The organism is Pseudomonas sp. SJZ080 (genome assembly GCF_007828295.1).
In the GTDB taxonomy this organism is placed as follows: domain Bacteria; phylum Pseudomonadota; class Gammaproteobacteria; order Pseudomonadales; family Pseudomonadaceae; genus Aquipseudomonas; species Aquipseudomonas migulae_A.
On record NZ_VIUK01000002.1, the window covers coordinates 113095 to 170765 of the forward strand.

Annotated in this window: 45 protein-coding genes, 2 tRNA genes and 2 pseudogenes (2 of these 49 only partly in view); 12 read left to right on the forward strand and 37 right to left on the reverse strand. The window is 59.3% G+C overall.

Features of this window, described 5'->3' with window-relative positions; translation table 11 throughout:
• A protein-coding gene (locus FBY04_RS03015; RefSeq protein ID WP_145314474.1) for a universal stress protein crosses the window boundary here: on the reverse strand, window positions 1–123 show its beginning. Its footprint begins 786 nt before the window's first position; the window shows 123 of its 909 coding nt (coding positions 1–123); it begins with the start codon at window positions 121–123; its stop codon lies beyond the left edge, outside the window.
• Window positions 124–351: 228 nt separating this feature from the next.
• Here FBY04_RS03015 and FBY04_RS03020 point away from each other — a divergent pair, with 228 nt between their 5' ends.
• Window positions 352–915, forward strand: coding sequence for a GNAT family N-acetyltransferase (locus FBY04_RS03020; RefSeq protein WP_084320028.1), 564 nt, complete (start codon window positions 352–354; stop codon window positions 913–915).
• A gap of 52 nt (window positions 916–967) precedes the next feature.
• On the opposite strand, the gene FBY04_RS03025 is transcribed toward FBY04_RS03020, so the two are convergent.
• The 3 genes from FBY04_RS03025 to FBY04_RS03035 form a co-directional block, all read right to left on the reverse strand.
• On the reverse strand, window positions 968–1891 hold the full coding sequence (locus tag FBY04_RS03025) for a universal stress protein (RefSeq protein ID WP_145314475.1): 924 nt from the start codon (window positions 1889–1891) through the stop codon (window positions 968–970).
• A gap of 101 nt (window positions 1892–1992) precedes the next feature.
• Entirely contained in the window at window positions 1993–3231 is a 1239-nt protein-coding gene (locus FBY04_RS03030; RefSeq protein WP_145314476.1) for a DUF4010 domain-containing protein, read from the reverse strand.
• Between the two features lie 54 nt (window positions 3232–3285).
• The gene (locus FBY04_RS03035; protein ID WP_145314477.1) at window positions 3286–4359 is read right to left on the reverse strand and encodes an NAD(P)-dependent alcohol dehydrogenase; all 1074 of its coding nucleotides are present in this window, start codon (window positions 4357–4359) and stop codon (window positions 3286–3288) included.
• A gap of 276 nt (window positions 4360–4635) precedes the next feature.
• On the opposite strand from FBY04_RS03035, the gene FBY04_RS03040 reads away from it, so the two are divergent.
• On the forward strand, window positions 4636–5565 hold the full coding sequence (locus tag FBY04_RS03040) for a universal stress protein (RefSeq protein WP_145314478.1): 930 nt from the start codon (window positions 4636–4638) through the stop codon (window positions 5563–5565).
• A 1258-nt stretch (window positions 5566–6823) separates the two neighbouring features.
• On the opposite strand, the gene FBY04_RS03050 is transcribed toward FBY04_RS03040, so the two are convergent.
• The 8 genes from FBY04_RS03050 to FBY04_RS03085 all read right to left on the reverse strand — a co-directional run bounded on the left by FBY04_RS03050 (window position 6824) and on the right by FBY04_RS03085 (window position 18586).
• Window positions 6824–8950 (reverse strand): TonB-dependent siderophore receptor, encoded by a 2127-nt coding sequence (locus FBY04_RS03050; protein ID WP_145314480.1) that lies wholly within the window; start codon window positions 8948–8950, stop codon window positions 6824–6826.
• Window positions 8951–9152: 202 nt separating this feature from the next.
• Window positions 9153–9395 carry a hypothetical protein gene (locus tag FBY04_RS03055; protein ID WP_256666738.1) on the reverse strand — a complete coding sequence of 81 codons (243 nt, stop codon included), beginning with the start codon at window positions 9393–9395 and terminating at the stop codon, window positions 9153–9155.
• A 103-nt stretch (window positions 9396–9498) separates the two neighbouring features.
• Window positions 9499–11922, reverse strand: coding sequence for an RND family transporter (locus FBY04_RS03060; RefSeq protein ID WP_145314481.1), 2424 nt, complete (start codon window positions 11920–11922; stop codon window positions 9499–9501).
• 52 nt (window positions 11923–11974) lie between these two features.
• A complete protein-coding gene (locus FBY04_RS03065; RefSeq protein ID WP_145314482.1) occupies window positions 11975–13078 on the reverse strand; it encodes a YCF48-related protein in 1104 nt (367 codons plus the stop codon).
• 69 nt (window positions 13079–13147) lie between these two features.
• On the reverse strand, window positions 13148–14509 hold the full coding sequence (locus FBY04_RS03070; protein WP_084320042.1) for a DUF1329 domain-containing protein: 1362 nt from the start codon (window positions 14507–14509) through the stop codon (window positions 13148–13150).
• 15 nt (window positions 14510–14524) lie between these two features.
• Entirely contained in the window at window positions 14525–16174 is a 1650-nt protein-coding gene (locus tag FBY04_RS03075; RefSeq protein WP_084320044.1) for a DUF1302 domain-containing protein, read from the reverse strand.
• Between the two features lie 101 nt (window positions 16175–16275).
• Window positions 16276–17043: a coniferyl-alcohol dehydrogenase gene (locus FBY04_RS03080; protein ID WP_084320045.1), complete on the reverse strand. Its 768-nt coding sequence runs from the start codon at window positions 17041–17043 to the stop codon at window positions 16276–16278.
• A 67-nt stretch (window positions 17044–17110) separates the two neighbouring features.
• On the reverse strand, window positions 17111–18586 hold the full coding sequence (locus FBY04_RS03085) for a benzaldehyde dehydrogenase (RefSeq protein WP_145314483.1): 1476 nt from the start codon (window positions 18584–18586) through the stop codon (window positions 17111–17113).
• Between the two features lie 292 nt (window positions 18587–18878).
• Here FBY04_RS03085 and FBY04_RS03090 point away from each other — a divergent pair, with 292 nt between their 5' ends.
• The 3 genes from FBY04_RS03090 to FBY04_RS03100 all read left to right on the forward strand — a co-directional run bounded on the left by FBY04_RS03090 (window position 18879) and on the right by FBY04_RS03100 (window position 23010).
• Window positions 18879–20660 (forward strand): sigma-54-dependent Fis family transcriptional regulator, encoded by a 1782-nt coding sequence (locus FBY04_RS03090; protein WP_145314484.1) that lies wholly within the window; start codon window positions 18879–18881, stop codon window positions 20658–20660.
• Window positions 20661–20901: 241 nt separating this feature from the next.
• The gene (locus FBY04_RS03095; protein WP_084320050.1) at window positions 20902–21960 is read left to right on the forward strand and encodes an aromatic ring-hydroxylating dioxygenase subunit alpha; all 1059 of its coding nucleotides are present in this window, start codon (window positions 20902–20904) and stop codon (window positions 21958–21960) included.
• 99 nt (window positions 21961–22059) lie between these two features.
• Window positions 22060–23010, forward strand: coding sequence for a PDR/VanB family oxidoreductase (locus FBY04_RS03100; protein ID WP_084320052.1), 951 nt, complete (start codon window positions 22060–22062; stop codon window positions 23008–23010).
• Between the two features lie 12 nt (window positions 23011–23022).
• On the opposite strand, the gene FBY04_RS03105 is transcribed toward FBY04_RS03100, so the two are convergent.
• The 5 genes from FBY04_RS03105 to FBY04_RS03125 form a co-directional block, all read right to left on the reverse strand.
• Complete coding sequence (locus FBY04_RS03105; RefSeq protein ID WP_084320054.1) at window positions 23023–23736, reverse strand: GntR family transcriptional regulator; 714 nt, start codon at window positions 23734–23736, stop codon at window positions 23023–23025.
• Between the two features lie 138 nt (window positions 23737–23874).
• Window positions 23875–25113 carry a thiolase family protein gene (locus FBY04_RS03110; protein ID WP_145314485.1) on the reverse strand — a complete coding sequence of 413 codons (1239 nt, stop codon included), beginning with the start codon at window positions 25111–25113 and terminating at the stop codon, window positions 23875–23877.
• Entirely contained in the window at window positions 25110–26993 is a 1884-nt protein-coding gene (locus FBY04_RS03115; RefSeq protein ID WP_145314486.1) for a feruloyl-CoA synthase, read from the reverse strand. The genes FBY04_RS03110 and FBY04_RS03115 overlap by 4 nt, the downstream gene beginning before the upstream one ends.
• Before the next feature lie 154 nt (window positions 26994–27147).
• A complete protein-coding gene (locus FBY04_RS03120) occupies window positions 27148–28596 on the reverse strand; it encodes an aldehyde dehydrogenase (RefSeq protein WP_084320056.1) in 1449 nt (482 codons plus the stop codon).
• A gap of 129 nt (window positions 28597–28725) precedes the next feature.
• Window positions 28726–29556, reverse strand: coding sequence for a p-hydroxycinnamoyl CoA hydratase/lyase (locus tag FBY04_RS03125; protein ID WP_145314487.1), 831 nt, complete (start codon window positions 29554–29556; stop codon window positions 28726–28728).
• Between the two features lie 212 nt (window positions 29557–29768).
• Between FBY04_RS03125 and FBY04_RS03130 the strand changes: the two genes are divergently transcribed.
• Complete coding sequence (locus FBY04_RS03130) at window positions 29769–30257, forward strand: MarR family winged helix-turn-helix transcriptional regulator (RefSeq protein WP_084320057.1); 489 nt, start codon at window positions 29769–29771, stop codon at window positions 30255–30257.
• A 57-nt stretch (window positions 30258–30314) separates the two neighbouring features.
• Here the strand turns inward: FBY04_RS03130 and FBY04_RS03135 are convergent, their stop codons facing one another.
• Window positions 30315–31625 (reverse strand): OprD family porin, encoded by a 1311-nt coding sequence (locus FBY04_RS03135; RefSeq protein ID WP_145314488.1) that lies wholly within the window; start codon window positions 31623–31625, stop codon window positions 30315–30317.
• A gap of 334 nt (window positions 31626–31959) precedes the next feature.
• Between FBY04_RS03135 and mhpT the strand changes: the two genes are divergently transcribed.
• On the forward strand, window positions 31960–33195 hold the full coding sequence (gene mhpT, locus FBY04_RS03140) for a 3-(3-hydroxy-phenyl)propionate transporter MhpT (RefSeq protein ID WP_145314489.1): 1236 nt from the start codon (window positions 31960–31962) through the stop codon (window positions 33193–33195).
• A gap of 65 nt (window positions 33196–33260) precedes the next feature.
• On the opposite strand, the gene FBY04_RS03145 is transcribed toward mhpT, so the two are convergent.
• The 5 genes from FBY04_RS03145 to FBY04_RS03165 form a co-directional block, all read right to left on the reverse strand.
• Entirely contained in the window at window positions 33261–34871 is a 1611-nt protein-coding gene (locus FBY04_RS03145; RefSeq protein ID WP_145314490.1) for a gamma-glutamyltransferase family protein, read from the reverse strand.
• An 83-nt stretch (window positions 34872–34954) separates the two neighbouring features.
• Window positions 34955–35734, reverse strand: coding sequence for an amino acid ABC transporter ATP-binding protein (locus FBY04_RS03150; protein ID WP_084320064.1), 780 nt, complete (start codon window positions 35732–35734; stop codon window positions 34955–34957).
• A 2-nt stretch (window positions 35735–35736) separates the two neighbouring features.
• Window positions 35737–36510: an amino acid ABC transporter permease gene (locus FBY04_RS03155; RefSeq protein ID WP_084320066.1), complete on the reverse strand. Its 774-nt coding sequence runs from the start codon at window positions 36508–36510 to the stop codon at window positions 35737–35739.
• A gap of 12 nt (window positions 36511–36522) precedes the next feature.
• Window positions 36523–37329 (reverse strand): ABC transporter substrate-binding protein, encoded by an 807-nt coding sequence (locus FBY04_RS03160; protein ID WP_084320068.1) that lies wholly within the window; start codon window positions 37327–37329, stop codon window positions 36523–36525.
• Window positions 37330–37401: 72 nt separating this feature from the next.
• Complete coding sequence (locus FBY04_RS03165; protein ID WP_084320070.1) at window positions 37402–38070, reverse strand: GntR family transcriptional regulator; 669 nt, start codon at window positions 38068–38070, stop codon at window positions 37402–37404.
• A 364-nt stretch (window positions 38071–38434) separates the two neighbouring features.
• Between FBY04_RS03165 and FBY04_RS03170 the strand changes: the two genes are divergently transcribed.
• Window positions 38435–39046, forward strand: coding sequence for a TetR/AcrR family transcriptional regulator (locus tag FBY04_RS03170; protein ID WP_140678297.1), 612 nt, complete (start codon window positions 38435–38437; stop codon window positions 39044–39046).
• Window positions 39047–39135: 89 nt separating this feature from the next.
• A complete protein-coding gene (locus tag FBY04_RS03175; protein ID WP_084320074.1) occupies window positions 39136–40089 on the forward strand; it encodes an aldo/keto reductase in 954 nt (317 codons plus the stop codon).
• 62 nt (window positions 40090–40151) lie between these two features.
• Here FBY04_RS03175 and FBY04_RS33120 read toward each other — a convergent pair whose 3' ends face one another.
• The 8 genes and pseudogenes from FBY04_RS33120 to FBY04_RS32295 form a co-directional block, all read right to left on the reverse strand.
• Window positions 40152–40970, reverse strand: coding sequence for a methyl-accepting chemotaxis protein (locus FBY04_RS33120; protein ID WP_371927701.1), 819 nt, complete (start codon window positions 40968–40970; stop codon window positions 40152–40154).
• A 39-nt stretch (window positions 40971–41009) separates the two neighbouring features.
• Window positions 41010–42308 (reverse strand): annotated as a pseudogene (locus FBY04_RS33125) (HAMP domain-containing protein); the annotation flags it as partial.
• A gap of 136 nt (window positions 42309–42444) precedes the next feature.
• Window positions 42445–42933: a DUF3237 domain-containing protein gene (locus tag FBY04_RS03185; protein WP_084320078.1), complete on the reverse strand. Its 489-nt coding sequence runs from the start codon at window positions 42931–42933 to the stop codon at window positions 42445–42447.
• 48 nt (window positions 42934–42981) lie between these two features.
• The gene (locus FBY04_RS03190; protein ID WP_084320079.1) at window positions 42982–44085 is read right to left on the reverse strand and encodes a polyamine ABC transporter substrate-binding protein; all 1104 of its coding nucleotides are present in this window, start codon (window positions 44083–44085) and stop codon (window positions 42982–42984) included.
• A 38-nt stretch (window positions 44086–44123) separates the two neighbouring features.
• Window positions 44124–45461, reverse strand: coding sequence for an alginate export family protein (locus tag FBY04_RS03195; RefSeq protein ID WP_084320081.1), 1338 nt, complete (start codon window positions 45459–45461; stop codon window positions 44124–44126).
• A 118-nt stretch (window positions 45462–45579) separates the two neighbouring features.
• The gene (locus tag FBY04_RS03200; protein ID WP_084320083.1) at window positions 45580–46842 is read right to left on the reverse strand and encodes a serine hydrolase; all 1263 of its coding nucleotides are present in this window, start codon (window positions 46840–46842) and stop codon (window positions 45580–45582) included.
• 633 nt (window positions 46843–47475) lie between these two features.
• Window positions 47476–47757 carry an excalibur calcium-binding domain-containing protein gene (locus FBY04_RS03205; protein ID WP_084320085.1) on the reverse strand — a complete coding sequence of 94 codons (282 nt, stop codon included), beginning with the start codon at window positions 47755–47757 and terminating at the stop codon, window positions 47476–47478.
• Between the two features lie 141 nt (window positions 47758–47898).
• A complete protein-coding gene (locus FBY04_RS32295) occupies window positions 47899–48060 on the reverse strand; it encodes a hypothetical protein (RefSeq protein ID WP_178118249.1) in 162 nt (53 codons plus the stop codon).
• A 98-nt stretch (window positions 48061–48158) separates the two neighbouring features.
• Here FBY04_RS32295 and FBY04_RS03210 point away from each other — a divergent pair.
• A pseudogene (locus FBY04_RS03210) lies at window positions 48159–48611 on the forward strand (tyrosine-type recombinase/integrase); the annotation flags it as partial.
• Between the two features lie 82 nt (window positions 48612–48693).
• Here FBY04_RS03210 and FBY04_RS03215 read toward each other — a convergent pair.
• The 6 genes from FBY04_RS03215 to FBY04_RS03240 all read right to left on the reverse strand — a co-directional run bounded on the left by FBY04_RS03215 (window position 48694) and on the right by FBY04_RS03240 (window position 54216).
• Window positions 48694–48780, reverse strand: a tRNA-Leu gene (locus tag FBY04_RS03215).
• A 194-nt stretch (window positions 48781–48974) separates the two neighbouring features.
• Window positions 48975–49048: transfer RNA gene (locus FBY04_RS03220), tRNA-Cys, on the reverse strand.
• Between the two features lie 240 nt (window positions 49049–49288).
• Entirely contained in the window at window positions 49289–49729 is a 441-nt protein-coding gene (locus tag FBY04_RS03225) for a CBS domain-containing protein (protein ID WP_084320091.1), read from the reverse strand.
• Between the two features lie 40 nt (window positions 49730–49769).
• Window positions 49770–50147: a nitrite reductase small subunit NirD gene (gene nirD / locus FBY04_RS03230; protein ID WP_084320093.1), complete on the reverse strand. Its 378-nt coding sequence runs from the start codon at window positions 50145–50147 to the stop codon at window positions 49770–49772.
• Window positions 50147–52708 carry a nitrite reductase large subunit NirB gene (gene nirB / locus FBY04_RS03235; protein WP_084320095.1) on the reverse strand — a complete coding sequence of 854 codons (2562 nt, stop codon included), beginning with the start codon at window positions 52706–52708 and terminating at the stop codon, window positions 50147–50149. Before nirB ends, nirD begins: the two co-directional genes overlap by 1 nt.
• Window positions 52709–53046: 338 nt before the next feature.
• Window positions 53047–54216, reverse strand: coding sequence for a DUF1624 domain-containing protein (locus FBY04_RS03240; protein WP_145314493.1), 1170 nt, complete (start codon window positions 54214–54216; stop codon window positions 53047–53049).
• Between the two features lie 283 nt (window positions 54217–54499).
• Between FBY04_RS03240 and FBY04_RS03245 the strand changes: the two genes are divergently transcribed.
• Complete coding sequence (locus tag FBY04_RS03245; protein ID WP_145314494.1) at window positions 54500–56239, forward strand: dipeptidase; 1740 nt, start codon at window positions 54500–54502, stop codon at window positions 56237–56239.
• Between the two features lie 260 nt (window positions 56240–56499).
• On the forward strand, window positions 56500–57671 hold the 5' portion of the coding sequence (locus tag FBY04_RS03250) for an OprD family porin (RefSeq protein ID WP_084320101.1). 85 nt of this gene lie beyond the right edge of the window; 1172 of the gene's 1257 nt are visible here — the first part of the coding sequence; the start codon lies at window positions 56500–56502; its stop codon lies off the right edge, out of view.

Genomic DNA, 57671 nt, shown 5'->3' on the forward strand with positions numbered 1-57671 from the left:
GACAAAGGCCCGCACATCCAGGACCGCCCCGCTTTCCTTGGCCAGCGCGACGGCACGCAACATCGCCGGGGATGGATGCAGGGTTTGGTCGGCGATCAGCAACAAACGTTGATAGTGGCCCATCACACACCTCGATTCGACACCAGCCCGCACGGGCCGGCAGGTAGCTCAGACTGCACCCGTTGCTCCCTGCCCCGGGTTGATTTACGTCAAACAGCTACAAATGAATGCGCTTCGTCACGACTCTCTGATCCAGATCAGATTCAAACGCCGACAGTGGCGTAGAAAGGAACGAACGGCGCGGTTCATCACTGCGCGCTTCTTTTTTCAAACCCGCTGGAGGATTACCCCATGCTCACCGTCAAAGACCACAATGACCGGGCGGCGGCGGCCTATGCCGCGGTCTCCGGAAAGTACTGGATCGAAGCGCTCAAGGATGGTCGCCACGTATTGATCCGGCCGTTGGCGGAGAAAGACCGCGAGCGTGAATACGCCTTCATCAAACGGCTCTCTCCCGAGTCTCGCCACATGCGTTTTCTGGCGCAGATCAACGAACCCAGCGGCGCTTTGCTCGATCAGTTGATGGACACCGACAACAACAAGCGCCTGGCCTTCATTGCCCTGGTCCACGACAACGGCCAACTGGTCGAGATCGGTGTGAGCCGGTATGCCGCCACGGGCGAATTCGAATGTGAATGCGCCGTTACGGTCGCTGATGAATGGAAGCACCTGGGCCTGGGCACACTTCTGATGGAACATTTGATCAAAGCCGCGCGCAAGAACGGTTTTCGCCAGATGTATTCGGTGGACGCCTCCAGCAATACGCCGATGCGCGACCTGGCCAAAGCACTGGGCTTCGAAACACACAATGACCCCGAAGACAGCCATCAGGTCATTCATCGTCTTTACCTGTAAACCCTCGCCCCGCGATGTCACGGCCAACGTTTCATCGCGGGGCGATCCACCTTCAGGACTGCAGCATCCGGCCCGGCTTGATCGCCAGCACACTGCACGGCGCCTGCTGTAACAGCTGCTCGGCCGTGGTTCCCAGTAGTTTGTTAAGTCCCTTGTGTTGCACCGTCCCCATCACGATGACATCGGTGTGATGCTCGGCGGCGAACTCACAAATACTGTTCAGCGGTATGCCCTCGATGAGGTGCCGGCATTCCGGTGGCACACCGTGGCGTTCGGCCAATGCCGCAAACGCCTCGTGCTGCGCCGAGCCCAGGCTTTCATAAATACCAACGGCCATCGGCAGCGCGCCAAAGCCAATGTCTTTGGCATACACGGCCGTCCAGTCATAGGCATGCAACAGCTCAAGCCGGGCGTCACATACCTCGGCCAGTTTGGTCGCGGCATCGATGATCTGGTCGTTGAACACCAGGTCCTGGTCTTCGTTGCGCAGCACATCGACGATGGCCAGCACGTTGCGCGGGCGTGGGTTGAGGGCGTTGGTCACCAGATGCACCGGCACCGGACAATCGCGCAGCAATTGCCAATCCAGCGGCGTGAAAAACACTCGCTTGAGCGCCGACTCTTCCTGCGCATCCTTGATGATCAGCGCCAGCGGCATCTCGTTGACGAAGTGCAGGATTTCCTCATAAGGGTGCTGCACCCACACCACTTCGCTGGTGACCTCCACGCCGTGCTTGCTCATCAACCCGGCCTGTTCCGTGAGCCAGTGCCGGTGGGTTTGCAGATAGCCGTCACGTGCAAGGCTCATTTGTTCGGGAGCGAACAAGCCGGCCACCGCCAGTGCCTGCGAATAATCGAATGCCACGATATGCAATGGCATTTGCATCGCCCGAGCCAATGCGGCAGCCCGGTCGAACGCCGGTGTACGGGTCATGGCTGAAGGAGCTATTAACAATAAGCGCTGAGTCTGTGACATGGGACACCTCGGCATAAGGCCTTCTGGATAGCGTAGGCATACAGATTGCGCGGTCCCGATTCAGTCGACTTGATCTTTATCAGCCCAACGCGAGATGTACCTCAGAGCAGCAAGATGCCGGCCCACATCGCCGCCGTCAGCAACACCTGCCCCGGGATGAGATAAGCGGCGAACCGTCGCCCGCCACTGACCCAGGCCACCAGGCATTTGCTCAGCGAGTTACTGCTGACGGCGATCAGCGTAGGGACGGCAATGGCGTCGAACGGCAACTGGCCCGACTTGGCTAATGTGGCAATCGACGCTGTCGAGGAATGGGCATCGGCGAAACCGGTAAAGATCGCCGTCAGCATCACCCCCACTTCGCCGTAGTGGCTAAGCATCACCGACGACAGGAAAGTGATCCCCGTCATGGTCAAGGTGACGAGCAGGGCCAGCTTGAGATTGAACGCGCCACCCACCTTGATCGGTTGGCTCGCGCCAATTGATGGCCTTGGAAACATCAAGCACAGGCCATACAGCGCCGTGGCGACGGCACCAAACAACAGCGGGCCCCAGATGTGACGCAACAGATCGGTATCGACCGTTCCCAGGATCAGGCCGACCTGGGTGACGGTAGCGAGGTTGGACAATAACGCCGCTGCGCTAATGACCTTGATATTGTCCGGATCCTTGGCGGCAATATGGCCCATAACGGCAATGGTCACGGTGCTCGACGCAAATCCGGAGGCGATGGCGCTGATCGCATAGCCATACCGGGTGCCCAGCGTACGAACAGCAATATGTCCCACCGCCCCCACCACCATGAGCAATACCGTAAGGGTGCAAATGGTGCGCAGATTGATGGCGGCATAGGGACCGATAAAGCGATCAGGCACCAGCGGCAACACCACCAGTGCGGCAGTCAGCAGGACCAGACCGTCGCGCATCTCTGCATCAGTCAATTGGCTGCGGGCAAAGTGGTGCAGCTTCTGTCGATACGTCAACAATCCCGTCATCACCACGGCAATGGCAATGGCCAGTTCGGGCGCAGTGCTACACAGTGCCCCCAGGACCAACACCGTGAGCAATGCGACTTCGCTGGTCACGCCCGGGTCATCACTCAGGTTGCGCCAGTACGCCACGGTGACCAGCAACCCCAGCGTGATCGCCACGATGCCTACCAGCAGACCGCCACCGACCTGCATTGCTACGTAGCCCAACAGCGCGGTAATGGCAAACGTGCGCAACCCGGCACAGGCACGGCTTTCTCCTTTCCCTTTGTGCCGCTCGCGCTCAAGTCCAATGAGCATGCCGATTCCCAACGCCGCCGCTGCTCCCGTCATGCCGAGGGTTTCATTCATGGGTTTGTCATCTGCGCAGGCCTCGCCTTCCCGGACAAAAATCCCCACACACCCTCACGGCGTAATCGCCACCTTCATCACACCGTCCCGTTGGTGAGCAAATAACTCATAGGCCGCTTCAATGTCGTCGAGTTTGAAACGGTGAGTCACCAGGGGAGACAGGTCCACACCGCCGCTGTTCACCACCGCCATCAAGCGGCGCATGCGTTCCTTGCCACCGGGGCACAGGGTGGTGACGATGCTGTAGTCACCCAATCCTGCGGCGAAGGCATCGAGAGGAATGCGCAGATCACTTGAATAAACGCCAAGGCTGGACAACCGGCCGCCCGGGCGCAACACCCGCAGTGCGGACTCGAAAGTCCCTTGAGTGCCCGGCGCCTCGATAGACACATCGACACCACGGCCTTCGGTCAGGGCCATGATTTGCTCGACGACGTTGCCGTCCTTGAAATTGACCACGTGGGTCGCGCCTAACTGCCGCGCAACGCTCATCCGCTCCGCCACGGCATCAACGCCAATAATGGTGGTCGCGCCCTTGAGACGTGCACCGGCCACTGCGCAGAGGCCGATTGGCCCGAGGGCAAACACGGCAACGGTATCGCCGATGCTCACCTCGCCACGCTCCGCCCCGGAAAAACCGGTGGACATGATGTCCGGGCACATCAGCACCTGCTCATCGCTGAGGCCATCCGGGATGGGGCACAAATTGGCAATCGCGTCCGGCACCAGCACGTACTCGGCCTGGCAGCCATCAATGATGTTGCCGAATTTCCAGCCGCCCGTGGCGCGAAAGCCATGGCGGGTGTCCGGGCCATCCTGCGAGCCGCAGCCGCACAGGCACGCGTAACTTTGCCCGCTGGGCGTGATGGCGCCGGCAATGACTCGCTGCCCCTCGACAAAGCCACGCACCTGCGAGCCCAGCCGTTCGATGACACCTACCGGCTCATGACCCATAGTCAGCCCTTTGGCCACCGGATACTCGCCGCGCAAGATGTGCACGTCGGTACCGCAAATGGTCGTGGTGGTGATGCGGATCAGTGCATCCAGCGGCCCGACTTCGGGGACGGGTTTGTCCTCCAGCACGATCCGGTTTTTTTCAACGAAAACTGCCGCTTTCATGGTCGCCATGGTGATCCCTTATTTTGTTCGATGTGCGCAAGAGTTCAGCACGAAGCCAAGACTGCGCCGGGGTGACGGACGAAAGGTTGATAATGGTCAACAATGTCGTCACTGAACGCAGCGCGGATAACCGTACGTCGGGCGGCATTGTCGCTGCCCCTTGCGTTTGACAAAGATCAAGCCCGCCTCCCCGGCCAGCCGCATGATTGTTGCAAAGCTTCACTTCCCCATTGCACCGGCGTCATTGGAGCAAGCATTTGCACGATTACCTGCGGGAGAATTGTCATGTCTGATCAAACGCGTTTCATGTTGGTCGCCTCGCCCTTGATGGAAAACAGCCCCGCTTTCGACCGGGCCGCCGCGCTGGCAAAAGCGTCAGATGCGGCGCTGCACATCGTGGCGTTCGACTATCTCGAAGGGCTGGCGACCGCTGGGATGGTCAATGGACAGGCGCTGGAACAGATGCGGCTCGGGTACGTTGAACGCCATCGCCAATGGCTGGAAGACCAGGCCCGTCCGTTGCGCAAAATCGGGGTACACGTCACCACTGAAGTGGTCTGGGTGGAGCGTCCCTTGCAGGAAATCCTCATCCATCTCAAAGAACAACCCATGGCTGCACTGATCAAGGCACTGGAACACGAATCGCTCCTGTCGCGCCTGATGTTTACTCCGCTGGATATTCATCTGCTGCGTGAATGCCCGGTGCCTTTGCATTTTGTCAGCCATATGCGCCATGTCCTGCCGCGCAAGATTGTCGCTGCCGTCGACCCTTTCCATCGCGATGGGCAGTACGAGGGCTTCAATGACAGAATTCTGCAAGACGCCGCAAAACTGGCGAGCACCTGTCATGCAGAACTCGACGTTATCTATGCCCATGACCTTTCATCCATCAGCTCTGACGAATTCGGTTTCCGCGATGGCTCGACGTTTTTCTCTTCCAGCAAAGCCAAAACCCTGTTCGATGCACAGGCTGATGCCTTCCGCGAACTGTCGGAGCGCAACGGTATCCCGCCGGAGCGCCAACACATGATCATGGGCAACCCGGCCAAGGTACTTTCCAGCTACGCAGCCGCTTATGACATCGACATGATTGTCATGGGCCGGGTCGGGCATCGTGTTTTGGACAGGTTGGTCGGCAGTACGGTGGAACACTTGCTGTACAAGATGCCGTGCAGCGTCTGGGTGGTTGCACCGCAGGAATTGATTGAGGAATAAAGCGAGTTGGTCCGGGAGGCCAAGTGAATGGCGACCCAATCCCTATTGCGAGTCAGAAACGAACAAGGGTTTGCATCAGCTTTCGCCCGCAAACCCTTGATTTTTAGATGGTGCCGAAGCCGGAATCGAACCTTTCTCATTGTTATTGAAAATAAAGGGAAATTTTCACGTCGAAAATTTTTCTACCTCTATGTGTACCCTCAGTCTGCGAGCAGACTCAATAATGAGCGTTGCTACCGGTTTCCACCGAGTAATCGCCATGGAAAATTCGAGTGTGGTCATCCACGCGAAAGGGGCCCTTCGGTAAGTGGACTTTTCCAATGGTACGACTGGAACGCAGTAGAGCACCGCATGAAACAGAAGCGGGTCGCAGTTGGAACCTGTTAGGCGACAAGCTCATTGATACCTTGATACGCCAGGATGATTTGGTGGACTTGGGACACAATAAGAGATGTCATCGCCTCCGCCATCTTATATACGACAGAGCTCTGATTTTTCAGGGCTTTGTCGTTTCTGGCTTTTAGAAAAAACCTGCCAGCCCACACTTCAGCCCACACCCTGGATGAAGTATTGCTTTTCGACCAGCGGCTAACTTTTCGAATGGTCTCTTGCCTACACCTACAGGCCTAAAGAACGGGTTTAGAGGCAGCTTCCGCAGGAAGCGCCGGAACGGAAACAGAGGTTGTGATCTCTCTTTCGACGCAGCCCAACACACTACGCGCAAACAAAAACGCCGCTCAGTACAGACAGTGTGAAAACCTGGCAATCTGCTGGCCGGTTAACGCCATGCTCCGAATTGCCTTCTGCTTCGCTTAACAGCATCGGCATCCTGGATTCCTGATTACGCAGCTCAATGGCTGGCCTATCGGTTTCCCCTGTCAACGCTTCACCCTGCACCTCACGGTGCAACATGCATGACTCGGGATCTGGTTGATTCGCCATTTCTTACCAGTATCGAACTTTCATCGACTATCCTCCGACAGCTTTAACTGGCGCCCTAAGCGACCGGTTATATCGGCCTGGGGCACGAACACCCAGCTCCAGTGGGACTACGACCACACGGCGACAAATTTATGCGCAACCGTACGGGACTCGTCTTCAATCCATATAACCTGCTCACTGCATGTTTAAGTCTGATTTCGACATATTGATCGCTCGACAGGGCCAGATCCAGACACATGGACCGGAATACTCATGACGATAGAGAGCGGCGTATCCGACCTCATCGAGCAAGCGCAGCGTGCGCCAGCAAGGCGCGTTACAAGGTGTAGGAAATACCGACTTGCACGGTTCGTGGCGCACCCGGATAGGCGTATACGTTGCCGAACGCACCTTCTTCGTAATCGCGATCAAACAGGTTTTTCACGTCGAGATTGAGCCGCACCTTGTCATTGATCTTGTAGAAGCTGAGCAAGTCAACGACGGTGTAGCTGCCCATCGAAAACGCGGTGTTGGCGGTTTGCCCAGCGCGCTCGTCGACGTACTTGAGTCCGCTGCCCAGGCCGAGCCCCTTGAGGGTACCGTCCTGGAACTCATACATATTGAGCAGACTGAAGCTGTTTTTCGGGATGTTTAGCAGGCGAGTGCCAGAGCGCAGCACGTTATCTTTGGTCACCACTGCATCGACATAGGCGTAGCCGCCGATCACGCGCCATTCGGGAGTGATGTTACCGGCGACGTTGACGTCGAAACCGCGGCTGCTCACTTCACCGGCAGCAACGCTGAAGGTCGAATCAACGGGATCGGTGGTCAAAACGTTACGTTTCTCGATCTGATAGATCGCCGCATCGACACTCAACTGCTCATCCAGTGCTTCCCACTTGATACCCATTTCGTAAGACTTGCCCTTCTCCGGCGCAAACCCACCGCCGAGACGGCTTGCCCCGGTGTTGGGCTTGAACGATCGCGCGGTGTCGGCGTAGACCGCTAATGTCTCGGTCAAATCGTAGGTCACGCCAATGCGCGGGGTCACCGCGTTGTCACTGGCCTGCCAGCTCTTGCCGCCCGGCACGTAGGTTTCGTAGTCATGTTCGAAACGTTCGAAACGCGCCCCTGCCAGCACTTTCAGTTTGTCGGTCAGTGCCACCTGATCCTGCACGAACGCGGCATACGTCTTGAGGTTTTCCTTGTCATGAGTCGGCGTTCGAGTCAGCGCCGGACGCGGCTGGCCGTACACCGGATCGAAGATGTCGATCGGGTACGCGCCGACAGCACCGCTGGAGCGTTGAATGATCGACTTGTAGTCGTAATCTTCGTACTCGATACCGGTGAGCAAAGTGTGCTGCAAACCAGCGGTATCGAAATGGCCGGTCAAATTGAGTTGGGTGTCCTTATCGGTCCATTCCAGCTTGCGATAGTTGAAGTTGCGCCCCAAGGTGCGGCCGTCATCGGCAATACCGTTGGCCTCGACCGCGTTGCCCTTGAGCGAACCATCAAGCCACTGGAAGCCGCCTCCCAGCGTCCAGTCGTCATTGAGCATGTGCTCGAAACGCAATTGCGCCATGTTGTTGTCGTTGTGCAATTTGCCAACGTCTTTTTCGCCGAAAAAGCTGTCTCGGGAGGCGGTGCCAATCTGTTTGGCGTAACGCGTAACGCCACGATCCAGAGGCGCGTTGTTGCGCATGAAATCGCCTTCGAAAATGAGCTTGGTCGCATCGGTTGCCTGCCACGTCAGCACAGGAGTGATTCCGTAGCGCTCGGTTTCGACGTGATCGCGGAAGGTGTCGCCGCCCTCGCCCACTACGTTCAGTCGATAAGCCAGGCGGCCTTCTTCGTCGAGCGGGCCGGAAGCGTCCAGCGTGCCGCGCTTCATGCCCTGATCGTTCAATTGACTGCCCAAGGTGACGGTGCGCTCGGGTAGCGGCTGTTTGGAAACTACGTTAAACGTCCCGCCAGGATCACCCCGACCGTAGAGCATGGTTGCCGGGCCGCGCAGCACTTCGAGTCGCTCGATGGTGTTGGCATCCGGCATGTTCGGGTAGCCGCGGTTGATCGGAAAACCGTTGCGGTAAAACTCGCCAGTGGTGAAGCCACGAACGGTAAACGTGGTCAGGCCCTGCCCACCGAAATTGTTCGCCCGCCCCACGCCCCCGGCGTAGTCCAGTGCTTCCTGCAAACGGGTCGCTCCGAGATCCTCGACCGCATCCTTCGAGACTACACTGATCGATTGCGGGGTTTCATGGATCGACGTGTCGGTACGCGTGGCGCTGGCCGAGCGCGTTGCCCGATAACCCTGAACCGGCCCGTCCGCCCTTTCGTAATTCGCGGTACCGACAACATCGGTTGCGTCCAGCTCAAGCGTTGAGGGGGCTACATCCGTTTGTTCAGCCCATGAGGAAGACGACAACGCTTGCAGTACACAAATGGAAAACAGGGTTCGACGCATGGAGAGGGAAACCTTTACGAATAGGCCAATGCACAGGGTAAAAACGCCAATAAAGACCCGTGCATGCTATACAAAACCATTCGCAATTAATACTTATTCCCATTAGTGCACATGAACAACTCATCACGTCATTCGGAGAATGGGCGAAACGAGCGGTGCGCCATCCACTGAATTTTCGCTGCGATGCTTACGTGATGCTCTCTCACGCGCCCTCTCTACCAAGCCAAAGAGCGGCCTCCTTCCAGGCTCCAACCGTCACAAGCTCTTCTAAAGTTTCCAACAGAATTTTTTCCCAACTCAACGCCAGGCGACTGTTTCTGCGCTCCCTGAGCGTAGTGAGCGAAACGGTAGACCGGATGCCGGGTCTCTCAATGGCATGCCCCACCAGAATGCCATTGGCGATATCCTCCTGGACTGCGGCGTGGGCAAGAATCGAATAGCCCATGCCTTCGTTCTCATACTCGCCAGCCGTTGGCGCCTGGGTCGCGGCAGTTCTCGCTGCGGATTTACCCGGGGCGTTGTCGCGGAGTGCCTCCTTGCCGAGCCCTTCAGCTCTCCTTGACTAACTGCGCAAGCAGACTCGTTTCAGGCTTTTTTGCGAAGACCTTCTGCGGCAGCAGCAGCCAGGCCAGTGCCGGCAGCAGGATCAACGCGCCGAGCATGTTCACCAGGAACATGAAGGCCAGCAGGATGCCCATGTCCGCCTGGAACTTGATCGGTGACAAAGCCCAGGTCGACACCGCGACCGCCAGTGTCATGCCGGTCAGCAAGACCACTTTGCCGGTGAACAGCAACGACTGGTAATACGCTTGGGCCAGGGTATCGCCGGCACGCATTCGAGCCAGGATCACGCTCAACACATAGAGCGCGTAGTCAACGCCGATACCCACGCCGAGTGCGATCACCGGCAGTGTCGCGACTTTCACGCCCATGCCCAGACTCACCATCAGCGCCTCGCAAAGAATCGAGGTGAGCAGAAGCGGCAGCATTGCACAGAGGGTAGCGCGCCAACTGCGGAAGGTCAGCAGGCATAACAGGCTGACCGCACCGTAAACCCAGAACAGCATCTCGTTCATGGATTTTTTCACCACGATGTTGGTCGCGGCTTCGATCCCGGCACTGCCGGCGGCCAACATGAATTTGACCTCTGGCACCTGATGCTCAGCGATAAATTTCTCGCTGGCCTCCACTACCCGATTTAAGGTATCTGCCTTGTGATCGGCCAGGTAAACGTACAGCGACAGCATCGAGCAACCTTGATTGAACAGCTCCCGCGGCGCTCGGGTCTGCACCGCACCCAACGCGCCGTCATTGGGAATCAGCTCATACCATCTGAAGTTACCTTCGTTGTAACCCACCGTGGCGATCTTGCTCAGCGCCGCCATGGAGGTGGTCGACTCCACACCCGGTAGTTGCTCCAGCTGCCAGGCCAGCGCATCTACCGCAGACAGGCTGGCGTAGCGCGTGCACTGATCTTCCGGGGTCTTGATCATGACCACGAAAATATCCGAGCTGGCCGCATAGTTGCGGGTCATGAACAGCGCATCGCGGTTGTAGCGCGAGTCGGCGCGCAGCTCCGGTGCGCCGGGATCAAGATCACCAATTTTCAGGTGCAGGCTCACGGCAAAACCGAACGCGGCCAGAAGCAGGCCGCCCAGCATGGCGCCAATGGCCCAGCGCCGCTGGGTGAACAGATCGAGAAAACGCCACAACGGATGCTTGATCTGCGCCTGCAGCTCGGCGGTTTCCGAACTCAGGCTGCGTTGTGCCGCTGCCGGGCTGACACCGATATAGCTGAGCAGGATCGGCAGCAGAATCAGGTTGGTGAAGATCAGCACCGCCACGCCGAGGCTGGCGGTGATCGCCAGGTCCTGAATCACCCGAATATTGATCAGCAGCAACACCGCGAAGCCCACCGCATCGCAGAGCAACGCGGTCATGCCGGCGGCAAACAATCGGCGAAAGGTATAACGCGCGGCCACCACCCGATGGGTGCCGCGACCGACGTCCTGCATGATGCCGTTCATCTTTTGCGCGCCATGACTCATGCCGATGGCGAACACCAGAAACGGCACCAGCGCCGAATAAGGGTCCAGCTCATAACCGAGGATGGCGAGCAGACCGAGCTGCCAGAGCACCGCCACCAGCGAACACGTCACCACCACCAAGGTGCTGCGTGCGCAACGGGTGTAGCCATAGAGCACCACCACAGTCACCAGTACCGCCACCACGAAAAACAGCAGTACCTGGGTCAACCCCTCGATCAGATCACCGACAATTTTGGTGAAACCGGTGATGTGAATTCGCAGATCATCGGTCTGGTACTTGTCCCGCAGGGCTTCCAGTTGCCGGGAAAACTCGCCGTAGTCCAGGGCTTTGCCCGTCTGCGGACTGATTTCGAGCAAGGGCACGAAGATCACACTGGACTTGAAGTTGCCGGCCACCAACTGGCCGACCTCGCCAGAACGGGCGACGTTGGTCCGCACTTGTTCGATGCTGGCGGCAGAGCCATCGTAGTCGTCGGGGATCACCGTACCGCCATCGAGGCCCTCCTCTGTCACTGCGGTCCAGCGCGTGGTCGGGGTCCATAACGACTTCATATAAGGCCGATCGACGCCCGGCAGCAGGTAGAGCTCATCGTTGAGCCTGGCCAGGGTGTCGAGGTAGTCCTTGCTGAATATATTGCCCTGCTTGACCTCCACGGCGATCCGCAACGAGTTGCCCAGGCCACTCAACTCGCTGCGATTTGCCAGGAAGTTGGCGACATAAGGGTGTCCAGTCGGGATGGTCTTCTCATAACTGGCGTTGATGCCGATGCGCGTTGCTTGCCAACCGAGCAGCAGAGTCACCAACAGACACAGCAGGATCATCAGCGGTCGATGGTTGAAAATCGCTCGCTCGGCGAAGTTGCCCGAAGCCTGGTCAAAGTCTTCCAGGCGGCCGATCACGGTTTGGGTTTTGTCGTCTTTCAAGTCTGACTCCTGTTGCACGGGCCTCGGCCCGATAGCGCTACACCGTGAAGTTTCAAGGTTTGCCGGACGCCCGCGGATCCTGGTCAGCGGCCACGCCACTCAAACCGACGCTGGCCAGACTGCCGTCGGCCGCCTGCTGCAGGGCCGCGACCGTCGCGCCGCTGCGGCTCTGACGTTTGTCGAAGCTGCGGCCCTGGTCATGGCTGAACAAAAATTCACCGCTCTGGCTGACCATTAGCAGGCTGCCGTCACGCAGTTCGATGGCGGTCGCAAGCGTTGAGTCGACGCCGGTGTCGAGGCGCCGCCAACGGTTGCCACGGTCATCGGACCACCAGGCGTTGCCGCGCAATCCATAGGCAATCAAGGCGCCGCTGCGGGTGCCAAGCAAACCGAAAAAGCTGCCTTCATAAGGTGATTTCAAGGCCTGGAACGAATGCCCGGCATCGCTCGAACGCAACAGCAAACCGCGCTCCCCCACCAGCAGCAGGTCATTGCCCGAGGCACGGATGCCATACAGGTTGAGGCCCTGCGGATTGGCCACATGCTGCATCCAGGGTTGCCAGTTTTGCCCGCCGTCGTCAGTGCGGTAGATCTGGTTGTAGGCACCCACGATGTAGCCATGCAGCCGGTCACTGAAGTACAGGTCGAGAAACGGCTTGTCCGGTCCGTCGCTCAGCAGATGCCGTGCCTGTTCCAGGTTGCTGGCGCCATCCGACTGATCGGCATCACGCTGCGCTGCCTGCACTGCCAACTTGGCAGCACCTTCGCCGTCGAGTTGCTTGTGCCAGGTTTCACCGCCGTCCTCGCTGTGCAACACCACACCCAGATGACCGACCGCCCAACCCTGCTCGGCATCGACGAATTGCACCTCCGTCAAGCTGACGCTGACCGGCACACTGGCCTGGCGCCAACTTTTCCCCGAGTCGTCCGAGAGCAGCACGATGCCCCGCTCTCCGACCGCCACCAAACGCTCCCCGGCCCGGGCCAACCCGAGCAATACCGCGCGCGGGGCCTTGGCGGTCAGCAACGCCGGCTGCTGCAGCACCGCGAACGTCGCGGCTTGCGCAGCCATGGACGTGCTCGCCAACAGACACAACGCCAGGGCGCAGACACCCCATCGCAGGCGAAAACTCGCAAAGATTTTTTCAACGTTCATGTCTTTATCCCGCTTGGAAAATCGCTCGCGACCGCGACGAGCTTCTCGCCCGTCGCAGCCCCCCAGGGTTCAACGCATGTTTTCGTTGGCCATCGCATCCGGCGTGAAGTAAGAGGCCGAAGGCTTCGCGACTTTCTGGTACTGAACCGCCAGGTCATTGCTCGAGGAGTTGAGGAAGTAGGCGCCGGTGTCGAGGTTGTAGCTGCCCCACATGATCTGTGCGGTGAGCGCCGGCAGGTCCGGTGCCAGCAGCGTCAGCGAATACATCTGGCGTCCCAGTTTGCCCTGGGCGTCATACCCGTCGGCCATCAGGATCTGCCAGGAGTCCTCGTCGATGTAGTAGGTCCGACGCGGCACCACATGGCGCTTGCCGGATTTAAGCGTGGCCTCGACCACCCAGACCCGATGTTTCTCCCAGCGCACCAGATCGGGATTGAGGAAGTTCTGTTTGACCAAATCGTCGCTCTTGGCAAGACCGGCGCGGTTGTTGTTGTAGGCGACGATCAGTTCTTTCTTGCCCATCAGCTTGAGGTCGTAGCGATCGGTCGGTCCGAATAGCATGAACGCCTCGTCGAACAGACCGACCCCGGAGGTGACGAAGTCCGGGGTGTCGTAGGCGATGTTCGGCGCCCGGCGCACACGACGCTGGCCAACCAGGTACTGCCAGGCCGCACGGTTGGCCGGGTCCAGGTCCCAATGGGTCATCAGGCCTTCGCCGGCCTTCGACGACGGCAGTTCGGTCAACAGTTTGCCGATCAGGTATTTGCCGGAAAAATTTTCCGGGCTGCCGTTTTCGACGTAGTAGGGAAACTGGTAGGTGTACTGGGCACGGGTCGCCTGGACTTTCTTGCCGCCCGCCGTCATCAGCCAGGTGTCGAAAGGCGAGCTGATGGTATCGCCGCCCTGCCAGGACAGCCGGTAGTTCCACAGGACTTGCGCGCCGTTGTCCGGAATCGGAAACGGGATGCCGCCGTAGGCGCTGGCGACTTTCTCGGTCTCAACGTCCAGCGTGGCGCGGAGGGCATTCTTGGCGGTGTTGTCATAGACCCATTGCGGGGCCGCTGCCGAGCGATGGGTCGGGTAAACGTCCAGCCGGTAGTCCGGGTATTTCTTCAACAGAACCTTGGTTCCTTCGGCCAGCTCGCTGGCGTACTGCTCCATGTTCGAGGCCTTGATCGAGTACAGCGGTTTCTCGCCGGCGAATGGATCGGGACGTTTGTCACCCGCCTTGTAACCCGGCGCAACCTTGGTGTAGCCGCCATCCCAGGCCGGGATGCTGCCATCGGCGTTGCCGGCGCGCTCGCCGCCAAGGGGTGTCAATTCGGACTTCAAACGGGCCGACTGTTCGGGCGACACCGCTGCCTGTGTCAGGCTCATGCCGGCAAGGGCCAGGGTGAGGACGCACGTGTTGAGAAATGCTTTGTTCTGCATGGCGAATCCACCTTATTAGAATGAGGTTTTCACGTAGAGCGAGACGAAGTCGCGGTCGGCCAGCGACTGCCCGTAGCTGAAATTCCCGTCCTCGCGCAGCCCGGCTTTCGGCGCACCGAAGAAGTTCACGTAGTTGAGGCCAACATCCCAGCGCTGCAGATAAGTGGCCTTGAGCCCGACACTCCAGTCGCCGGAATGGGTATTGCCGAAGCCCGATTTGTTAACGGCCGAAGAGCGCCCATCGAGCACCACGCCCATGCCGATCGGCACGGTCAGGTCGATCCCGTCGATAATCTGGAAGTACGCCGGCTCCACCAACACGCGTAATGCCGTCGCATCGCGGGTCGTGTTGGAATCCAGCGCCGCGGCGTTCTCGGTGACGCTCAGGGTTCGGTTCCAGGCCAGTTCGGCCAGTGCCGAGCCGCCGTCCCAGAAGGCCGTCGGTGATAACAGGTAAATCGCCGACAGGTTGGCGTGCGCGGTTTTGCCCCGAGCAAACAGCGAGTTGTCGCCACCATCGGCATCCATGCCCGGTGTCACCACTTGCAGATTGCTCACCAGCGGCGCATTCCAGCGCACAGAGGTTTCACCGGCGAAGTTGAACGGGCCATAGGCAGTGGAAAAGCTGACGCCAGCCGTCTTGATATCTTCGGCGTAGACCTGACGATAAGAACTCAGGATCGGCAACCCGGTGGCCGCCGCCGCGGCGCCGTCGAGGTAGGCGTACAGCCCAATCGGGGTTTTGTCGTGATACTGCGCGGCGTAAAAACCCAGTTCCAGTTCGGTCCCGGTCGGTTTGAAACGAATCTGCATACCGCCCTGCCCCGAGTTCTTCGGTTTCAGATCGCCGCCATTCACGGTGTCGTTGCCAAACACCTCGCGCAGCGAACCGCTGCCGTAGCCGATGGCATCGGCATCGCTCAGGTAGCTGCCGGCACCGGGCAGATTGGAACGCTCCCACTCGAACTGGTAGTAGGCGCCCACCGACAACTGCGGATTGATCTGCAACTGCCCGGAGATCTGATTGACCGGACGCAGGATCTCCTTGAACTGGGTCCCCGGCACGCTAAGCAACTTGACCACGTCGGTCGGGCCCTGGGCATTGGCAATCCCGTTGCCGCCGTAGAACAGGCTTTCACCGTAGATCAGGCTGTGCCGCCCCAGACGCACCACGCCCTGGGAGTCTTCACCGAGGTCACCGCGCAGGAACACAAAGGCGTCGAGGATTTCGCCGTCGCGGCCATGGAGCTTACGGGTCTCACTGAGGAAATGCGTTTGCTCGCTGCTGTCGGTGTCCTTGTTGTAGATATCGTCGTACCAGGCCGCGCCACTCACACGCAGCCCGTAGTTTTGCCGACTGAGGTCCATTTCGGAAAACAGGTCCAGACGGTTGGAGACCAGACCGCTACTGAAATTTTTATCGCCCTGGCTCTGGATCGAGGGATACAGGCCGTTGGCGGTCGGCGCGTTGACCAAACGGCTGTCCTGACCCTGTAGACGCCAGGCCTGGCTGTATTTGATGGTGTTGTCCCAACGCAGTTTCCAGTCGGAATCACCGAGGTCCATTTGCATGGCCTCGACCCTTCCGACCATCACACCTGTGCCGCATAACGCCAGAAACAGGGCGCAATGCTTGAAACGAAAGCAACGTTTAACGTTGTCCATGGACGCTCCTCATTATTTTTATTTTTGGCATGGCTTTGCACGCATCGCGCCAGCCAACACGCTCGGGTAGCGGCTTGCGCCGCTGTCTACGGGTGTCCGTTTCAGATGTAGGTGGAGGCCAGGCCGCCATCGACTGCCAGGTTGACGCCGTTGATCCAGCGCGACTCGTCGGCACACAGGAAAGCGATCACCGCCGCCACCTCGTCGGCATAACCGGGGCGTTTCATGCGATGGGCATCAGCCTGGGTCCGGGCCTCACCGAGCATGCTTACGAAGTCGCCGAGGATCGGCGTGAAAACCGGGCCTGGCGCCACGCTGTTCATGCGCACCGAATGCTCGAGAAACCAGGGCTGGGCCTGCACGTAGTTCCAGACGATCAAGGCTTCCTTGAAATACTGGTAGCAGGTCTCGTCCGGTACCGGGTGTTCGGCCAGCCAGGCTTGCGCGGCGGCAAAATCTTCGATGCTCGCCAGCGCCTTGTGCAGGTCCAGGCGCTGCGGCCATTCGGCACCGAGGATCGAGGCGATATTGACGATGCTGCCGCCAGCCGTGATGCGCGGCAGTAGCGCGCTGCTCAGGTGGCGCAACCCCAGGTAATTGACCTGCGCCAGCAGTTGCGGATTCGCGGTGCCCGGGACCCCGGCGATATTGCACAGGCTATCGATCCGTGCCGGTAACTGCGGCAACAGCCGGTCGATGCTCTCGGCACTGCTCAGATCGCCCTGGACAAAGCCGTCCAGGGTCATGTGCGGGGCCTTCAGATCCACGCCAATCACTTGGGCACCGTGGCCGCGCAGCAGGCTTGCAGTGGCGGCGCCGATACCCGAGGAGACCCCGGTCACCAGTACAATCTTGTTGTCGAGTTTCATGTTGTGTCCTCTTATTGTTTTTGTGTATTCACCCGGTTGGCCAACCACTCGCTTAGGCCGGCTCCCGTCAGAATGGGTAGCGCGGCGCGGTGTCCTTGACCGTCACCCATTGCCATTGGGTGTATTCGTCCCAGTCGGCCGGGCCACCAACGCTGCCGGCATTTCCCGAACTGCCACGCCCACCGAATGGATTGACGCATTCGTCGGCCACCGTCTGATCGTTGATGTGCAGAAGACCGCAATTGAGTTGCTCACCCATCGCCATGGCACGCCCGACCGAAGGCGAGATGATCGCCGCGGACAAGCCATACTCGGTGCGATTGGCCAACTCGATGGCCTCCTCGTCACTAGCAAAACTCACCACCGTGGCCACCGGACCGAAGATCTCCTCGTCGAACGCACGCATGCCCGGGCGCACGCCTGAAAGAACCGTAGGTTGATAGAAGAGCTGTTCAAACTCGCCGCCGGCTTCCAGTGTTGCCCCGGCACTTAAACTGTCCGTGACGATTTCATGCACACGTTGCAACTGTCGTTTGTTGATCAAAGGCCCCAGTACCGCCTCGCCGCGAGCGGCATTGCCGACCGTGATCGTCCGTGCTTTCTCTGCCAGTCTGCGGACCAGCTCTTCAGCGATCGACTCATGGGCCAGGATACGTCCGGTGGCCATGCAGATTTGCCCCTGGTGCAGCCAGGCACCCCAAGCGGCATTGCTGGCCGCCAGGTCGAGATCGGCGTCTTCGAGCACGATCAGCGAGTTCTTGCCGCCCAACTCCAGGGCCACTTTCTTCAGATGACGCCCAGCCACCTCCGCGACCTTGCGTCCCGCCGCGGTAGAGCCGGTGAACGCGATCATCCGTACATGCGGGTCGCGGCACAGCGCCTCACCGGCCACCGCTGCACCCGGCAAAACCTGCAGCAAACCTTTGGGCAGACCGGCTGCCTCGAACAACCGGGCAATGATGAAGCCACCACTGACCGGGGTCTGCGGATCAGGCTTGAGCACCACAGCGTTGCCGGCCGCTAGTGCGGGCGCCACCGAGCGCAGGGACAGCACCAGAGGAAAGTTGAACGGAGAAATCACCCCGACCACGCCATGGGGCAACCGGCGTGCATAGGACAAGCGCCCCGCCTCGCTCGGAAGAACCAGGCCATGGGGTTGCGACAGCAGACCGGCCGCCTGATGCAGCAAGACGATCGCCTCACGGACCTCATGTTCACCCTTGAACAGACTGCCGCCGCTTTCCCGAGCGATGTACAGCGCCAGCTCGGCAAAGTGTTGCTGGGCCAGTGCTGCGGCTTTGCGAAAGATCTCCGCCCGCTCGCGCGGCCCCAATGCCGCCCAGGCCGGCTGGACACGGGCAGCGTTGAGACTGGCAAACGCGATGTCCGCCGCATCGGCCAGGCCGGTGACAGTCAGCACCTCGCCGGTGGCTGGCTCGCGTACGCTATTGTTTCCGCCTAACGGGCGTATCCAGTCGCCATTGAAAACGCGTTCACACCACACCTCGTCCCGCAGAAAATCAGAGGGTTCACTTACCGACATTTCGGCCTCCCGGCTCTTGTGTTTGTCATCGCCCGACGACGCCTTGCTGAAGCGGTGAAGTCGTCTGCTTCGTGAAAGCACTAGAGCAAGGGCTGTGCCGATTTCCTGCGTGCCACCATTATTTAGATGGCGAAGGCTCTGGCCTGTGGGCTCAAGATGAGCACTCAAAGATCAGGCGAGGGTCTCGACGCTCCGCCAGCACCGGGCCACTTGTTCAAATGATAAAGTTATGTTTAATAACTATTTTTGAAGTTACTGATTTCGATCAGTCATTGCGCTCAGGGGCATAACAATGAATAACCCCCACTTGCTGTTTCCCGGTCTCGCGATGCGGGAGGAGCATTTCTCGCCCCGCGGGGACAGTACCCAGCTAGCCGAGGGCAACTCACCGACCGTGGCCGAGTTGACCGAATGCCTGTTCTTTTCCCCTGTCGACGGACGCATCTGGCTCAACGATCAGCGAATGCTGCTGTTGCACAGTTCATCCTTCGGCGCACTTCGGCGCGAGATCATCGACCGCCAGGGTCTGGAACAGACCCGGGGTCTGTTTACCCGCACCGGCTACCTGTCAGGCGCACGCGATGCACGGCTGATCCGCGAGCGTTGGCCGGACGCCGATGCCGCGGCGATTTTCTCCGCCGGCACTCGCCTGCACACCCTCGAGGGCATGACCAAGGTCGAACCCCTGCACTTCAAGTTCGACGCCGACTCCGGCTTCTACGAAGGTGAGTTCCTCTGGCATCACTCCTGCGAGGCCGACGAACATATCGCCGCTTACGGGATCGGCCAGGACCCGTGCTGGACCGAACTGGGTTATGCCATCGGTTATGTCAGCGGGCTGTTCGGCCGCCTGGTGATCTTCCGTGAAACCGAATGCCGGGGCATGGGCCACGAGATCTGCCGAGTGGTCGGCAAGACCGCCGAACAATGGGGCGATGTCGAACAAGACCTGAGTTATCTCACCGCCTCGCCATCAAGCGTCGCTCCCAGGCAGCGTCCAGCACCAGTACCCGCCCCCGATGACGACAGTGAAATGCCTGGCGGGCCAAAACCTATCGGAGCCAGCGCTGCCTTCAATGCCGCCACCCTCGCGTTGCAGCGCGTGGCGCCGACCCCCGCTACGGTACTGTTCAGCGGTGAGTCCGGGGTCGGCAAGGAGCTATTTGCCCGCCAGCTGCATCAGTACAGCCCGCGCCATCAAGCACCCTTCGTGGCCCTCAACTGTGCCGCGATCCCGGACAATCTGATCGAGGCGGAGCTGTTCGGTGTCGAACGCGGTGCCTATACCGGTGCCACCCATTCGCGCCCCGGGCGCTTCGAACGGGCCCACGGCGGCACCCTGTTTCTCGATGAGATCGCCAGCCTCAGCCTGCCCGGACAAGGCAAGCTACTGCGGGCCTTACAGGAACGTGAGATAGAGCGAGTCGGTGGTGGTCAGCCAATCAAGGTCGATGTACGGGTGGTGGCGGCAACCAACGTCGACTTGCGCAAAGCGGTAGCGGCTGGAGACTTTCGTGAGGACCTGTTCTACCGCTTGAACGTCTTCCCCATCACCCTGCCGCCACTGCGTGAACGACGCGACGACATCCCGTTACTGGTCAATGCGTTCCTGCGGCGCTTCTGCCAGGACTACGCGCGCAAACCCGCCGGGCTGACCATGCGCGCACTCAAAGCATTGCTACGCTACGACTTCCCCGGCAACGTGCGGGAACTGCAGAACCTGGTAGAGCGCGGTCTGATCGCCAGCGAGGATGGTCAAGCCATCGACCTGGTCCACCTGTTTCGCAACGAGCCAATACCCCAGGAGTTGTACTCTCTGGACGACAAGGGCAGCCTCGCGGCCATCGACCAGAGCCCCGCCAGCGCACAGCCTCGCCCGGCCTTGCTGGAAACCTTGACCCGGCTGGAGCAAGGATTCTCCATTGAAGGACTGGAGTCGCGCTTGATCGACGAAGCGTTGCAACAGAGCGAAGGCAATCTGGCTGCGGCCGCACGACTGCTGGGATTGAGTCGTGCGCAGTTCGCCTATCGGCTGAAGAAGTACCAACAGGCGTCGGCAGAGCGGGCATCCTGAAGCGCAAAGCCATTCACGTTTATCACCCCCAAAAAAACCGCCATTGGCGGTTTTTTTGTACATAAATATTTTTTAATGGATCCATTACGCATGCCTAAAACATACTCGACTTGAGTAAGTCATACCTTCTTATGCCTTATCACAAGCATTAACGGCAGCATGACACGGTTGACTTGCGACATCCGCTTATCGCCTAATGGATCCATCAAAACAAAAACAAGCGCTGACCTGGAGAATGTTCATGTACCCAAAAAACACGTGGTACGTCGCCTGCACCCCCGATGAAATTGCACAAGGCCCCCTCGGGCGGCAGATCTGCGGCGAAAAAATCGTTTTCTATCGCAGCCAGGAAAACCAGGTTGCAGCGGTCGAGGACTTTTGCCCGCACCGCGGCGCGCCGCTCTCATTGGGCTATGTCGAAAACGGCAACCTTGTGTGCGGCTATCACGGTCTGGTCATGGGTTGCGACGGCAAAACGGTCGAAATGCCAGGGCAACGGGTACGCGGCTTCCCTTGCAACAAGACTTTCGCGGTGGTCGAACGTTACGGTTTTATCTGGGTCTGGCCTGGTGAACAGGACAAGGCCGACCCGACACTGATCCACCACCTGGAGTGGGCCGTGAGCGATCAATGGGCGTACGGCGGCGGTCTGTTCCACATCGGCTGCGACTATCGCCTGATGATCGACAACCTCATGGATCTGACGCACGAAACCTACGTACATGCGTCCAGCATCGGCCAGAAAGAAATCGATGAGGCCGCCCCGACCACGACGGTCGAGGGCGACGAAGTGGTCACCGCACGCCACATGGAAAACATCATGGCGCCGCCGTTCTGGCGCATGGCCTTGCGCGGCAATAATCTGGCCGATGATGTGCCGGTGGACCGCTGGCAAATCTGCCGCTTCTCGCCACCCAGTCACGTACTGATCGAAGTGGGTGTCGCCCATGCCGGCAAAGGCGGCTACCACGCCGACGCCGAGTTCAAAGCTTCAAGCATCGTGGTCGACTTCATCACCCCGGAAACCGACACCTCCATCTGGTACTTCTGGGGCATGGCGCGCAACTTCAATCCTCAGGATGAAGCACTCACCGCGACCATTCGCGAGGGTCAGGGGAAGATTTTCAGTGAAGACCTGGAGATGCTCGAACGCCAGCAGCAAAACCTGCTGGACCACCCCCAGCGCAATGTGCTCAAGCTCAATATCGATGCGGGCGGCGTGCAGTCACGCCGTGTCCTGGAACGCATCATCGCCAGCGAGCGAGCCCCCGAACCGCAATTGATCGCCACCGTTCAATAGGCTGGCCAGGGCACGCCATGTCGTGCCCGTCCCTTGCGCAGCACACGTTCAAAATAACCAGAAGTGACCACTGCGGTGGCAACGCTCCGAGGATGAAGCATGATCGATGTAGTGGTGGTATCGCGCAAAAACGAAGCTCAGGACATCTGCAGCTATGAATTGGCCTGCGTCAATGACAGCGCACTGCCCGGTTTCAGTGCCGGCGCGCACATTGACGTGCACCTGCCCGGCGGACTCATCCGTCAATACTCCCTGTGCAATCACCCCGAAGAGCGCCACCGTTACCTGATCGGTGTGCTCAAGGATCCAGACTCGCGCGGCGGCTCGCAATGCCTGCACGAACAGATCAACACTGGAGATCGCCTGCGCATCAGCGAGCCACGCAATCTGTTCCCGCTGGCACACCAGGCCAGGCGCAGCCTGTTGTTTGCCGGCGGCATCGGTATCACACCGATTCTGTGCATGGCTGAACGTCTTGCACACAGCGACGCGGACTTCGAGATGCATTACTGCGCACGCTCAAGCGAGCGTGCAGCCTTTGTCGAACGAATCAGGAACTCGTCTTTCGCCGACCGGGTATTTCTGCATTTCGATGAACAACCCGAAACAGCGCTGAACGCCGCCAGGGTATTGGCCCAGCCAGGAGAAAACGTTCATCTGTATGTTTGCGGGCCGGGGGGTTTTATGCAGCACGTGCTGGACAGCGCCAAGGCTCAAGGCTGGCAGGAAGACTCGCTGCACCGCGAATACTTTGCCGCCACGCCAGCCGATACCAGCAACGACGGAAGCTTTTCGGTCAAGGTCGGCAGCACCGGCCAGGTCTTCGAAGTCCCGGCCGACAAGACCGTGGTTCAAGTACTGGAAAGCCATGGCATCGATATCGCCATGTCCTGCGAACAGGGCATTTGCGGCACGTGCCTGACCAGGGTACTGGAGGGCGTGCCGGATCACCGCGACCTGTTCCTCACCGAAAATGAGCAGGCACTCAATGATCAGTTCACTCCGTGCTGCTCGCGCTCGAAATCACCGCTGCTGGTGCTGGACCTCTGAAAAGGCCGAGCCTCACTCAGAGCGGTGAATGACCTTCATCCGCTCATTGGCTGTCGCAGAACCAAATATCTCGGCATAGCGCAGGGTAGCGTTGGCGTGTTCGCGCATGATCGCTTCGGCGCGGGCCCCCTGGCGATTGATCAGGGCATCGAAGACGGAATGATGTTGCATGTGGGCGAAGTTGAAACGCCGATACTCGCGGACCATGTCGTTACGATCCACCGCCAGCGCGGTCACCGAAGCAAACGGCAGGTGGTCATTGCGCGCCAGCGCATCGGCGATGGCCGGGTTGTGGCTGCCGTCGACGATCACCTGATGGAAACGCATGTTGAGGTCATGGTAGACCTCCAGATCGTCTTCTGTGACATAGCCCTTGTCGAACAACTCGTCACCTTGCAGCAGGCATAGTTCCAGGATCGCGCGCCCCTCTGCCGAAAGCCCGCGCTCGGCGGTCTGACGCGCCGCCAGGCCTTCGAGCACTCCGCGCACCTCGACGGCACCGGCGATGTCATCGGCACTGACCGAGCGCACCTGAAACCCTCGACCGCCGAACCGCACCAACAACCCTTCCTGTTCGAGGGTTCGAAAAGCCATACGTACCGGCATCCGGGACACCCCGAACAGCTGCGCCGTGGGAATTTCCATCAGTCGTTCGCCAGCAGCCAGCTCTCCCGAGGCGATCATCTTGCGCAGCGCTACCAGCACCAACTGACCGGGCTTACTCATCCAGGCAACTTCCAGAAAACGTGGGCGGCCATAGTAACGCAAGCCTTGCACAAGCTGGAGATCAACTCGCACAGCAGCAAATACGCAAAAAAGAAGCTCGCGGTTTCCAGTTTGCCAGCGCGCAGGAGGCTATAGGGCTCAGTCGCGGTACTGCGGGTTCTCGATCAGCACGGCCATGCCCTGCCCGCCACCGACACAGGCAGCGGCGATCCCATAGCGCAGATTCTGCTCGCGCAACTGCCGGGCCAGCGTCATCACCAGACGCAGGCCGGTGGCGGCCAATGGATGGCCGAGGGCAATTGAGCCGCCACGGCGGTTGAGCTTGTTGGTGTCCAGCTCCAGCGCCTTGGCCACTGCCAGCACCTGCGCCCCCTGCGCCTCGTTGATTTCAAACAGGGCGATATCATCCTGCGCCAACCCGCTGCGTTGCAGCAGCAGCTGGATCGCCGGAGCCGGGCCGATCCCCATGAACTCCGGGGCCACACCGACCACCGCCGCCAGCAGGTTTGCCAGTGCCGGTCGCGTACCCGCCGTTGCGCGGCCGACCAGAGCCGCCGCTGCACCGTCCACCACCGCACAGCTGTTACCAGCGGTTTGCACACCCCCCGCATGAATCGCCCGCAACGTCGCCAACGCGAGGAAATCAGTGGGCCGAATGTGGCTGTCGAGGGTGACTGCGTCTACCCGACGCGGCAGCGTAATGCCCCGAGGCTGATAGCCGTCCAGATCGAATGACTCGTTGCGCACTGCGACGATTTCATCGGCGAACCAGTCAGAAGTCTGCGCTTGCAACGCTTGCTCGTGGCTGTTGAGGGCATAGGTATCCACCGCTTCGCGACTCAGGACATGACGCCGGGCAAGGTTTTCCGCCGTGGCGATCATGTCCAGTCCCGGTGCCGGGTCGTACAGCGCCTCCCAGAGGAAATCCTTGAAATCCACCGACGCACCGAGACGAAATCCGTCCCGATGGGTGTAGGCAGCAATCGGGTTGCGCGACATGGATTCGGCGCCCACGCACAGCGCCAGTTCCACGCCGTCGCGAAGTTGCTCACCGGCCTGGCGCAACAGCTCAAAACCGGTCGCGCAAATGCGCTGCACCGCCAGCGCCGGCACCTGTTGCGGCACACCGCTGTAAAGACCGATGTGGCGTGGCAGCAAGTAGGCGTCGAAGCTGGCCTGGGCCATGGAGCCCGCCAGCACACTGTCGACCGCTCGCGGATCGAACCCGGCACGGGCCAGCACCTCACGACCGACCTTGATGCCCAGATCGATGGGCGACACCTGAGCCAGCGCACCACCGACGTCAATCCAGGGCGTGCGCACGGCCTCAAGAATCGCCACATCGGTGAAGGCCGAATACTGCCCTGCGTAACTCAAGACCGTGGACCGGCGCGCAGGATCGAGAGGTCTTCGCCTCGATACAGCGCCTCAACCTTGTCGGCACGCCATTGCAAGACCGCCCGCTGGTTGATCGAGCCTTTGTCGGTGATTTCACCGCGATCGATGGAGGCGGGTTCATCGAGCAGCGCGATCCATTCCAGGCGGCTGGCATTGCCGGTGGCGTCGCGGTTGAGCCGTTGCAGCCAATCACCAAACCACTGACGCACCGGCGCGCTGGCCAGGACCTCGGCATCACTAGCGTCCGGACTCAAACCGGCCAGACGTCGGCATTCGTACAGCCGAGGAAAGACCAGCGCACCCAGACATTCGCGGTCCGGCGCGGCCACCACCATATCCTGAACATAGGGCGAACCTTCGAGCACTGCGCGATTGCGTAACGGGCCAACGCTGACAAACACGCCGGAGCTCAGTTTGAAGTCCTCGGCAATGCGCCCGTCGAACATCAGCCCCAGTTGTGGATCACGGGCATCGGCCAGTTTCAGCGCATCGCCGGAACAGTAGAAACCTTGTTCGTCGAACACTTCGGCGGTCTGCTGTGGTGCACGCCAATAACCGGGCATGATGTGCGGCCCGCGAAAACGCCCCTCCAGCTTGCCGTCCACCGGCACCAGCCGCACTTCACAACCGGGAGCCGGCAGGCCGATATAACCGGCCATGGACAGTGGCCCGGTGGTGAAGGTGCAAGACGGTGCCGCCTCGGTCATTCCGAGCCCTGCCATCATGCGAATGCGTTCGCCACAATGCTGTTCGGCGACCCGGTCCAGGCGATCCCAAATCCTCTGGGACAAGCCGGCAGCGGCGAAAAAGAACAGCTTCATGCGCGAGAAAAAACGTTCACGCAACTCGCCATCCTGCTCCAGGGCGTTGACCAGTTCTTCCCAGCCCTTGGGCACAGTCAGGTAGGCGGTGGGCGATACCTCTTTGAGGTTGCGCAGTGTTTCGGCAAAACCCTGGGCGGTCGGCTTGCCATCGTCCAGGTAAAAGGTGCCGCCGTTGTACAGTACGATGCCAACGTTGTGGCTGCCGCCGAAGGTGTGATTCCACGGCAACCAATCCACCAGCACCGGTGGTTCTTCGCCGAATACCGGGAAGGTCTGCAACAGCATCTGTTGGTTGGCGCAGAGCATGCGCTGGGTGGTGACCACCGCCTTGGGCAGCCTGGTGGAGCCGGAGGTAAACAGAAACTTGGCGATGCTGTCCGGCCCGGTCGCCGTGAAGGCGCAATCGGCCTCGGCACCGCCGGGCTGCTCCAGCAGGCCGGCAAAGCTCATCTGACTCCGGCCCGGTATTTGGCCATGCACGGTGATCAGCGGCGTGTCAGCCGGCACCACCGCATCGATTGCCCGCTGATAGGTCGAGGCGTCGCTGACAAACACCAGGCCCGGTTGTAGCAGGTCGCAGACATGCCGCAACTTGGCGAAATCCTGAGACAACAACGAATAGGCCGGTGAGACCGGGCTATAGGGAATGCCCGCGTACATGGCGCCCAGAGCAATTTGCAAATGCTCGATGTCGTTGCCCGAGAGGATCGCCAGCGGTCGTTCGGCCGAAAGCCCATAACTGAGCAGGCTTTGGGCAATGGCGCGGACGCTGGTCAGCATCTCAGCGTAACTCACCCGGCGCCAGTCGCCGCCGTCCTGGCGAGCAGCGATAAAGGTCTGTTGCGGGCGCACCTGTGCCCAGTGCACCAGGCGATCGAGCAGGCGTGCGGGCAACTCAGCCAAAGGCTCCAGGGAGCGCATGTGCAAAATGCCCTGCTCTTCGCTGACCTCGACCGCTGGACGGCCGATGGATACGTGGCGATAGCGCGGCGCACTGGCTTCGTTCTGGGGTGGCGATCTGAATTCGGAACTCACGTGCTTGTTCTCCATCAAGGCACACCACGGCTCGCACAAATGCGTTCACCGGGGCATGGCAGCCTGCGACTGCAGCCTCGTTATTGTTATGTCTGGCCTGCACGCGGGCGACGATCGCTCTCAAGCGTTCGTCGCCCAAAGGTGCGACGTCTGCTCAGATCGGGTAGTGCCGCGGTCCGTTCTGCAAGGTCACCCAACGTAACTGAGTGAAGTGCTCGATGGACGCCTTGCCGCCAAAACTGCCATAGCCGCTGGACTTGACTCCGCCGAAGGGCATCTGCGCCTCGTCGTGCACGGTCGGGCCGTTGATATGGCAGATACCCGATTCGACCCGCTGAGCCAAGGCCAGAGCGCGGCTAGTGTCGCGACTGAAGATCGCCGCCGACAAGCCGAATTCGGAATCGTTGGCCAAGTGCAACAGCTCTTCGTCGCCCTCGCCTCGTAGCACCACCGCCACCGGGCCAAAGGATTCTTCGCGGTACAGACGCATGGCATCGGTGACGCCGTCGAGCAAGGTCGGCTGCAGAATGCTGCCCTCCAGCTGACCACCCGCAACCAGGGCTGCGCCCTTATCGAGGGCATCGTCGATCAACAGTTTGATGCGTTCACCGGCATTGCTGTCCACCAGAGAACCGAGGACCGAACCTTCGGCATTGGGATTGCCCGCGGGCAAGGTGGCGATCTTCGCCGCCAGCCTGGCGACAAAGTCATCGGCCACTTTGGCATCGACAATCAGGCGCTCGGTGGACATGCAAATCTGGCCCTGATTAAAGAAGGCGCCAAAGGCCGCCGCCTCCACCGCTGCATCCAGGTCGGCATCCTCCAGCACCAGGAACGGCGCCTTGCCTCCCAGCTCCAGTAACGCCGGTTTGAGATGACGCGCCGACAGTTCGCCGACGATGCGCCCAACATGGGTCGAACCGGTGAAGTTGACCCGACGCACCGCCGGGTTGGCGATCAGCCGTTCAACAATCGCCGCGGCATCCTGGGGCGCGTTGCTGATGACGTTGACCACGCCATCACCGAGGCCGGCGTCTTGCAACACTTGACCGATCAGCCGGTGCACCGCCGGGCTCAGTTCCGACGCCTTGAGCACCACGGTGTTGCCGCAGGCCAACGGCATGGCGATAGCGCGAGTGGCGAGGATCACCGGCGCGTTCCAGGGCGCGATGCCCAGCACCACGCCGCAGGGTTGACGCAAGGCCATGGCGAAGCTGCCGGGCACATCGGAGGGAATAATTTCGCCGGTGATCTGGGTGGTCATGCACGCGGCTTCGCGCAGCATGTTGGACGCCAGGTGCACATTGAAACCGTACCAGTTGGCCATGGCACCAGTCTCGCCGGCCGCCGCGATGAACTCCGCGCAGCGAGCCTGCAACTGCTCAGCCGCGCGCAGCAACCGGGTACGTCGCTCGTTGGGGGCCAGGGCCGCCCAGGCGGGGAATGCCGCTTTGGCCGCGGCGACCGCAGCATCGGCATCTTCCAGGGTGGCGGCGGCAACGCGCGACACAACTTCACCGGTCACCGGATTACGCCGTTCGAAAGTTCGACCGTCTCGGGCGGGGCACGACTGGCCGCCAATCAGCAGGGGCACGTCCAGCATGGTGATTCCTCTTTATTGTCTTTATCGGGAATACGTTCGAGGGGTTCACAGTAGCGCCGAGGCGCCGGGGCGAACAGCTGGCGGACGCTCGATCGCCCGGCCAGCTCGCCTTGATTTCAACGCCGCAATTCAGCGCTTGTAAGTCTGCAAACCGGGCTTGATGCTCTTGTCGTCGAGGAACTGCTTCATGCCCTGCTCGCGGCCACCTTCGGCGTCCAGCAGGCGTGACTGATCGAGCTTGGCGTACAGGTAATCTTCGTTCTGCTCCCAGGTGAGTTCGCGGCAACGCTTGAAGCCATGCTTGGCCGCGCGCAGCACCACCGGGTTCTTCTCCAACAGATTACGCGCCAGTTCGATTGTCACGTCACGCAGTTGCGCCAGGGGTACGCTCTCGTTGACCAGGCCCATTTCGGCGGCTTTTTGACCATCAAAGGTCTTGCCGGTCATGATGTAGTACAGCGACTGGCGATGCCCCACGGTGTCGGCCATGGCTTTGCTCACCAGGTTGCCCGGCGGAATGCCCCAGTTGATTTCCGACAGGCCGAAGGTCGCTTCATCGGCGCAGATCGCCAGGTCACAGGCCACCAGCGGGCTGAAACCACCACCAAAGCACCAGCCGTTGACCATGGCGATGGTCGGCTTGGCGTACATGCGCAGCAGTTTCCATTGCCATTGAGAGGCTTCGCGACGGATTTTTTCCTGAAGGATTTCCGGGCCGGCGTCCACTTCACGGAAGTATTCCTTGAGGTCCATGCCTGCGGTCCAGGCTTCGCCCGCACCGGTCAGCACCAGTACACCGGCGTCTGGATCCTGCTCCAGGGTTTCCAGAACGTCGATCATCTCGCGGTTCAGGGTCGGGCTCATGGCGTTGCGTTTTTCCGGGCGGTTGAGGATGACCCACGCGATGCCTTCCTCGATTTCCACTTTGACGGTTGTCCAGCGACCTTCGTAATTGCTCATGGTGATGCTCTCTTGTTCTTGGCTTGACGATGGGTAAAAACTAAACCGACAAATTAGTTATGTCAATTAACTATTAATTGAATTAACCAAATATTTTTCGCCATCGAGCTCCATGGAAGGGCGACGTGTTAGGCTCCTGACATAGCTATTCCTGTCCAACCTCGTCAAACTAGATACCTTTATTAACCTGAAACCCGAGGGATTTTCCCGCAATGGCCAAGTCGTCCAAAAATGTCGCTGCCCCAGAAGCCCTGGCCGTCAACGCTGAAATTCAGGCGCCGATGGACTCCGCATTGGACGAGCTGATCGGTTACGCCATGCGCCGGGCCCAGTTGAAACTGTTCCAGAATCTGATCAGCCGACTTGCGGCCCACGACTTGCGGCCCGCCCAGTTCTCGGCCCTGGCGATCATCGAGCAGCACCCCGGACTGATGCAGTCCGACCTGGCCAAAGCCCTGGCTATCGAACCGCCCCAAGTGGTGCCGCTGCTTAACAAACTCGAAGAGCGCGCGCTCGCGGTACGGGTACGTTGCAAACCGGACAAACGCTCCTATGGGATATTCCTGAGCAAGACCGGCGAGACGCTACTCAAGGAGTTGAAGCTGATTGCCGCCGAGAGCGACATGGATGCCACGTCCGCTCTCGACAGTCAGGAACGCGAAGAACTGCTCAGGTTGCTGAAAAAGGTCTATCAAGCCTGAAACGCGAACGCCGGCGCGCTCTTGGGGAGCGGCCGGATTCATTACAAGTGAAACGGCTTACCAGATCGGCACGGTGTAGAGCACCAGAAAGCGCGTCTGGTTTTCATCGCGAAACGCCGCGTCGGCGGGGAAGTCGTTGCGATAGATCGACTTGCGCGCCATCAGCCCGACATTCTTCAGCGGACCACTCTGGATCACATACCCCAGCTCCATCTGGAACTCCCGTTCCTTGCGGTCGTCGGCATTCAACGCCGCCAGTTCGATATGGTCACCGCGCACATAACGCAGCCGGCTCTTCAGGCCAGGCACCCCGGCGGCGGCGAAGTCATAATCGTACATCGCTTGCCAGGTCCGCTCCTTGGCATTGAGAAAGTCCGAGCTCATGGTCAGCTCGCTCATGCCCATCAACTCGGTGCCCGACACATAGGGCGTCGCTGTGTCGCCACTGGCGTGCATATAGCCGAGGCTCAGACGATGGCCGCCAAAGCGATAGCCGAACAGCGCCGAGAGGTTGCGGTTGTCCACTTTGCCGGCCTTGGCGCTGCCGTCTTCATCGCTGAAAAAACTGCGCAGGTCGCTGGTCAGCGTGCCCTCGCCCACCTGCAGATTGTGCAGCAAGGCCAGGGTGTTCTGCTGATACAGGTCCGCCACTTCGGCGTGATAAGCGCGCAGGCTAAGGTTCTTGTTCACCTGGTAATCGCCGCCGACATAGGCCATGTGCGATGAGGTGGCCGCGCCATTGAAACGCCGGTTCGGCGAAGCGATGCTCATTGGCTGGTAGTCGGTGGAATCACGCTTGTTGATGCGATCGATGTAGCCGGTGTTGAAGATCAGTCCGTCGATGTCCTTTGAGCTGAGCGTGGTGCCGCGAAAAGTCTGCGGCAGCAGCCGCGACGGGCTGGCGAAAGCGAATGGCAGGAAGATCGACACGTCGCCGGTTTTCACCGTGGTTTGGGCAACACGCATCTTGGCAGTCATGGCCAGGCGCGAATACTCGTCCGCCGCGCGCTTGTCGCTGCTAGACACCGGCAGCAACTCGGTGCCGCTGCGGTCCGGCGCCGAATCCAGCTTGCCCCCCATCAACCCACGAGCGTCCAGGCCGAAGCCGACACTCCCCGGGGTAAAGCCCGACTCCACGTTCATGATGAAACCCTGAGCCCATTCCCGTGCCGCGGTTTTCGCCCCGTCATCCTTGTAGTCCCGATCCAGGTAGTAATTGCGCAAGGTCAAGGTGCCGTGACTGTCATCGATAAAACCGTCAGCCAGCGCCGATGGCGCAATCAAACTCAGGCCCAGCAAGGCCAGGTGGCGTGCGCGAACAGGTAAGGTTGAATCCGCCACAAGGGCGTCCCAAGGAAGGTTTGGCATGTTCGATGTCCACTTATTGTTGTTGTTTTTTGAACGGGACTGTTGGGACTATCCCGGAGATCTGCAGCCAGAGAATGGAAACAGCCTGGCGTGGCGTCAATCGCGAGCGACCGATAAACGAACATTAATGTAATTATCTATTTTTCGAGCAACTCTCTATCGCCACGCCATATACCTGATTTAATTGACTTAAATGGTGTTTTTTAGCGAAAAATCTTTTGTATTCATTTTTTAGTTATATTTGTTAATCTTATTTCAGCCCTGTCATCGCCTCGTGAGAACAGGCTCGCGCTCATCCGTCAGCACACCAACAAAAACAATAATGAGGTTCGCCATGGACACCCCATCACGTCGTACGACGCTGACCATTGCCCTGTGTTTTATCGTTGCACTGATCGAAGGTTTCGACCTGCAAGCTGCCGGTACTGCCGCCGCGGGCCTGCGCCAGACCTTTGCCCTGGACCCGAAATCGATGGGCTGGGTATTCAGCGCCGGAATTATCGGTTTGCTGCCGGGCGCCTTTTTCGGTGGCTGGATTGCCGATCGAATCGGCCGCAAGAAAATCCTCATCGCAGCGGTGCTGCTGTTCGGTGTGTTCTCCCTTAGCACCGCTTACGTCAGCAGTTTCTCTGGCCTGCTACTGGCTCGCTTCATGACTGGCCTGGGCCTGGGCGCCGCCTTGCCCAACCTGATCGCCCTGTGTGCCGAGGCCGTGGGTGAGCAGCGTCGCGGTACCGCGATCAGCATCATGTATGCCGGCGTGCCGTTGGGCGGCGCATTGGCGGCGGTGGTCGCCATGCTCTTCACCGAGCATTGGCAGACGACCTTCATCATCGGCGGGCTCGCACCCTTGCTGGTGGTGCCGCTGATGATCCTGCTGCTGCCCGAGTCAAGCGCCTTTCGCCAGCAACAAGGCACCGTCACCGTGGCCCGCGCTTCAACCGTCCAGGCGTTATTCGGCGAAGACCGGGCTCGCGTCACCCTGGCGTTGTGGCTCAGCTACTTCTTCACCCTGACTGTGATGTACATGTTGCTCAACTGGCTGCCATCACTGCTGCTGGAACAAGGGTTCAGCAAAGCCGAAGCTGGCCTGGTGCAGATGCTGTTCAACATCGGCGGCGCCCTCGGCTCATTACTTGGCGGGGTGCTACTGGATCGCTGTAACGGCGTCAAGGTGGTGCTGTCCGTATACGCCGGATTGCTGGCAGCGCTGACCGGGGTCGGTCTGTCGGTGGGCATCGTCCCCATGGCCATCGCCGGGTTTTGCGCAGGGTTGTTTGTGATGGCCGCGCAGTTGGTGCTTTACGCCCTGGCACCACCTTCGTACCCGACTTCGGTGCGTGCCACCGGCGTCGGCGCAGCGGTAGCCATCGGTCGTCTGGGGTCGGTGGCCGGTCCCCTGGCCGCGGGGCAGATTCTGGCGGCCGGGGCCGGCACCACTGGGGTGTTACTGGCGACTTCACCGGGGTTGGTGATTGCAGCACTGACCATTATCAGTGTGATTGTCCGATCGGACCCGCAAACTGCGCCCGAGCTGAGGACGGCGAACCCGGTCGCGGACAAACCCTGACTGCGCCCTCTGCCACAGAAACAAGAAAAGAGACCGAGGTCTCTTTTCTTGTTTTCAGCGGCCCGCTACCACACGGCAATATGGGAATCGGCTCGCGGCTCGGTGCCGCCGCACAGTACACCAGTGTCCGGGTCACGGATGATGATCTGCCCTCGGCCATAGTTGATCAGGTCGCAATCAACCTGAATCTGGTGTCCGCGCCGTGCCAGCGAAGCCGCCAGGTCCCGAGATGCCCCCTGTTCGATGCCGACCTTCATTTCCCCCAGCCATTGCCACCGCGGAGCGTCCAGCGCGGCTTGGGGGTTGAGACCAAAATCAACCAGATTCATGACCATCTGCACATGGCCTTGGGGTTGCATATACCCCCCCATAACGCCGAACGGTCCCACCGGTACGTCGCCTTTGCTGATGAAACCGGGAATGATCGTATGAAAGGTTTTTTTGCCCGGAACCAGGCAGTTGGCGTGCTCGGGATCGAGACTGAATTCCTGCCCGCGGTTCTGCAAGGCGATGCCGCTGTCGGGCAGCACCACACCGGAACCGAAGCCGTGGTAGTTGCTCTGGATAAAGGAGACCATATTGCCCTCCGCATCCGCCGTGGCCAGATACACCGTACCACTGGAGTGGGGGGTGCCGGGCTTGGGAGTCTGAGCTTGATCAACGATCTGTTCACGGCGCTGGCTACTGTAGGCATCGCTGAGAAGGTCAGCCACCGCCACACGCATGTGCAGCGGATCGGTGATGTAATGCAGGCCGTCGCTGTAGGCCAGCTTCATGGCTTCCAACTGACGATGCCAGGTCTGCTGGCTGTCTCGGTGGTCGAAGTCGAAGCCCTGAAGGATTTTCAGGGTCATCAGGGCCACCAGCCCTTGCCCGCTTGGGGGGATTTCCCACACATCGTAGCCGCGGTAGTTGATGCTGATCGGATCCACCCATTGAGCGCGATAGTCCCGCAGGTCGCTGGCTCGCAGGTAGCCGCCGGTGGCGCGGGAATGGGCATCCAGACGCTGAGCCAGGTCGCCGCGATAGAGACTTTCGCAAGCGCTGTCCGCCAGTTCTTCAAGCGTTCGGGCTTGCGCCGGGTTGCGGAATAATTCACCGGCCTTTGGCGCACGACCTTCAATCAGGAACGTGTCGAACCAGACGTCGAGCACTGGGTCTCGATGGGGGCCGAATTCATCCAGAGCGGTCTGCCATTGTCGGGCGACCACCGGTGACAGTGGAAAGCCATCCCGGGCCAGACTGATGGCGGGCTGCAGCAACTCGGCAAAGGGCAGCTTGCCGAAACGTTTGGACAGCTCCGCCCAGGCCGAAGGGCAACCGGGCACCGTGACCGGCGTCCAGCCATAAAGCGGCATCTGCTCGTGACCACTCGCTTTGACGGCATCAATAGTCAGTGCCGCCGGCGCGTGGCCGTTGCCGTTGAGTCCGTGTAATCGGCCTTTGCTCCAGACCAGGGCGAAGGCGTCGCCGCCCAAGCCGCAGCCAGTGGGTTCAACCACAGTAAGCGCTGCTGCCGTGGCAATCGCGGCATCAATCGCATTGCCCCCTTTGCGCATGATCTCGATGCCGGCCTCGGCAGCCAGTGGCTGTGAAGCCGCGACCATGCCACGGCGGGCAAACACGCTCTGACGTTGCGACGGATAGGGATATTCGTGGGCAGAAAATTTCAACATGGCAAAAGTTCTTCCAAACAAGGATTCATTGGCCGCAGGTGTCCGGTTTCATTGCCGGGTGAAAAAAGACCCGACTGAGAAGGTCAAAGCACGCGACTGAGAAAGGCCTGGGTTCGCGGGTGAGTCGGTCGACTGAAGATCTGTTCCGGCGGCCCCTGTTCGATCAGTTCCCCCTGATCGAGGACCACCACGCGGTCAGCGACTTCTCGGGCAAAACCCATTTCATGGGTGACCACCACCATGGTCATGCCGTCATCGGCCAACTGTTTCATCACCTGCAACACCTCACCGACGGTCTCCGGATCGAGGGCGCTGGTGGGCTCGTCGAACAGCATGGCCTGGGGTTTCATCGCCAACGCCCGGGCGATGGCCACGCGCTGTTGCTGTCCACCGGACAACATCGACGGGTAATGCATGGCCTTGTCCGCCAGACCGACCCGCGCGAGCAAGGCCCGGGCCTGTTCCAACGCTTCGGCGCGTGGCACGCCGAGCACCTGGATCGGTGCCTCGATGATATTTTCCAGCGCGGTCATGTGGGGGAACAGATTGAAACGCTGGAAGACCATACCGATGTCCCGACGCTGGCGAGCGATGTTGCGCTCGGAGTCGCGCACCAGGCTGCCATCTGCGCGCTCGCGGTAACCCATGGAGCGACCGTTGACGCGAATGCGCCCACCCTGAATGTCTTCCAGCAGATTGATACAGCGAATGAAGGTGGTTTTGCCTGAACCCGAGGCGCCGATCAACACCACCACTTCACCGCGCCGCACCTGCAAGGAAATCCCCTTTAGAATCTCCAGGTCACCGAAGGACTTGTGAATGTCCAGGGCCTCGATGATCAGTTCTTCACTTTTGTGCGCCATGCTTAACGCCCCCTCAGCAATTTCAGAGTGCCGCGGCCGAACATGCGGCTACCAGCCGCTGGCGGTGCGGGTCGATCGGACTGTCCGAAACGCGCCTCCAACCAACGCTGGAAGAAGCCCCAAAGGGTGGTCAGCAGCAGGAAATAAATCGCCACCACCAGGTAGAGTTCAAATACCCGGAATGTCGCCGAGGTGACCATTTGCGTGCTCAGCAGCAATTCCTGCACGCCAATCACACTGACCAGCGTCGTATTCTTGAGCATCACGTTGAACTCGTTGCCCAGCGGAGGAACGATGACCCGGAACGCCTGAGGCAGAACGATTCGCCGCATCAGTTTGGCGAAGGTCATGCCCAGCGAACGCCCAGCCTCGTATTGCCCCTTGTCCACGGCGCCGATCCCCGCGCGGATGATCTCGGCCATGTAGGCGCCTTCGTTCAGGCCCAGGGCGATGATCGCAGCCTGAATGTTGCCAGGCACCACCAGACCCAACAGCTCCACGTCCTCGAAACGGAAGATCCCGCCGGCGGCCAATGCGGTGTAGAGAAAAACGATCTGCACCAACAGCGGCGTGCCGCGCATCAGCCACACGTAAAACCGTACCGGCAGGTTGAGTAGCGGGTTGCGCGACAGACGCATCAGCGCCGCCGCCAGCCCCAGTACACAGCCTAACGCCATCGCCAGCACACTGATCAGACAGGTCAGCCAAAGTCCGGTGAGGTAAACCCCGCTGGGCTGCAACAGGTATTGCCAGAACACATCCCAATTGAAATTCATCAAGCGTTCACCTCAGTCGAGTGTGTCGCTGGAAACATGCCATTTGCTCAGCAACTGCACGTAACTGTCATCGCTGCGCATGTCAGTGATGATCTGTTGTACCGCTGCAGTGAGCTGCGGATCATCCTTGCGAATTCCCAAGCCAGTGAGAATCCGGCTGAAGGCCGGCACCCCTTCCTCGAACAGATCAGGCGCCATGGCGGCGTAGTAACCGGCGGTTTCCACGGTGGTACCGTAAGCGTCTACCTGACTGATGCGCAGCGCCTGAAAGGCATCAGTATCGCTGTTGTAGACCACCAGTTTCATTGGGGTCTTGCCAGCCTTGGTCAGCTTTTCGTTTTCGGCGTCCAGCAGAGTCTTGATCGTCGAGCCATTGAGTACTGCCACCTTGTGCCCGGACAGTCCATCCAGGGTTTTGATGCCCTTGGGATTGCCTTTCGGGACGACCACTGACTGGCTGGAATACATGTAGTTGACGATGTCGATCACCTCCCGCCGTTCGGGCTTGTCGAACAGCTGATCAACGATCATGTCGCACTGCTGGGCGAGCAATGCCGGCAGCAGCCCGGAGAAAGGAATGACCCGCCATTGCACCGGTTTGTTTCCCAGGCGCTTGGCGATTTCGAGCCCCAGATCGACCGTCAGGCCCCTGGGTTTTTGCGCCTCATCGAAAGACACCAAGGGCGGTGAATCCATGCCCGAGCAATACGTGAGTTTGTCGACCTTTTGCAGTCGCTCCGGCACCTGGGGCGCGGCAACCGCCCACTGTGCACAGAGCCCGAGGGATACAGCCGCAAGTAACATATGGCGTTTATGCATGACGAGACACTCCAGTTGTTTAGTAACGGGGCAGTACTCAAAGTCAAAACACTGTCGGGTTTAAGCCCGATTCTATTTTTCCGATTGCAGAAACTGGATCAGCGCCGGCACCGTACCCTCGATGTGCTCGCGCACTATTGCCTCCGCCCGGTCGACATCGCCTGAGCGAATGGCATCAAGGATCACCGCGTGCTCCTGGCGAGCGCTCAAAGGTTTTTCGCTGTGTTGCAGCCACAGGCGCATTGGCGCCTCGATCAGCGAGTACAGTGCAGATATCTGCTTCATCAGCCGAGGGCGACCGCTGAGGCTGCACAGATATTCATGGAAAGCCCGATGAAGTCGGACCCACTCGGCGCTTTCGTCGCGGTAGTCATCCATCTCGTCCAGCATGCGTTCCAGAGCCGCCAGCTGGCGCTCACCGATCTTGCCCACGGCCACGCGAATGGCCAGCCCCTCCAGGGCACTGCGCATCTCGAAGACTTCGTGCAATTCGTCGAAATCCAGGCCACTGACTATGGCCCCGCGGTTAGGCCGCAGGGTGACGAGGCCTTGAGCATCGAGACGGCGAAAGGCTTCGCGCACTGGCATCCGGCTCATGCCGACTTCGCTGGCAATGTCCTCAGCGATCAGACGGTCGCCTTTGCGGTAACGACCGCCACAGATCGCTTCCAGCAGAAAGTTGTAAGCCTCCTCCTCGGCGGTCAGGGGCTGACGTTCAACGTAGGTGGGAGCGAATTGCATAAAGTCACCTTTTGCAGTTTTGTATCCAATTATCCATGGATTCAAAAAGGCAGAAACCGTGCCAGCCTGCCAAGAATTGCCTCAAGTTATTAATGGGAAAGGAGTTTCGACTAAAAAACTGGTGATCTTTAGATCGGCGTGACACTCGCCGTGTGCTACGAAATGGCCCAACGCGTCCCAAAATGGGTGAATAATGGTATCCAGGTAACAGCTCATTTCGCCTCCGAAGGCTTTCTTTCTAGCGAAAGAGCGCACTACAGAAATTAGCGCTTTAAAAGTTTTACTCGATTAAGTATTTTGCATGGATGATTGGGCGACATCCGCCCCCCCCCCCCCCTTTTTTTCATAGCGACAGGGACCTCCCGTGAGCGGACTACGTGAACGTCAGAAAGTCGAACGACGCCAAGCCATCAGCAAGGCGGCGATCGAATTGTTTGAGCGCCAGGGTTTCCAGAACACCACCATCGAACAAATCGCCAACCAAGCCGGGGTGTCGGCGCCCACCGTGTTCAAGTACTTCGGTAACAAGCAGGAAATCATTCTGGAAATCCTGCACGACGCCGACCAGCGAGCACTCAAGGACGCCCGCAGCCAGATGCCTGACATCAAAGATCCGGTCGATGCCATGTGTTACCTGGAGCGGCGGCTGACCGGTTACGCACTGGAGGTCATGCACCCCAGCCTCTGGCGTGAACTGCTGCCACTGATCCTGTTTGGCGGCGACAACGGACTGCCCGAAGGCTATCGCGCCATGAACGATGCGCTCCGGGCTGAAATCAGTGGATTGCTCAGAGAGCTGCAACAGGCTGGCAAGCTACGCGCTGACCTCAACGTCGACCTGGCCGCTTTCCTGTTGAACGACTATTCACACCTGCAGTTGTTCAGGCTGGTCAACCAGGAACCGCCGGATGTCGAGTCCCACTCCGCTCAGGTAAGGCATATTACCGAGCTGCTCTTTTACGGCATGCGGGCCTGAGAAAACACACAGATGCAACCACCTCGCAGGGTGTATGGCTGAAGGCCAAACACCAGAGGGGCGATTATTAAATCGAACGGCGGACCGGTATGAAAAAAGATAATTCGAGCAGTTCAACGATGGAGAGTTCACGCCTGGTGCTGGGCGGCAATGTCTTTGGCTGGACCGTCAACGAACAAGATTCGCTGAATCTACTCGACGCAGCGTTTGAACTCGGCATCAACACCTTTGATACCGCAGACGCCTATTCCATCTGGGCCAGTGGCAATAGCGGCGGCGAGTCGGAAGCCATCATTGGCAAATGGCTGAGTCAGAACAGCCACCGGCGTAGTGAAGTGAAGATTATCACCAAGGTCGGGGCCGAACTCTCGCCCGATCAACACGGGCTCTCGAAAGGCAGAATCCTGCAAGCCGTGGATGATTCGCTGCGTCGACTGCGAACCGATTACATCGATTTGTACTTCTCCCACTACCCGGATGCCTCGACAGCGCACGAGGAAACCCTGGAGACTTACAGCACGTTGATCGCCTGCGGCAAAGTTCGCTCGATCGGCGCATCCAACTACACCCTGGAAGATCTACAGGCCGCGAAATCCTCTGCCGATCGCCACGCCCTGCCCCATTACGCCTGCCTTCAGGTGGAGTACAACCTCTATGATCGCCATGACTTCGAACAGCAGTTGCGTTCTTTTGCCCTGGCCGAGGGTTGCGAGGTCCTGACTTACTTCAGCCTTGCGTCGGGTTTCCTCAGTGGCAAATACAAAGGCCTGAATGATCTGACGCATAGTGCTCGCCGCGAGGACCTGGAAAAGTACTTCGATGAGCGCGGCATGCGCATTTTGCACGCTCTGCATCAGGTGGCGCAGGAGCAGCAAGTCTCACCTGCGGAAATCGCCTTGGCCTGGGTCATGCACCAACCCGGCATTACCTCTGCCATTGCGAGTGCCACCAACCTGGAACAACTAAACAGCCTGGCGCGCTCGACGCAGCTGAGGCTGGATGCTCAAACCCTTGAGCGACTAGACCTCGCCAGTCTCCTTTAAGACTGGCTGTACGCGATAGCCCAGGCACGTGGCTGGCATGACCGGCCACAGCGCCCCTCACCTCAGGTCTTGAAACGCTCCAGCAAACGTCCTTGCTCTGTGGCCTGTCCACTGACCTCGGCGATGCGCTGCGCCGATTCACGTGCGCTGACCGTCAGGTCCTCGCTGAGCTGGCGGATGCGACCGACCGAATGGTTGATCTGCTCCGACACTGCGCTCTGTTCTTCGGCAGCACTGGCAATCTGGACGTTCATCTGAGCCACCCGACCTATGCCTTCACCGACGCCGTACAGCGACTCGACTAACGCACCAAATAGCGCCGCCAGTTCCTTGCCGAGATTCTGATTCAGACTCATCGAATGCACGACGCCGACGGTATTCTGCTGCAGGTCTTCGATGATCGAGCGCGTTTCCTGGATCGAGTCCTGAATGCGGCTGGACAGGTTGCGCACCTCATCGGCCACCACGGCAAACCCTCTTCCATATTCACCAGCCCGTGCAGCCTCGATCGCTGCGTTGAGCGCCAGCAGGTTGGTCTGTTCGGCGATGTCGCGGATGATGTCGAGGACGCTGCCGATCTTTTCGCTCTTGACGGACAGCTGGTTGACCTGACGGTTAGCGTTGGCCAGATCCTCGCCCTGACGGGCAACTATTTGGGTGGTTCTTTCGATCAGCCCCGTGCCGTCATCGATGGCCTGCAAAATAGCCCCCGTCGCTTCCGACGCCGATGCGGTATTGCGAGCAATCTCCTGCGCCGAAAGGTTCATCTGGTACATAGCCGTTGCGACCTGATCGATGTCCTGGCGTTGGTGCTCCATGGTTTGCAAGTTGGCGGTGCTGCCTTGGGCAGATATGGCCGCCGCCGCCCGCAACGCGGTCATCGAGCCCTTGAGCCGGGTGACGATAGGCTGCAATACATCAAGAAAAGCGTTTAGCCCGCTGGCCACCCCGCCCAGTTCGTCGGCACGGGCGTAGTCCAGGCGCTTGACCAGATCGCCTTCGCCACGGGCGAGATCGTCGGCCATCCGCGACATTGCCTGCAGTGGTCGTACGATGCTCCGGGACGCGAGCCAGATCACCACCAGTCCAAAAACCATCAGCGCCAAGCCCATCAGCACCTCCTTTTTCACGGCCCCGAGCAGGTAGTCATTCATCGTTTCGTGCAACTTAAGCAGCGGTGCGAACATCTGCTTCGAGGGTACCTTGACCACAATGCGCCAGGGCTCGGCCCCTGGAATGGGTGAGAACGTCTGACTGACGAGCAAATCCTGCAGCGGTCGTGATTGTCCTGGCAATAATGCGGAAGACTCCACGCTAGGTTCCTTGAATTGACCGCCCAGTGCATCCTTGTCCAGCGTACTGCCAGCAACCAGTCCAGAGGCGCTGACAATCCACACATCCCCACCCTGCCCCGGCAAGCCTGCTTTGGCGGCCAGGGATAAGGCTTGAATCTGGCTTAACTGAATGTCGATACCCAGCACCGCCACCACGCGACCGTGATCGATCACTGGCAGGGTCAGCGAGGTCATGAGAATCGGACTGCCAGAGGCATCATCGAGATAGGGATTCAGCAGACAAGGCTGCATCGTTCGTAGCGGGCAGTCATACCAGGTGCGGGACACCTTGCCGTCGGCCATGGGCGTGTCGTCAACAATGCTCTTTTCTTGCACCGTGACTTGCTCCATCTTCCCGCCGCTCTGGCGAAACCAGACCGGTGCAAAACGCCCCAGCTCGTTGCTACCCAGTTCGCTCTGTCCGGCAAAGCGCGCGTCCTGCCCGTCGAAAGCGTTGGGCTCGAAGGCGACATAAGTGCTAATAAACATCGTATTGGCTTGCAAGCTGGCCTGCAACTGCCCCGTGATGTAGGCCCTGGCGCGCTCTGGTGTCAGCGCCCCACTACGGCTAAGCGACATGATTCGCATGACCTCCGCTGATGAGGTCTCACCGACGCGCAGGGCATCGCGGAAAAACACCTGGACGCCAGAGGACTGAAAACCGACGGACTCGGCCACGCGCTCCTCGATAGCCTGGGTCAGGCTGGCAGAGGTCAACCCCTCGGCGCGCTGACTCAAGCCACTCATTTCCTTGATTGCGGTGCCGATCAGGGCCAAGGCCAACAGTGTCAGGCATAGCCCGACCAGTAGAATAATTCGGGCTCGTAAAGTGACAAACATGGCGCGTCTCCTGTGCCGAGCGGCTACACAAAAAAATGGCGACATGCCTGTCGCCGATCAGAAAATGAGCCCGTCACACCGCCCTGCACTGCCTGTCGTCCACACGCGTCCAACCGGCGATGCGCGCCGGCGACAAGGGTTGACAGAGGCCGTACTCAACAGCAGAAGTGAATCTCGGGCATCAATAGAAGCGGTAGCAGCGAATCACCACCTGGCTTGCGTTAGGGTAATGAATCAGGCCGATAAAGCTTGCGCGGGTGAGCCAGTCCAGGCGTCCCTTGGGTACTTGAAACACCGGCGTGCAGGTGCAGTGATACTCCGTCTCGGGAATCGGCCACTGACCTTGCCGCTCCAGCTGACGACCGTATTCGGTCATGTTCAGCAGACCGACGTTATGGATGTTGATCAACGCTCCCTCATCGGTGCGCAAGCTGTACCGTGCGTCCAGTTGACCGACGCCGTCAGGGCGCAGCAGGAAGAAATCTTCGCCCCCGGCCAGCACCTGACCTTTGAAGTCCAGCCCTTCGAAATCCCCTCCGAGAATAGGGTAGTTGCAACGCATCCCCTCGACGCTCTCCCCCATCATCAGCTCAGGGCCAATATCGACACGCAGGGTCAGCACCCGTTGCAGGTTGGGAGCAACGCCCATCAACTCCAATGGTTCAGTCATGGCAAACACTCCTGTGTGGCCCGGTACAACAGCACCGGGCCACAATGATCAGAGATTGGTCTTGATGCTGGTCCAGGTGCGAGTGCGGATGCGCTCCATGGCTGGCGGCATGGGCTGTAAAGCGAACAGGGTTTTGCGAGCTTCGTCCGGCACATACATGTTGGGGTTATTACGGATGTCGGCGTTCACCAGCGCGGTGGCATCCTTGTTCGGGTTGGGGTAACCGATCTTGTTGCTGATTCGGGCGATCACATCGGGGCGAAGGATGTAGTTGATGAACTCGTAGGCCTCCTTGGTGTGGGGCGCGTTAACCGGCACCATCATCACGTCTGACCACATCGGCGCACCCTCCTTGGGTAACGCCATTGCCACCCTGACACCCTTGCCTGCGGCATCGGCCAGCTGTTTGGCCAGCGCTACGCCGCCCGACCAGCCCACGGCGACACAGATGTCACCGTTGGCGAGGTCCATGCCGTAGCGCGACGAGTTGAAGTAGGTGACGTAAGGGCGAATCTTCATCATCGCCGCCTGAGCCTGCGGGTAGTCCTCGCGTTTCTGGCTGTTGGGGTCGAGGCCCTTGTAGTGCAAAGCGATGGGCACGATCTCGTTGGCTGCATCGAGGAAACCGACACCACAACTGGCCAGCTTGGCGAGGTTCTCTTCCTTGAAGATCATGTCCCAGGTGTTCATCTGCACATTGGCGCCCAGAATCTGCTGAACCTTGTCGACGTTGTAGCCGATCAGCGTGGTGCCCCACAGGTAGGGCGCAGCGTAACGGTTGCCCGTATCACCCACCGCCTCCAGGGATTTCATGAACTCCGGGTCCAGATGCTGCCAATTCGGCAACTGGCTGCGGTCCAGAGGCTGGACGGCACCCGCCGCGATCAAGTGGCTCAGGTTGGCGCTGCCGGGGTAGACAACATCATAGCCAGAGTTGCCGGTGAGCAACTTGGACTCCAGGGTCTCGACGCTGTCGAACACGTCATAGATCGGACGGATTCCGGTTTCCTCCTGAAAGCTCTTGAGGATCTCCGGTGGCAAGTACTCGATCCAGTTATAGATCCGAACCGTGCGCTCTTCAGCCAGGGAAACGCCCGCCGTCAACAACGACAGCGCAACGGACAACAGGGTGCTACGTACATGCTTGTTCATAATGAAACACTCCTACGCGGCCGCGGGGCTCGCGACACTTAATAGCGGTAGGTGAAGTACAGTTCCAGCGCGCTGAATTTCTGATCATCGCCGAATACTTGCTTGGCAGCGGCCAGCGGCTTGACCCAGTTATACGACAGTGACGTATAGAACGACGGAGTCGGCGTCCAGTCGAGGAAAACCACGCTTTCATCGGCAAAGCGCCGATCGCTGACGGGGGCGCCCATGTAGTTTTTCTCGTCCAGCCAGAACTGATAGTGAATCGCACCGAGGGTCAGGGTTGGGTTCAGGTGAGTTTTGAGTGAGAACTGCTGAACGTTTTCATTGCTGTTGAACAACAGGTAGTTACCAACAACATCCCCCACCAGCCAGGTGCTCCAGTCGACGAAGCCTTTACTCAGCGAGTCCCAGGCTTTCTGGCGGTTGTCGGTGAGGTTGTCATCGCCGGAAAAACTGGTATAGCGATAGCCGATGACCGGCGTCAGGGGCAAGGTATTGAAGGCATAGTCCGCCTGACCATACCAAGCCTTGGCATCATAATCGACGCCCTCGCCGCTGCCTTTCTCCAACGCGTATTCGGCGTTGAGCGTCAGGGCGGACACACCCGGCACTTTGGCGTTGAGTGCCCTTACGTTGTACACCTGCATTCCGTCCCGGAATCGAGGGGCCGTGCTGCCCTTGGGGCCCAGCGCATGAACTTTCATTGCCATGGCACCCAGCGTCACCTGGTCATCGAGGTTGTAATCCAGGTTGACGCCTGTCATGCGGAAGTCACCCAGATCGTCGTCGGTACGCAAGGTGAAGGCCTGGCTCTTCAATGCCCCATGATCCCAGGCCAGGATCGCCGAATCCTTGAACGCGGTTCTTGGGCCAAGCCAGTAGGCGCCGTCATCGAGCTGGTCAAGGTTGCCGTCCATGACGATGAAGCCTGTACCGATCATGTAGTTCTGGCGCCCGGCAGTCAGCGTCCATTCCCCGGTGCGGAAACCGCCGTAGAGTTCTTCGGCGGCCACATCACCGTCAGAGCTGCGCGTAAAACCGCCGGCGTCGCCATCGCCGAAGGTTGTCGCCGCCACGAGCGAGCCTCCGGCCAAAAGGCTGAAGTCGGGCTGCAGGGCGTAATCCAGCTTAATACCTGGCTTGACGTAGAACTCCTGCCAGTCGATTTTCGTGCCGCCGTTTTTGCCGCTGCGCGTATCGACGCGGCCGGCGCCGAAGTTGACGTTACGGGTGGAAAGGGTCGCACCGCCGGCGGTGAGGTTGACTTCACCCTGGAGGTTGCCGTCCTCGAAGGTGTAGCCCGCCAACGCAACGTGGGTGGTCAGGGGTAAGCCGAGCGCCAAGAGCGCTCGAGAGAAACGCGTCATCGAAACCATGTGAAGCTCCTGTGTGATTATTGTTGTTACAGGGCAGTGAAATGGCGGCGCAAAGCGCCGCCAACACCTGGCTGAGCCAGGCGAATAGGACGCAAACTTCTTGTATTTATGGGGCGTTTCAGTGGCTCAGATGTGCAGCAATGGCACGCAGCATGCGCACGCTGTCAGCATCGAACTGGCTGACGGCGTCGGTCAGCGATGACTGCTTGACGATCACCACACCGGACGGCTTATCGACAAACAGGTATTGGCCGTGAATACCACCCGCCATAATCGCCTGGCTGTGGTCGTTGAAGACGTACCACTGGCTTCGGTAAGAAGCGCCGGGGGTCCATTTGGAGAAGTCGGAGTCTTTGGCGTAGATCGTCGGATCGGCGCCGGCGAAGAGGCGTGCGACCGTCTCGGTTGACAGCAGTTGCAGTTCATCCTGGCGACCATCGTTGGCCAGCAGGCGACCGAAACGCGCCATGTCACGCAAGGTGGCGCTGAAACCCGCACCGGCGACGCTACGTCCCCAGGGGTCGGCCATAAAGTAGCCGTCACGCTCACACCCCAACTGGTTCCAGATTTCTTGCATCAACAGATCGCAGGCCTTACCCGAGGCGCGCTCCATGACCCAAGCCAAGGCTTCGGTGGTGGCGGTCACGTAATGAAAAAAGCCGCCGTGGGTGCCGCGTTTTTTTAGAGACGGCAGGTACTGGTACAGCGACTCGAACTGGGCGTACTGCGCAGGTGCAGGCTGAAAACCGCAGGCATAGCCATATTGCGAACTCTCCGAGTTGGGGTCGTCATAGACCTCGCTGTACTCGATGCCCACGGCCATGTCGAACAGCTGGCGTACGGTGGCATCACCAAACGCGCTGCCCACCAATTCAGGCACGTAATACGCAGCGGGCAACGTTGGGTTGAGTACACTGTCACAGACCAGTTGTTCACCGAGGGTGCCGATCAGCGACTTGGTCACCGAGAACATGATGTGCCGATCCCGGGGACGCTGACCGTTGAAGTAGCGCTCGAACAACACGGTGTCGCCCTTCATCACCAAAAAAGCATCGGTCTGACTGGCCACCAGGTGATCGATGACGCTGACACTCAGACCACATTCACTGTCGAAGTGCAGCTCATCCAGCGCCTGTGGAGATTCTTGCAAAGTACTGACCGGCCCGGAGCCCGCCTGCACATCAATGGAGGGACGCAGGCGCGCCAGATTACGGAAACCCCACTGGTTGAACGGCGGGCGCATCCAATTGTTCCAGGTGACGCGGCGTTGCGGCTCTGCCGGGAAGCCCTGCATAAGCAAAGGCGCCTGGCGCGCGTCGAATGACGATCCATTAGTCTCGACGTAAAGACTGGCCAGTGAAGGCACGGTGTTCTGACTCATCGGGTTGACCCTGAAAATGACTCTGCGTGCGAGCAGATGCAGGGAAATAATTACCCGATATTTTATTTTAGTCAATAAACCTTTTTTCTCGATTAAATTACTTTGAGCGTTCAGCGTGGACCTACCCTCCTCTGGTGTCGCGTGTCACCGCCCGGTAAGTGCACAACTCCTGAAAGCGGCCTCAAATCCCGCCCTCGCCAGCAAACCATTGAGTAGCATTCTTCCAATCGCCCCAGGTTCGTTCGAACCTTCTGAAACTGGCTGCCGACTGTGAGCATGTTGCTGCAATGGGGGGATCACGATGACGCACCAACCGAAAGGCGGCATGTGTCACACCTGCGTCCATGCCCACCGCAATTGCAGCAACCTTCCCTTCAGCACCATGCCCGTGCTTGCCCGGGACGCTCAGACCGTGATCGTCCGCGGCACTGAATTCCAGAGGAGACAGCGATGATCAAGTGCCTCTTCAGCCACAAATGGACGATCGTCGGCGGCTTACTTCATAGCATCGTCGATGGCTCGTGCCGCGGTGAGTACAAGATCGTTCAGTGCGAGCGCTGCGGAAAGCTGAAGCAGCGCCGATTTTACTAATCCCCCTCTTCCACCTACCAGCCTGCTGCTGAACGGCGAATGTCACCGGCACCACTGTGTCTCACAGGGTACTCCGTCATTGTCGCCATCCATTTCCATTCCTGGACAAATTTGCAGAAAGTTTTTGGCCTCTGCGCACGAGGTCATCTGCGAGCAATATTTGCGCCCATCGCATTTGACTGGAGCCGAAACAGGCTTCGGCGCAGTCACGATCGTAGAGATGATTTGGGGCGTGGATAGCCGAGCCTCAGCCCAGGACTGTAATTCAGGGGAAAGCTTCCAAGCTAACAGACCCACAACAAGCACAACCAAAATCAGTTTCATCTTGATCCATCCATGATGAGAGACCGTTTGCGTTCTCACGTTGCCTGCTTTCCAGCGTAACCCACAAATTCACATATAGCCTGCCGGTGAACGGCGGGCGAGGAATACTCATGACCAAAGAAGTCATCTACGACGAACAGATCAACCGCTGATGGCGCAAATCATCAAGATCGGCAAAGAGCACAGCATCGCAATGATCTCAGCGCGCACATCCCGAACGAAGAAGATGCCGATCTTGCCTGCACCACTCACCTGGCAGGTGATGACGGCGAATGCTACGGGGCTTTCGTCAAAGCGTTTCATGCCGTCCGCCCACAAGCAGCACCGGTAGTGCATACGCGGATCACTCACCGCGACGGCAGCGCCACGCTGGCAGCTTTTATCGGCTGAACCCCTTCCCCATGGACCTTGCCTATCTGACCGGGCAGCGCGTGACTGACACGCGACTATTGGACGAACAGGATGTGCGCAACGGTGAAATCTGGGTTCTGCAAGGGAAGACAAATGCAAAACGTCGGATTGAAATAACAGGAGAGCTGAAAGTTTTGATTGATCGAATCATGCTCCGAAAGAAAGAACATAAGATCCGCTCGACGCGGCTGATCGTTTCGGAGGATGGCACACCAACGACGGTGGCGATGTTGCGGGGGAGATTTGACTTAGCCAGGGAGGCGGCAGGTGTTGCCAAGATCGAACTTCAAATGCGGGATCTGCGCGCTAAAGCTGTTACAGACAAGGCTGAATCGAGCGGTGACATCATGCAGGCGAGAGATCAACTTGGGCATACGGCCGTGGTTATGACGGAGCAATACATCCGGAATCGCCTGGGCAAGAAAGTCACTCCAACTAAGTGAATTGCGGACCAACTCCAAAATAGCGGACCAGAAACAATCAAGGGTTTGCCTCAGCCTTCGCTCGCAAACCCTTGATTTTAAATGGTGCCCGAAGCCGGAATCGAACCGGCACGCCCTTACGAGCGGGGGATTTTAAGTCCCATGCGTCTACCAGTTTCGCCATTCGGGCGGTAGCGCGGTAAGCCGTCTGAAGACTGGCAGATGAAGATCTGTCAGTTTTGACGCCTGTGCAGCAGAGGACGAAATATATACATCCCGTCCCGGTGAAGCAAGTTGGCAAATGCCCATTTCAAGACTAAATCTTGCAGGACAATGCAAATAAAAAAGCTCCGTAAATCATTGATCTACGGAGCTTGTTTAAAGTGGAGGCCGAGGTCGGAATCGAACCGGCGTAGGTGGATTTGCAATCCACTGCATAACCATTTTGCTACTCGGCCTCAAACATCTGATGTCATGTAGCACAACATCAAACGCGTACAGTCTTGGAGCAGATTCTAGATCTAACTCCTTGAAAACATTGAGCTTTTTCAGCGGTCAGTGCTTTCGATGGCGTGAATTATGTACTGATTTCCGAGGGCTGGCAACCCCTTGATTTCAAAAAAATTTTATCGGGCGCTTTGCATGTTTCGACGCAGGCTCGACTCCTCGCCCACGTCTCCCGCGTGCCGCCGGCCCGCTTAGTGCCCACGAATGTAGTACTCCAACTGCCGAATCAAATCGGCCTGCTCGACAATCGCCTCTTTCACCAAATCGCCAATCGACAACAAACCGATCAACTCGCCGCTATCCACTACCGGCAGATGGCGCAGATGGCTGTCGGTCATGACCTCCATACAGCGCTCGATGCTCTGCTGACTGTCGGCTGTCACGACCGGTGCGCTCATGATGTCGCGCACCGGCGTGCCGACCGAGGAACGTCCCTGCAGAACGACCTTGCGCGCATAGTCGCGCTCGCTGATGACGCCGACCACCTGCCCTGCTTCGATGACCGGCAGCGCGCCCACATTCTTCTCGGCCATCATTTTCAGCGCTTCAAGCACCATCTGGTCCGGCGCGATGCTATGCACGTGCTGGTTTTGCACGACTTTCAGTTTCAGCAGCTGTGCGGCTGTTTTCATGGATGCCTCCGCTATCGTTGCTCATTGCCGACGCTTGAACTCAAGCCACGCCGACTTCCACCACGCCACCGTTCAGCCGTACCGGCCAGACCCGCAGACGCTGCTGCGGATATTCCAGGCAACTGCCGTCTTCCAGCCGGAAATGCTGTTTGTAGATCGGTGAAGCGACGACCAGATCACCCTTGATGCTGCCCACCAATCCACGACCGATGACGTTCGCCCCGGATTGCGGATCATGGTTATCGATCGCATAGAGGCTCCGACCCTCTGCACCCGGCAGGTAGAACAGCGCCACTTGGGCGCCATCGAGCCAGACGACAACGCCGGAGTTGCTGACCAGATCCTGCTGCGTGCACACGGTTTGCCAGACATCGGTGTTGGCCAGAGAATCGATGCGTCGGGTAGTGGACTGGCTCATCAGGCAAGCTCCTCGGTGACAGGGATAAGGTTGAGTTCGGCCGCCATGATGGGGCGCCGCTGACCACGCTCCTGGACAAAGTGAATGTCCGGGTCCGGGCGTTTATCGTTGACGAAGGTGCGAAAGCGCTTGAGCTTTTCCGGGTCTTTGAGTGCGTTGGCCCACTCGCATTCATAGCGATCGACCACCAACTGCATTTGCGATTCAAGTTCCGCGCCAAGCCCGAGGCTGTCGTGGATGATCACGTCCTTGAGGTAGTCGAGGCCGCCTTCGAGGCTTTCTCGCCACACCGAGGTGCGCTGCAGTTTGTCGGCGGTGCGGATGTAGAACATCAGGAAGCGGTCGATGTAGCGGATCAGGGTGGCGTCGTCGAGGTCGGTGGCGAACAGCTCGGCGTGGCGCGGGCGCATGCCGCCGTTACCGGCGATGTACAGGTTCCAGCCGTTCTCGGTGGCGATCACGCCGACGTCTTTGCTTTGGGCTTCTGCGCATTCGCGGGTGCAACCGGACACCGCGAACTTGAGCTTGTGCGGCGAACGCAAACCTTTGTAGCGGTCCTCGATCATCAGGGCCATTTGCACGCTGTCCTGCACGCCATAGCGGCACCAGGTGCTGCCGACGCAAGACTTCACGGTTCGGGTCGATTTGCCGTAGGCGTGCCCGGTTTCGAAACCGGCTTCAATCAACTCGGCCCAGATGTCCGGCAACTCATGCAACTGCGCGCCGAACAGATCGATACGCTGGCCGCCGGTGATTTTGGTGTAGAGGTCGTATTTCTTCGCCACCACACCGATCGCGATCAGTTTGTCGGCGGTGATTTCGCCACCGGGAATGCGTGGCACCACCGAATAGGTGCCGTTTTTCTGCATGTTGGCCATGAAGGTGTCGTTGGTGTCCTGCAACGGCACCAGCGACGCGTCCATGATCGGCTGGTTCCAGCACGACGCGAGGATCGAGCCAACCGCCGGCTTGCAGACGTCGCACCCGGTGTGGCCACGGCCATGTTTGGCCAGCAGTTCTTCGAAGGTGATCACCCCTTCTACCCGCACCAGCGCATACAACTCCTGACGGGTGTAGGCGAAGTGTTCGCAGAGGCTTTTGTCGACACTGACGCCACGGGCAATCAGTTCATGCTCGAAGACTTGCTTGAGCAAACCCGCGCAGCCGCCGCAGCCGGTGCAGGCCTTGGTCTGCGACTTCAGCAGGCCGAGGTCGGTGCAGCCTCCGTCGATGGCCGAACAGATGGCCCCTTTGGTGACGTTGTGGCACGAGCAGACCGTGGCCGACTCGGGCAACGCGCCCGGGCCCAGGGTCGGCGCGCCTTCGGAAGACGGCAGAATCAGGCTGGCCGGTTCCGACGGCAGGGCTATGGCGTTCTGCATGTATTGCAGCAGCGTGTCGTAATAGCTGTTGTCGCCGACCAGCACCGCACCGATGACGTGCTTGCCGGAGGCATCCACCACCAGCCGCCGATAGCTGGCCGTGGTTTCGTCGATGAACTGATAACTGCGCGCGCCCGGCGTGCTGCCATGGGCATCGCCGATGGAGCCGACATCGACGCCCAGCAGCTTGAGCTTGGTCGACATGTCGGCACCCAGAAACGGTTCTGCGACCTCGTTGCACAAGCGTGCCGCGACGCTGCGCGCCATCTGGTAGCCCGGCGCGACGAGGCCGAACAGGCCGCCATTCCACGAGGCGCACTCGCCGATGGCATAGATATCCGGATCACTGCTCAGGCATTCGTCGTCAATCACGACGCCGCCGCGCGGTCCGATGTCCAGCGCACACTGGCGGGCCAGCGCATCTTGTGCGCGGATGCCGGCCGAGAACACGATCAGGTCGGCTTCGAGAAACTCGTCGTTGGCGAAGTTCATGCGGTAGCGATACTCCTCGCCCACGCTGATCGACTGTGTGGCGCGTGACAGGTGCACACCAACGCCCAACCTTTCGATCTGCGACTTGAGCGCAAGCCCGCCCATCTCGTCCAGCTGCACCGGCATCAGGCGCGGCGCGAATTCCACGACATGCGCTTCCAGGCCCAGGCTTTTCAGCGCATTGGCAGCTTCAAGACCCAGCAGCCCCCCGCCCACCACGACACCACGTCGGGCGTTGGCAGCGGCAGCGCGGATGGCGTCGAGGTCTTCAAGGGTTCGATACACCAGGCGTGAATCACCCTCCGCGCCTTCAATCGGCGGCACAAACGGATAAGACCCGGTGGCCAGGACCAGTTTGTCGTAAGGGACGCAACCTTGCGCAGTGATCACCTGGCGACGGGCGCGGTCGATTTCCAGCACCGGCACGCCCAAATGCAGGGTGACGCCTGGCGTCTGGTACAGCGAGGCTTCACCCAAGGCCAAGGATTCAGCATCGCGACCAGAAAAATACTCGGAAAGATGCACACGATCGTAGGCACGCATCGGCTCTTCGCTGAACACGTGCACTTGATACTGTTCAAGCGCTCCCCGCTCGATCAACTGCTCGACACAATGATGGCCGACCATGCCATTGCCAATCACGATCAGCGTTTGCAATTTGTTCAACGCGGCAACATTGGAATTCATAAGAAGCACCCGGCTAAAGCGGTTCAAAAAGCAAAAAAAAACGCCTGAAACCTTTCGGTTCCAGGCGTCTTTGCCTGTTCTTTTGCGGTGTTGATGCCAGACGTCTATGCCCGACCCACCGATGTTGCCCACGAATCGATCGTCGTTGACCGAGGGGCTACCCACTCGACAGCATTCAGGGTGGGCCTGTTCGGTGTATTGCAGTGTTTGTGCCAGATCGCAAAAGTGCTGCTCAGGGGCGGCGCGGCCCTGAATTCACTGCGACAAACCGGCCGCTTTTGCCTTCGCATAGTGCAGCGAGGTGCAGCAAAGCTTTATAAAAGTGCACAAATGCCTCATCAGAAATACTTGAGCCAGGCAATGTCTCGACGTCTAGCCTTCAACAACGAGAACCCTCTGACCGGGCGATAAAGCGCAATCGCCAGCAAGATTGCCACCAGCCAGACCGCCCCGACCGACGTGAAACCAAACCACGCGCCCTGATTCAACCCGAACAGCGCGACAGCGATGACATACAAAACCTTCAGCGCGTACAGGTGCAACAGATAGAAGAACATCGGCGCCGACCCGAAGACCGTCAACGGACGCAGCCACCGGCTCTTCTGTGCATGCTCAAACCACAGAAGCAGCAAGCATCCAACACTAAGGGTCAGTGCAACAAACAGCAGCGACGGCGGATATTTGGTGATGTTGAAAAAACTCATCAGCGTTTGCAGGGACGTCTCGCCCACGCTCCAGGGCTTCTCGCCATAACCATTGAGCAGTCGCAGCGCAATGAATCCCGCCAGCCCGGCGACACCACCGATCAGCAATGTGCGTTGACGCACCCTCGCGTCCGCCGCGCGCCCGAACCACGGCCCCATGGCATAACCCAGGCCGATCACGCCAATCCACGGCAGCACCGGGTAAGACGTGCGCAGCCGAAACCCTTCGGCCAGTTCGATCCAGCCGCGATCATGGAGAATCGCCCAAGGCACGTGCAACGCCGATTCCACTGGAAAGTGCAGAGCATCCAGCAGGTTGTGCCCGGCGATGATCGCCAGGCTCAAGAGCAGCAGCATCGGGCGTGGCAGCCAGACCATCACCGACAGCGCAATCATGCTCAGGCCGATGGCCCAAATCACCTGCAGGTAGATAACCGTCGGCGGAAACTGGAACGTCCAGGCGAAGTTCACCAGGGTGAACTCAAGCACCACCAGAAACAGACCGCGCTTGAACAGAAAACTGCAAACATCGGCCTTGCCAGCGTATTTCTCAGCGTACAGCCAGGCCGACAGACCGGTAAGCAGCACGAAGACCGGCGCGCACAAATGAGCGAGTGTGCGGCTAAAGAACAGTGCGGGTTCGGTCGTGGCAATGTCCATGGGATCGGACACCTGTCGATGCAGGAAAAAGGTCTCGCGGACGTGGTCGAGCAGCATGAACAGAATCACCATGCCTCTCAATGCATCGATGGAAAGAAGCCGGCCGACTGTCGTGCCGATGGAGCGAGGGGGAGCAATAGTCATGGAGATTTCGCAACACAAGGGGTGAATAAACGTGTCCCGCAGAACAGATTGCCGGGCACCTTATATTGTTACCCTATAACATTTCCAGGCATTTTTTCATCTGTACACCTGCGGGAGCGAGCTTGCTCGCGATGGTCGTTCACGAAAACGCGTGTCGCCTGGATAAACACGGCGTCCCTCAGACCATCGCGAGCAAGCACGCTCCTACAGTGATAATGTGGAAACGTTTTGTTTCATTAATCAAACACTTCTAACTCACTCCCTGCAAAGGAATGCCACAGCAATGGACTTTTCTCTCAAGCATCTGGCCGTGACAACGCTGATGTTGGCCAGCCTTTCGTCCTTCACCACGGCTGCGCACGCCAACATCACCCCGGAACAGAGCGCGACCATCCTCAAGACGTTCAGTGACGCCTCGGCAACCGATTTCAGGCAGTTCCTGACAAGCCTGGCCAAGACCGACCTGACCAAAACCGATGACCTCGGCGCGGCGATCAGTGCCTTCCTGGACAACAAGGCCCTTTCCGCCGACCAACAGAACGAAATCCATCGCCTGCTGGGGCTCTATGCGCGAGTGAAGTACGGCAAAGCCGCCACCGAGACGCTGCGTGAGCTGGTGGCCATTCCGACCTTCCGCGTGGACGGCGTTGACCAGCACGCCAACCCTGAATTCATCAGGATCGCCGACAAGATCAAGAGCCTTGCCCAGGCCTTCAACCTGAACTTTCGCAACATCGACAACCGCGTCTATGAGATCTCCCTCGAGGGCACTGGAGATGAAGTGGTCGGCATTCACGCCCACGCCGACGTGGTGCCCGTGACGCCGGAGAACTGGGTCCTGGAAGACGGCACCAGACTCGATCCGTTCAAGGTCACCCTGATCGGCGACCGCATGTATGGCCGGGGCACCGAAGACGACAAGAACGGCATCGTGGTAGCGCTCTACGCCATGAAAGTCATCAAGGAAGAAAAACTGCCGCTGGCGAGGAATTTCAAGCTGCTGGTCGACACCACCGAGGAAACCTCTGGCGACGCCATCCCCTATTACTTCGAACACAACCCGACACCCAACTACAACCTGGCGCTGGATGGTGGCTACCCGGTGGTAATCGCCGAGAAAGGCTACGGCACCGTCATGGCCAATTTCCCCAAGCGCAAGGCTGACGGCAAAGGCGCTGAAATCGTCTCGATGACGGGCGGCCTGGCCACCAACCAGATTCCATCGGCTTCGGTCGCCACTCTGCTGAGTGACAAGCCTGCCGAACTGGCTTCCAGCCTGCAGAAGGCGGGTAGCGATTTTGCCAAGCGCAATGGCGGCAATTTCAGCGTGACTGCCAAGGTTGACGGCAAGGACGTCAAACTGACGGTCACTGGCGTTTCAGCCCACTCCTCCGAGCCGGAGTCCGGCGTCAACCCGGTATCCCGGATGCTGGTCTTCATCAATAGCCTCGACGGCAAGGTCGCGATCAAGCACAACCACATCACCGACGCTGCCCGCTACGCCGCCGACAACTGGGGCCTGGATTACCTCGGAGGCAAACTGGGAGTCGGTTTCTCCGATGCCTTCATGGGCCCGCTGACCACGTCCCTGACGTTTGTCGGGATGGATGAAAAAACCTTCAAGCTCGCGGTCAACCTGCGCGTGCCAAAGGGCAAGTCCCCGGAAGCGCTCAAGGCCGAAATCGCCGACAAGATTGGCGCCTGGAGCAAGAAATCCCACGTAGCAGCGACGTTCGATTACTCGATTGCCGAGCCGATGTACCGCAACCCCGAGGGTGAATGGGTCAAGGCCCTGCTGGCCGTGGCCAGCGAAAACCTTGGCATGAAACACGAGTACGGCACTTCTGCCGGCGCCACTTCGGTTCATGAATTGCCCAATGGCGTGCAGTTCGGCCTGGCCCGGCCCGAGGTCAAATACACCGGCCACACGGACAACGAGTTCAAGACCGTCGACCAGTTCCTGCTGGACCTGCAGATCGTGACCGAAATGATGGGGCGCATCGGGCAATTGCCGAAACTCTGACCCACTGTCGTGCCCGCCGTTCTGGCGGGTCCATTTCTTGATCCGATTTCCTATCGCACTATCGTTGCCTCCAGAGCAACGATGTCTGAATTAAGTTGCTCTTGCTGCCATTGGTCAATGGAGCGAGCATCGCTCTCGACACCGCAGCGACGTCAAAAGCCGCACAGCTGACGGCTGTCACTACCTCCCCGTCCTACTCGCAAGGCCCTCGAAAGAGGGTCTACGGCGGAGTCATGTCTAATAAAAACAAGAGTCAACCTATGACAAAAGATCGAGGCAAACTGTGTGCGCTGTTCATCACAGGAGCGGGCGCCAACCTCGCCCAGGCCGCCGACAGCGGGTTCGTGGAGCAGTCCACTGCAACGCTGGTGACCCGAAACTATTTTTTCAGCAGGGATTTCTCCGATATCCGAGGTTCGGAAAAATCAATGGCTCAGGAGTGGGCGCAAGGCTTCATCCTCAATTTCAAGTCCGGTTACACGCCCGGGCTGGTGGGATTTGGCCTGGATGCCACAGGCAAGTTCGGCATCAAGCTCGACAGCAGTCCGGACCGGGTCAACTCGGGCTTGTTACCGGTGAAGGACGATGGCCGTGCCGCTGACAACTATGGTCGCCTGGGATTGACGGCCAAGGTGCGTTTTTCCAAAACCGAACTGAAGGTCGGTGAACTGCAACCCAATATTCCTTCGCTAGTTTTCAGCGATATCCGCTTGCTGCCCCCCGCCTATCAAGGCGCGAGCATGACCAGCAGTGAAATACCCGGCCTGACGCTGCAAGCCGGGCACCTGACCTCTACGACCCTGCGCAACGAGGCCGGCGAGAGCAAACTGCAGGCCTTGCTGGGCAACAAGCCGCAACGCCAGGTGTCGAGCGATGCCTTCAACTACGTGGGCGGCGACTACGCGTTCAACAGTAATCGCACCACCGTGAGTGCCTGGCATTCCCGACTGGAGGATATCTACGAGCAGAACTTCTTCGGTTTAAAACACAGTGTGCCGGTGGGAAGTTGGGTGCTGGGGGCCAATCTCGGTTATTACGACGCCAAGGAAGAAGGTCGCAAACTGGTTGGCAAAGTCGACAACCAGGCGTTCTTCTCGCTGCTGTCGGCCAAGCTCGGGGGGCATACGTTCTATGCCGGTTACCAGGGCATGTACGGTGACAGCCCCTTTCCTCGCGTGTTTCTCAATGTCAGCGCGCTGGGTAACGAACTGCCGACCTACGAGTTCGTCTCGACCCATGAGCGCTCTTATCAATTGCGCTATGACTATGACTTCGCGGCCCTCGGTGTACCTGGATTATTAGCCAGCACACGCTATGTCACCGGCGACAATGTGAAAACGGGAATGGGCTTTGAAGGCAAAGATCGGGAGCGTGACCTGGACCTCAGTTACACCTTCCAGTCCGCCCCGCTGAAAGGCCTCGGCGTGCGAGT

Coding starts and splice junctions, on each gene's coding strand:
- FBY04_RS03020 (WP_084320028.1), top strand. CDS start 352: ATGCTCACCGTCAAAGACCACAATGACCGGGCGGCGGCGGCCTATGCC.
- FBY04_RS03025 (WP_145314475.1), bottom strand. CDS start 1,891: ATGTCACAGACTCAGCGCTTATTGTTAATAGCTCCTTCAGCCATGACC.
- FBY04_RS03030 (WP_145314476.1), bottom strand. CDS start 3,231: ATGAATGAAACCCTCGGCATGACGGGAGCAGCGGCGGCGTTGGGAATC.
- FBY04_RS03035 (WP_145314477.1), bottom strand. CDS start 4,359: ATGGCGACCATGAAAGCGGCAGTTTTCGTTGAAAAAAACCGGATCGTG.
- FBY04_RS03040 (WP_145314478.1), top strand. CDS start 4,636: ATGTCTGATCAAACGCGTTTCATGTTGGTCGCCTCGCCCTTGATGGAA.
- FBY04_RS03050 (WP_145314480.1), bottom strand. CDS start 8,950: ATGCGTCGAACCCTGTTTTCCATTTGTGTACTGCAAGCGTTGTCGTCT.
- FBY04_RS03055 (WP_256666738.1), bottom strand. CDS start 9,395: ATGGGCTATTCGATTCTTGCCCACGCCGCAGTCCAGGAGGATATCGCC.
- FBY04_RS03065 (WP_145314482.1), bottom strand. CDS start 13,078: ATGAACGTTGAAAAAATCTTTGCGAGTTTTCGCCTGCGATGGGGTGTC.
- FBY04_RS03070 (WP_084320042.1), bottom strand. CDS start 14,509: ATGCAGAACAAAGCATTTCTCAACACGTGCGTCCTCACCCTGGCCCTT.
- FBY04_RS03075 (WP_084320044.1), bottom strand. CDS start 16,174: ATGGACAACGTTAAACGTTGCTTTCGTTTCAAGCATTGCGCCCTGTTT.
- FBY04_RS03080 (WP_084320045.1), bottom strand. CDS start 17,043: ATGAAACTCGACAACAAGATTGTACTGGTGACCGGGGTCTCCTCGGGT.
- FBY04_RS03085 (WP_145314483.1), bottom strand. CDS start 18,586: ATGTCGGTAAGTGAACCCTCTGATTTTCTGCGGGACGAGGTGTGGTGT.
- FBY04_RS03090 (WP_145314484.1), top strand. CDS start 18,879: ATGAATAACCCCCACTTGCTGTTTCCCGGTCTCGCGATGCGGGAGGAG.
- FBY04_RS03095 (WP_084320050.1), top strand. CDS start 20,902: ATGTACCCAAAAAACACGTGGTACGTCGCCTGCACCCCCGATGAAATT.
- FBY04_RS03100 (WP_084320052.1), top strand. CDS start 22,060: ATGATCGATGTAGTGGTGGTATCGCGCAAAAACGAAGCTCAGGACATC.
- FBY04_RS03105 (WP_084320054.1), bottom strand. CDS start 23,736: ATGAGTAAGCCCGGTCAGTTGGTGCTGGTAGCGCTGCGCAAGATGATC.
- FBY04_RS03120 (WP_084320056.1), bottom strand. CDS start 28,596: ATGCTGGACGTGCCCCTGCTGATTGGCGGCCAGTCGTGCCCCGCCCGA.
- FBY04_RS03125 (WP_145314487.1), bottom strand. CDS start 29,556: ATGAGCAATTACGAAGGTCGCTGGACAACCGTCAAAGTGGAAATCGAG.
- FBY04_RS03130 (WP_084320057.1), top strand. CDS start 29,769: ATGGCCAAGTCGTCCAAAAATGTCGCTGCCCCAGAAGCCCTGGCCGTC.
- FBY04_RS03135 (WP_145314488.1), bottom strand. CDS start 31,625: ATGCCAAACCTTCCTTGGGACGCCCTTGTGGCGGATTCAACCTTACCT.
- mhpT (WP_145314489.1), top strand. CDS start 31,960: ATGGACACCCCATCACGTCGTACGACGCTGACCATTGCCCTGTGTTTT.
- FBY04_RS03145 (WP_145314490.1), bottom strand. CDS start 34,871: ATGTTGAAATTTTCTGCCCACGAATATCCCTATCCGTCGCAACGTCAG.
- FBY04_RS03150 (WP_084320064.1), bottom strand. CDS start 35,734: ATGGCGCACAAAAGTGAAGAACTGATCATCGAGGCCCTGGACATTCAC.
- FBY04_RS03155 (WP_084320066.1), bottom strand. CDS start 36,510: ATGAATTTCAATTGGGATGTGTTCTGGCAATACCTGTTGCAGCCCAGC.
- FBY04_RS03160 (WP_084320068.1), bottom strand. CDS start 37,329: ATGCATAAACGCCATATGTTACTTGCGGCTGTATCCCTCGGGCTCTGT.
- FBY04_RS03165 (WP_084320070.1), bottom strand. CDS start 38,070: ATGCAATTCGCTCCCACCTACGTTGAACGTCAGCCCCTGACCGCCGAG.
- FBY04_RS03175 (WP_084320074.1), top strand. CDS start 39,136: ATGAAAAAAGATAATTCGAGCAGTTCAACGATGGAGAGTTCACGCCTG.
- FBY04_RS33120 (WP_371927701.1), bottom strand. CDS start 40,970: ATGACCGCGTTGCGGGCGGCGGCGGCCATATCTGCCCAAGGCAGCACC.
- FBY04_RS03185 (WP_084320078.1), bottom strand. CDS start 42,933: ATGACTGAACCATTGGAGTTGATGGGCGTTGCTCCCAACCTGCAACGG.
- FBY04_RS03190 (WP_084320079.1), bottom strand. CDS start 44,085: ATGAACAAGCATGTACGTAGCACCCTGTTGTCCGTTGCGCTGTCGTTG.
- FBY04_RS03195 (WP_084320081.1), bottom strand. CDS start 45,461: ATGGTTTCGATGACGCGTTTCTCTCGAGCGCTCTTGGCGCTCGGCTTA.
- FBY04_RS03200 (WP_084320083.1), bottom strand. CDS start 46,842: ATGAGTCAGAACACCGTGCCTTCACTGGCCAGTCTTTACGTCGAGACT.
- FBY04_RS03205 (WP_084320085.1), bottom strand. CDS start 47,757: ATGAAACTGATTTTGGTTGTGCTTGTTGTGGGTCTGTTAGCTTGGAAG.
- FBY04_RS32295 (WP_178118249.1), bottom strand. CDS start 48,060: ATGAAACGCTTTGACGAAAGCCCCGTAGCATTCGCCGTCATCACCTGC.
- FBY04_RS03225 (WP_084320091.1), bottom strand. CDS start 49,729: ATGAAAACAGCCGCACAGCTGCTGAAACTGAAAGTCGTGCAAAACCAG.
- nirD (WP_084320093.1), bottom strand. CDS start 50,147: ATGAGCCAGTCCACTACCCGACGCATCGATTCTCTGGCCAACACCGAT.
- nirB (WP_084320095.1), bottom strand. CDS start 52,708: ATGAATTCCAATGTTGCCGCGTTGAACAAATTGCAAACGCTGATCGTG.
- FBY04_RS03240 (WP_145314493.1), bottom strand. CDS start 54,216: ATGACTATTGCTCCCCCTCGCTCCATCGGCACGACAGTCGGCCGGCTT.
- FBY04_RS03245 (WP_145314494.1), top strand. CDS start 54,500: ATGGACTTTTCTCTCAAGCATCTGGCCGTGACAACGCTGATGTTGGCC.